The 55077-nt window shown below is 66.2% G+C and carries 59 protein-coding genes (2 of these 59 cut by a window edge); 35 read left to right on the top strand and 24 right to left on the bottom strand.

The window, feature by feature from the left end; all coding sequences use genetic code 11:
• Both JI664_RS07515 and JI664_RS07510 read left to right on the top strand, forming a co-directional pair.
• Positions 1-1105: the end of a 2Fe-2S iron-sulfur cluster-binding protein gene (locus JI664_RS07515; protein ID WP_207013107.1), read on the top strand. 1691 nt of this gene lie to the left of the window's left edge; the window shows 1105 of its 2796 coding nt (coding positions 1692-2796); the start codon falls outside the window, past its left edge; it ends in the stop codon at positions 1103-1105.
• Positions 1098-1604, top strand: coding sequence for a hypothetical protein (locus JI664_RS07510; RefSeq protein WP_207013106.1), 507 nt, complete (start codon positions 1098-1100; stop codon positions 1602-1604). Before JI664_RS07515 ends, JI664_RS07510 begins: the two co-directional genes overlap by 8 nt.
• Here the strand turns inward: JI664_RS07510 and JI664_RS07505 are convergent.
• From JI664_RS07505 to dctP, 4 genes are all read right to left on the bottom strand, one after another.
• Positions 1601-2326, bottom strand: a complete 726-nt coding sequence (locus JI664_RS07505) for a TetR/AcrR family transcriptional regulator (RefSeq protein WP_207013105.1) — start codon at positions 2324-2326, stop codon at positions 1601-1603. The two genes, JI664_RS07510 and JI664_RS07505, sit on opposite strands and share 4 nt — an antisense overlap.
• A 71-nt stretch (positions 2327-2397) precedes the next feature.
• Positions 2398-3678: a TRAP transporter large permease gene (locus JI664_RS07500; RefSeq protein WP_207013104.1), complete on the bottom strand. Its 1281-nt coding sequence runs from the start codon at positions 3676-3678 to the stop codon at positions 2398-2400.
• Entirely contained in the window at positions 3675-4154 is a 480-nt protein-coding gene (locus JI664_RS07495; protein WP_207013103.1) for a TRAP transporter small permease, read from the bottom strand. The genes JI664_RS07500 and JI664_RS07495 overlap by 4 nt, the downstream gene beginning before the upstream one ends.
• A 4-nt stretch (positions 4155-4158) precedes the next feature.
• Positions 4159-5160 carry a TRAP transporter substrate-binding protein DctP gene (gene dctP, locus JI664_RS07490; RefSeq protein ID WP_207013102.1) on the bottom strand — a complete coding sequence of 334 codons (1002 nt, stop codon included), beginning with the start codon at positions 5158-5160 and terminating at the stop codon, positions 4159-4161.
• A 270-nt stretch (positions 5161-5430) separates the two neighbouring features.
• On the opposite strand from dctP, the gene JI664_RS07485 reads away from it, so the two are divergent.
• Positions 5431-6981 carry a trimethylamine methyltransferase family protein gene (locus JI664_RS07485; protein ID WP_207013101.1) on the top strand — a complete coding sequence of 517 codons (1551 nt, stop codon included), beginning with the start codon at positions 5431-5433 and terminating at the stop codon, positions 6979-6981.
• Positions 6982-7140: 159 nt separating this feature from the next.
• Here JI664_RS07485 and JI664_RS07480 read toward each other — a convergent pair whose 3' ends face one another.
• Together JI664_RS07480 and JI664_RS07475 are read right to left on the bottom strand one after the other, a co-directional pair.
• Positions 7141-8046 (bottom strand): LysR substrate-binding domain-containing protein, encoded by a 906-nt coding sequence (locus tag JI664_RS07480; RefSeq protein ID WP_207013100.1) that lies wholly within the window; start codon positions 8044-8046, stop codon positions 7141-7143.
• A gap of 134 nt (positions 8047-8180) precedes the next feature.
• Entirely contained in the window at positions 8181-8519 is a 339-nt protein-coding gene (locus JI664_RS07475; RefSeq protein ID WP_207013099.1) for a darcynin family protein, read from the bottom strand.
• A 90-nt stretch (positions 8520-8609) separates the two neighbouring features.
• Here JI664_RS07475 and JI664_RS07470 point away from each other — a divergent pair, with 90 nt between their 5' ends.
• Positions 8610-9209, top strand: a complete 600-nt coding sequence (locus JI664_RS07470) for a TetR/AcrR family transcriptional regulator (protein WP_207013098.1) — start codon at positions 8610-8612, stop codon at positions 9207-9209.
• 15 nt (positions 9210-9224) lie between these two features.
• Here JI664_RS07470 and JI664_RS07465 read toward each other — a convergent pair whose 3' ends face one another.
• Genes JI664_RS07465 through JI664_RS07455 form a run of 3 tightly spaced genes read right to left on the bottom strand, consistent with a single transcriptional unit; the run spans position 9225 to position 12707 of the window.
• Complete coding sequence (locus tag JI664_RS07465) at positions 9225-11252, bottom strand: TRAP transporter permease (protein ID WP_286173929.1); 2028 nt, start codon at positions 11250-11252, stop codon at positions 9225-9227.
• A complete protein-coding gene (locus JI664_RS07460; RefSeq protein WP_349768695.1) occupies positions 11252-11731 on the bottom strand; it encodes a DUF1850 domain-containing protein in 480 nt (159 codons plus the stop codon). The genes JI664_RS07465 and JI664_RS07460 overlap by 1 nt, the downstream gene beginning before the upstream one ends.
• Positions 11732-11741: 10 nt before the next feature.
• Entirely contained in the window at positions 11742-12707 is a 966-nt protein-coding gene (locus JI664_RS07455; protein WP_207013097.1) for a TAXI family TRAP transporter solute-binding subunit, read from the bottom strand.
• A gap of 193 nt (positions 12708-12900) precedes the next feature.
• Here JI664_RS07455 and JI664_RS07450 point away from each other — a divergent pair, with 193 nt between their 5' ends.
• From JI664_RS07450 to JI664_RS07410, 9 genes are all read left to right on the top strand, one after another.
• Complete coding sequence (locus tag JI664_RS07450) at positions 12901-14157, top strand: glycerate kinase type-2 family protein (RefSeq protein WP_207013096.1); 1257 nt, start codon at positions 12901-12903, stop codon at positions 14155-14157.
• Between the two features lie 116 nt (positions 14158-14273).
• Entirely contained in the window at positions 14274-14918 is a 645-nt protein-coding gene (locus JI664_RS07445) for a FecR family protein (protein ID WP_207013095.1), read from the top strand.
• Between the two features lie 74 nt (positions 14919-14992).
• Positions 14993-15682 (top strand): Crp/Fnr family transcriptional regulator, encoded by a 690-nt coding sequence (locus tag JI664_RS07440; protein ID WP_207013094.1) that lies wholly within the window; start codon positions 14993-14995, stop codon positions 15680-15682.
• A 1-nt stretch (position 15683) separates the two neighbouring features.
• The gene (locus JI664_RS07435; RefSeq protein ID WP_207013093.1) at positions 15684-17498 is read left to right on the top strand and encodes an adenylate/guanylate cyclase domain-containing protein; all 1815 of its coding nucleotides are present in this window, start codon (positions 15684-15686) and stop codon (positions 17496-17498) included.
• Positions 17499-17599: 101 nt separating this feature from the next.
• Positions 17600-17911, top strand: coding sequence for an SH3 domain-containing protein (locus JI664_RS07430; protein ID WP_207013092.1), 312 nt, complete (start codon positions 17600-17602; stop codon positions 17909-17911).
• A gap of 136 nt (positions 17912-18047) precedes the next feature.
• Positions 18048-18332: a hypothetical protein gene (locus JI664_RS07425; RefSeq protein ID WP_207013091.1), complete on the top strand. Its 285-nt coding sequence runs from the start codon at positions 18048-18050 to the stop codon at positions 18330-18332.
• A gap of 176 nt (positions 18333-18508) precedes the next feature.
• Positions 18509-18769, top strand: a complete 261-nt coding sequence (locus tag JI664_RS07420) for a hypothetical protein (RefSeq protein ID WP_207013090.1) — start codon at positions 18509-18511, stop codon at positions 18767-18769.
• 30 nt (positions 18770-18799) lie between these two features.
• Positions 18800-19156, top strand: coding sequence for a hypothetical protein (locus tag JI664_RS07415; protein WP_207013089.1), 357 nt, complete (start codon positions 18800-18802; stop codon positions 19154-19156).
• An 88-nt stretch (positions 19157-19244) separates the two neighbouring features.
• Complete coding sequence (locus tag JI664_RS07410; protein WP_207013088.1) at positions 19245-19517, top strand: hypothetical protein; 273 nt, start codon at positions 19245-19247, stop codon at positions 19515-19517.
• A 51-nt stretch (positions 19518-19568) separates the two neighbouring features.
• Here the strand turns inward: JI664_RS07410 and JI664_RS07405 are convergent, their stop codons facing one another.
• From JI664_RS07405 to JI664_RS07390, 4 genes are read right to left on the bottom strand one after another with little or no spacing between them, the layout of a single operon-like run.
• The gene (locus JI664_RS07405) at positions 19569-21071 is read right to left on the bottom strand and encodes a tripartite tricarboxylate transporter permease (RefSeq protein ID WP_207013087.1); all 1503 of its coding nucleotides are present in this window, start codon (positions 21069-21071) and stop codon (positions 19569-19571) included.
• Positions 21071-21565 carry a tripartite tricarboxylate transporter TctB family protein gene (locus tag JI664_RS07400; RefSeq protein WP_207013086.1) on the bottom strand — a complete coding sequence of 165 codons (495 nt, stop codon included), beginning with the start codon at positions 21563-21565 and terminating at the stop codon, positions 21071-21073. Before JI664_RS07400 ends, JI664_RS07405 begins: the two co-directional genes overlap by 1 nt.
• On the bottom strand, positions 21555-22298 hold the full coding sequence (locus JI664_RS07395; RefSeq protein ID WP_207013085.1) for an enoyl-CoA hydratase/isomerase family protein: 744 nt from the start codon (positions 22296-22298) through the stop codon (positions 21555-21557). Before JI664_RS07395 ends, JI664_RS07400 begins: the two co-directional genes overlap by 11 nt.
• A gap of 53 nt (positions 22299-22351) precedes the next feature.
• Positions 22352-23302 (bottom strand): Bug family tripartite tricarboxylate transporter substrate binding protein, encoded by a 951-nt coding sequence (locus tag JI664_RS07390; RefSeq protein WP_207013084.1) that lies wholly within the window; start codon positions 23300-23302, stop codon positions 22352-22354.
• Positions 23303-23485: 183 nt separating this feature from the next.
• Between JI664_RS07390 and JI664_RS07385 the strand changes: the two genes are divergently transcribed.
• Complete coding sequence (locus tag JI664_RS07385; protein WP_207013083.1) at positions 23486-24166, top strand: IclR family transcriptional regulator; 681 nt, start codon at positions 23486-23488, stop codon at positions 24164-24166.
• Positions 24163-24972, top strand: coding sequence for an IclR family transcriptional regulator (locus tag JI664_RS07380; protein ID WP_207013082.1), 810 nt, complete (start codon positions 24163-24165; stop codon positions 24970-24972). The genes JI664_RS07385 and JI664_RS07380 overlap by 4 nt, the downstream gene beginning before the upstream one ends.
• Here the strand turns inward: JI664_RS07380 and JI664_RS07375 are convergent.
• Positions 24939-27038 carry an acetate--CoA ligase family protein gene (locus JI664_RS07375; protein ID WP_207013081.1) on the bottom strand — a complete coding sequence of 700 codons (2100 nt, stop codon included), beginning with the start codon at positions 27036-27038 and terminating at the stop codon, positions 24939-24941. The two genes, JI664_RS07380 and JI664_RS07375, sit on opposite strands and share 34 nt — an antisense overlap.
• Positions 27039-27334: 296 nt before the next feature.
• Here JI664_RS07375 and JI664_RS07370 point away from each other — a divergent pair, with 296 nt between their 5' ends.
• Both JI664_RS07370 and JI664_RS07365 read left to right on the top strand, forming a co-directional pair.
• Positions 27335-27796 carry an RrF2 family transcriptional regulator gene (locus tag JI664_RS07370; RefSeq protein ID WP_207013080.1) on the top strand — a complete coding sequence of 154 codons (462 nt, stop codon included), beginning with the start codon at positions 27335-27337 and terminating at the stop codon, positions 27794-27796.
• Positions 27797-27949: 153 nt separating this feature from the next.
• Positions 27950-29482, top strand: a complete 1533-nt coding sequence (locus JI664_RS07365; protein WP_207013079.1) for a DHA2 family efflux MFS transporter permease subunit — start codon at positions 27950-27952, stop codon at positions 29480-29482.
• Here JI664_RS07365 and JI664_RS07360 read toward each other — a convergent pair whose 3' ends face one another.
• Positions 29483-29932, bottom strand: a complete 450-nt coding sequence (locus tag JI664_RS07360) for an SAM-dependent methyltransferase (RefSeq protein ID WP_207013078.1) — start codon at positions 29930-29932, stop codon at positions 29483-29485.
• Positions 29929-30807 (bottom strand): HAD-IIA family hydrolase, encoded by an 879-nt coding sequence (locus JI664_RS07355; protein WP_207013077.1) that lies wholly within the window; start codon positions 30805-30807, stop codon positions 29929-29931. Before JI664_RS07355 ends, JI664_RS07360 begins: the two co-directional genes overlap by 4 nt.
• 290 nt (positions 30808-31097) lie before the next feature.
• Here JI664_RS07355 and JI664_RS07350 point away from each other — a divergent pair, with 290 nt between their 5' ends.
• The 7 genes from JI664_RS07350 to JI664_RS07320 all read left to right on the top strand — a co-directional run bounded on the left by JI664_RS07350 (position 31098) and on the right by JI664_RS07320 (position 36016).
• Positions 31098-31886, top strand: a complete 789-nt coding sequence (locus tag JI664_RS07350; protein ID WP_207013076.1) for an urease accessory protein UreD — start codon at positions 31098-31100, stop codon at positions 31884-31886.
• A 26-nt stretch (positions 31887-31912) separates the two neighbouring features.
• Positions 31913-32215: an urease subunit gamma gene (locus tag JI664_RS07345; RefSeq protein ID WP_207013075.1), complete on the top strand. Its 303-nt coding sequence runs from the start codon at positions 31913-31915 to the stop codon at positions 32213-32215.
• A 20-nt stretch (positions 32216-32235) separates the two neighbouring features.
• Positions 32236-32811 carry a HupE/UreJ family protein gene (locus JI664_RS07340; RefSeq protein ID WP_207013074.1) on the top strand — a complete coding sequence of 192 codons (576 nt, stop codon included), beginning with the start codon at positions 32236-32238 and terminating at the stop codon, positions 32809-32811.
• A gap of 10 nt (positions 32812-32821) precedes the next feature.
• Positions 32822-33130, top strand: a complete 309-nt coding sequence (locus tag JI664_RS07335; protein ID WP_207013073.1) for an urease subunit beta — start codon at positions 32822-32824, stop codon at positions 33128-33130.
• Between the two features lie 97 nt (positions 33131-33227).
• Positions 33228-33728: a GFA family protein gene (locus JI664_RS07330; RefSeq protein WP_207013072.1), complete on the top strand. Its 501-nt coding sequence runs from the start codon at positions 33228-33230 to the stop codon at positions 33726-33728.
• A gap of 34 nt (positions 33729-33762) precedes the next feature.
• Positions 33763-35472 carry an urease subunit alpha gene (ureC, locus tag JI664_RS07325; protein ID WP_207013071.1) on the top strand — a complete coding sequence of 570 codons (1710 nt, stop codon included), beginning with the start codon at positions 33763-33765 and terminating at the stop codon, positions 35470-35472.
• A gap of 322 nt (positions 35473-35794) precedes the next feature.
• Complete coding sequence (locus JI664_RS07320) at positions 35795-36016, top strand: hypothetical protein (RefSeq protein ID WP_207013070.1); 222 nt, start codon at positions 35795-35797, stop codon at positions 36014-36016.
• Positions 36017-36393: 377 nt separating this feature from the next.
• Here the strand turns inward: JI664_RS07320 and JI664_RS07315 are convergent, their stop codons facing one another.
• Positions 36394-36792: a hypothetical protein gene (locus JI664_RS07315; protein ID WP_207013069.1), complete on the bottom strand. Its 399-nt coding sequence runs from the start codon at positions 36790-36792 to the stop codon at positions 36394-36396.
• Between the two features lie 71 nt (positions 36793-36863).
• On the opposite strand from JI664_RS07315, the gene JI664_RS07310 reads away from it, so the two are divergent.
• The 4 genes from JI664_RS07310 to ureG are packed head-to-tail and all read left to right on the top strand — an operon-like array spanning position 36864 to position 39439.
• Entirely contained in the window at positions 36864-37484 is a 621-nt protein-coding gene (locus JI664_RS07310) for an urease accessory protein UreE (protein WP_207013068.1), read from the top strand.
• Complete coding sequence (locus JI664_RS07305) at positions 37481-37762, top strand: YrhK family protein (RefSeq protein WP_207013067.1); 282 nt, start codon at positions 37481-37483, stop codon at positions 37760-37762. The genes JI664_RS07310 and JI664_RS07305 overlap by 4 nt, the downstream gene beginning before the upstream one ends.
• On the top strand, positions 37755-38825 hold the full coding sequence (locus tag JI664_RS24225) for an urease accessory protein UreF (RefSeq protein ID WP_207013066.1): 1071 nt from the start codon (positions 37755-37757) through the stop codon (positions 38823-38825). The genes JI664_RS07305 and JI664_RS24225 overlap by 8 nt, the downstream gene beginning before the upstream one ends.
• Positions 38822-39439 (top strand): urease accessory protein UreG, encoded by a 618-nt coding sequence (gene ureG / locus JI664_RS07295; protein WP_207013065.1) that lies wholly within the window; start codon positions 38822-38824, stop codon positions 39437-39439. The genes JI664_RS24225 and ureG overlap by 4 nt, the downstream gene beginning before the upstream one ends.
• Before the next feature lie 3 nt (positions 39440-39442).
• On the opposite strand, the gene JI664_RS07290 is transcribed toward ureG, so the two are convergent.
• A complete protein-coding gene (locus tag JI664_RS07290; protein ID WP_207013064.1) occupies positions 39443-41167 on the bottom strand; it encodes an EamA family transporter in 1725 nt (574 codons plus the stop codon).
• Between the two features lie 136 nt (positions 41168-41303).
• Positions 41304-42524, bottom strand: coding sequence for an FAD-dependent oxidoreductase (locus JI664_RS07285; RefSeq protein WP_286173928.1), 1221 nt, complete (start codon positions 42522-42524; stop codon positions 41304-41306).
• A 103-nt stretch (positions 42525-42627) separates the two neighbouring features.
• Between JI664_RS07285 and JI664_RS07280 the strand changes: the two genes are divergently transcribed.
• Positions 42628-43323, top strand: a complete 696-nt coding sequence (locus JI664_RS07280; protein ID WP_207013062.1) for a nitroreductase family protein — start codon at positions 42628-42630, stop codon at positions 43321-43323.
• A gap of 248 nt (positions 43324-43571) precedes the next feature.
• Here JI664_RS07280 and JI664_RS07275 read toward each other — a convergent pair whose 3' ends face one another.
• From JI664_RS07275 to JI664_RS07260, 4 genes are all read right to left on the bottom strand, one after another.
• Positions 43572-44486 carry an isopenicillin N synthase family dioxygenase gene (locus tag JI664_RS07275; RefSeq protein ID WP_207013061.1) on the bottom strand — a complete coding sequence of 305 codons (915 nt, stop codon included), beginning with the start codon at positions 44484-44486 and terminating at the stop codon, positions 43572-43574.
• Positions 44479-45393 (bottom strand): serine hydrolase domain-containing protein, encoded by a 915-nt coding sequence (locus JI664_RS07270; RefSeq protein ID WP_207013060.1) that lies wholly within the window; start codon positions 45391-45393, stop codon positions 44479-44481. The genes JI664_RS07275 and JI664_RS07270 overlap by 8 nt, the downstream gene beginning before the upstream one ends.
• Before the next feature lie 240 nt (positions 45394-45633).
• Positions 45634-46977, bottom strand: a complete 1344-nt coding sequence (proS, locus tag JI664_RS07265; protein ID WP_207013138.1) for a proline--tRNA ligase — start codon at positions 46975-46977, stop codon at positions 45634-45636.
• A 216-nt stretch (positions 46978-47193) separates the two neighbouring features.
• A complete protein-coding gene (locus JI664_RS07260) occupies positions 47194-48954 on the bottom strand; it encodes an SLC13 family permease (RefSeq protein ID WP_207013059.1) in 1761 nt (586 codons plus the stop codon).
• Between the two features lie 243 nt (positions 48955-49197).
• Between JI664_RS07260 and JI664_RS07255 the strand changes: the two genes are divergently transcribed.
• Both JI664_RS07255 and JI664_RS07250 read left to right on the top strand, forming a co-directional pair.
• Complete coding sequence (locus tag JI664_RS07255; RefSeq protein ID WP_349768694.1) at positions 49198-51003, top strand: ABC transporter ATP-binding protein; 1806 nt, start codon at positions 49198-49200, stop codon at positions 51001-51003.
• 165 nt (positions 51004-51168) lie between these two features.
• Positions 51169-51795 (top strand): 50S ribosomal protein L25/general stress protein Ctc, encoded by a 627-nt coding sequence (locus tag JI664_RS07250; RefSeq protein WP_207013058.1) that lies wholly within the window; start codon positions 51169-51171, stop codon positions 51793-51795.
• 81 nt (positions 51796-51876) lie between these two features.
• Here the strand turns inward: JI664_RS07250 and JI664_RS07245 are convergent, their stop codons facing one another.
• The gene (locus JI664_RS07245; protein ID WP_207013057.1) at positions 51877-52131 is read right to left on the bottom strand and encodes a DUF7218 family protein; all 255 of its coding nucleotides are present in this window, start codon (positions 52129-52131) and stop codon (positions 51877-51879) included.
• A 148-nt stretch (positions 52132-52279) separates the two neighbouring features.
• Here JI664_RS07245 and pth point away from each other — a divergent pair, with 148 nt between their 5' ends.
• The 4 genes in view from pth to JI664_RS07225 are tightly spaced (at most 51 nt apart) and all read left to right on the top strand, a layout consistent with a single transcriptional unit that may run on beyond the window.
• Entirely contained in the window at positions 52280-52990 is a 711-nt protein-coding gene (gene pth, locus JI664_RS07240; RefSeq protein WP_207013056.1) for an aminoacyl-tRNA hydrolase, read from the top strand.
• Positions 52987-54015: a DUF2332 domain-containing protein gene (locus tag JI664_RS07235; protein WP_207013055.1), complete on the top strand. Its 1029-nt coding sequence runs from the start codon at positions 52987-52989 to the stop codon at positions 54013-54015. Before pth ends, JI664_RS07235 begins: the two co-directional genes overlap by 4 nt.
• A 51-nt stretch (positions 54016-54066) precedes the next feature.
• Positions 54067-54948 (top strand): oxygen-dependent coproporphyrinogen oxidase, encoded by an 882-nt coding sequence (gene hemF / locus JI664_RS07230; protein WP_207013054.1) that lies wholly within the window; start codon positions 54067-54069, stop codon positions 54946-54948.
• Positions 54949-54992: 44 nt separating this feature from the next.
• A protein-coding gene (locus JI664_RS07225; RefSeq protein WP_349768693.1) for an NADPH:quinone reductase crosses the window boundary here: on the top strand, positions 54993-55077 show its 5' end (the start). Its footprint extends 914 nt past the window's final position; 85 of the gene's 999 nt are visible here — the first part of the coding sequence; its start codon is at positions 54993-54995; its stop codon lies beyond the right edge, outside the window.

The raw sequence follows: 55077 nt of genomic DNA, 5'->3' as shown, positions 1-55077 counted from the left end.
GGGGGCCACGCTGGGCGAATACGGCGGCTGGCTGAGGCCCGTGCATTACGGCGCCGATGACAGCGCGATCCAGAGCGAGGCAAAACGCGCCCGCCAGACGGTGGGGGTCTATGATGCCTCGCCGCTGGGCAAGATTGAGGTGATGGGACGCGACGCGGCCGAGTTCGTCGATTTCGTCTATTACAACACGATGTCCACGCTCAAACCCGGCCGCTGCCGCTATGGCTTCATGCTGTCCGAGGGCGGGATCGTGCATGACGACGGGGTGCTGGTGCGGCTGGACGGGGGGCGGTTCATCGTCTCGTGTTCCTCGTCGCATGTGGCGTCGGTTCACGCGATGCTCGAGGAATGGCGGCAGGACCGTTATCCCGACCGGCAAATCTGGATCCATGACGCCACCGCCGAGACGGCGACGGTCACGGTGAGCGGACCGAAGGCGCTGGCGGTCCTGAAGGGTGCGGGGATCGAGGCGGGCGATCTTGCGCATATGGCGACCGGCTGGACGGCTATCGACGGGCACGAACTGCGCGTGACCCGCGTCAGCTTCACCGGCGACCGGTCCTACGAGCTGTCGATCCGGCAGGATCTGGCGCCGATCCTGTGGGACCGGGTAATCGCGGCGGCCAAGGACGAAGGCGGCGGCGCCATGGGGATCGAGGCGCTGATGATCCTGCGGGCCGAAAAGGGCTTCATCGTTATCGGCAAGGATACGGACGGCATGACCCGTCCGATGGATCTGGGCTCGGACGCGCCGCTCAGACGCAAGAAGGCCGATTTCCTCGGTCGCCGCTCTCTGACCCTGCCCGAAGCGCAGCGCGACGATCGCAACCAGCTGGTCGGGTTGATACCTGCCGATGGTCAGGGCCTGCTGCCGGTCGGCGCGCATGGGATCGAGACCCGGGCGGGCGTGAAACACTCGATCGGTTACGTCACCTCCAGCTATCCCGGCGCGGGCGTCGATCAGCCTGTCGCACTGGGGCTGATCGAACGCGGCGCGCAGCGTCATGGTGAGGAAATCACGCTTCACCATCTCGGCGAGACGCGGCGCGCGCGGCTGGTCTCCCCCTGCTTCCTCGATCCGAACGGAGAACGCCTTGATGCTTGATCGCGCCCAATTCTGGCCCGTCCAACCCCGGCAGCTGACCGGCGACGGGATCACGGTCACGCTGCTGGACCCGGTGCCGCAACTGATGGTCAGCGGCGACCTGGACGCGGCCTGCGCCGCCCTCGATCTGCCCGCGCCGGTCGGACTGATGGGACAGGCGCAGGATCCGCGCGCGGCGATCCGGCTGGCCCGGCATCGGATGCTCGCAGTGGGCGTCACCCTGCCACATGCCGAAGCCAACCCGCAGGAGAGCTATGCGCTCACGCCCGCCACCGGCAGTCTGGCGGTCCTGCAGATCGGCGGTCCGCGCACCGATGAGCTGCTGGTGCGCGGCACGGCCGTGGATCTGAACCGGAACAGTCCCAGCGCCTCGCTGCTTTTCGCGGGGATCAACGCGGTCCTCTACCGTCACGGCGCCGACGTCCGGCTGCATCTGGACCGCGGACTTCTGGACTATGCCCTTGACTGGGTGCAGGCGAGCGGAGCGCTGGGGGCCTAGCCCTCGCGCTTTTTGCGCCCCCGCCCGGGTTTCGAGGCCGCCAATGTCTTCAGCGCCTGCTCCATAAACGGGGCGCAGGCGGCTTGTTCAGGCTCGACCCCCGAGAAGATCTTCAGATAGCTCGGGGCATGCGACACGCGGGTTTCCGGGCTTTCGGTATCGTCCAGCGTGAAATGCCCGATCTGGGTGAAATAGAGCACACGCGCGCGGATCAGCGCCTCTTCGGGCTCATTGCCGTAGCGCTGGAACATCTCGGCCAGCGCTTTCACCCGGGTCAGATCCGCCTGCAGCACGACCTGCCGCACCTTGGCATCGCGCCGCGCCCAGAGGCGCACGGCGATATCCAGTTCCGGGTCGAACAGGCGCTGATCGACCCAGCATTCAAAGACATTCATCACCGCCGCGTTCACATCCGGCGCCGGACGCATCGCGCGCTCTAAAATGGGGCCGGTATTCTTGGTCAGCCATTCATCCAGCATCGCCGAATGCAGATCCTCGCGCCCGCCGAAATGCCAGTAGAAGCTGGAGCGCGCGACATCGAGCTTGCGCGCCATGATCTGGATCTTCACCCGGTCGATGCCGTCCTTGACCAGCGTCTTCAGCGCCAGCGCCAGCCAGTCCTCTCGGGTCAGGGTCGGGTCGCGCGGCTCAGGGTGCTGGGTCGGGTCGGAACTCGGGCCAGCGTTCGGGCCAGAGCTCGGGGTGGCGTCATCAGGGGTCACTGAGCTGGCTCTCCGGGCTTTGTCACGCTCTTTGTGGGGTGGCTGCGCCCGCAAGTAAAGGGCGCTGCCGCTTACAGCATACCCATCAGGCGCGGCAAGGCGAGCGAGAGATCGGACCAGAAACTGGTGACCAGCATCACCGGCAGCGCGACAAAGGCGAGGATCATCAGCGCCGGGCGCACCGCTGCCAGAACCGACGCGTCGCAGACCCGGCAGGCCATGAACAGGATCGGCGCCATCGGCGGTGAATTGGCCCCCAGCACGACCGAGGTGGCCACGATCGCCCCGTATTGCACGGGCGAGATCCCCACGGCCTCCATCAGCGGCAGGAACAGCGGCGCGACCACGACCGTGACGGACACGTCGTCCATCAGCGCCCCCGCCGCGATCAGGATCGCGTTGACCATCAGGATCGCCATCAGGGGTGAGCCGGCAAATCCTTGCAGCGCCTCGCCCAGTTCCTGCGGGATGCGCTCGGCCGAGAGGATGCGCGAGATCAGGAACGAGAACATCAGGATCAGGATGATCGTCCCGGTCATTTCGGCGGTGCGCAGCAACGCATCACCCAACCCCCGGGGCGTCAGTTCCCGGTAGACAAAGGCCCCGATAAGCCCGGCCGCGACGGCGGCAACGGCGGCGGCCTCGGTGGGCGTGAAGATGCCACCATAGATACCGCCAAGAATGATCACAGGCAGGCTCAAGGCCGGCAGAGCGACCAGAACCCGGCGGCCGGTCTCGCCTTCGGGTTTGGGGGGCGGCGTGATCTCAGGATGCGCCCGGACATAGAACGCGTTGAACACCATCAGGCCCCCGATCAGCAGCAGCGCCGGACCGATGGTCGCGGCAAAGAGCGTGGCCACCGATTGACGGGTGACGACCGCGAACAGGATCATGGTGATGGACGGCGGGATCAGGATCCCCAGAAGCGACGACACGCCGAGCAGCGCCGCGACATAGCCCTTGGGATAGCCGCGTTCGGCCATCGGACCCGCCATAATCGTCCCCATCGAGGCGACGGCGGCGCTGGCCGTGCCGGCAATCGCACCGAACAGCGCCGAAGACAGGATGATCGCATGCCCCATCCCCGCGCGTCCCCGCGCCACGAGGCCGGTGAAATCGACGATCCGCCGGGCGATGCCCCCCTTCTCCATCAGATATCCGGTCAGGATGAACAAGGGCAGCGCCAGCAGGATCACCGAGTTCAGCGACCGGAAACCCTGCAACATCAGCGTGTTCAGCCCGACATCGTAGATCCAGACAAGGAAGGCGGTGACCGCGGCGAAGGACCAGGCGACAGGAACGCCGATGGCCATCAACACCACCAGCAGGGGAATGGCGAACAAGCCAGTCATACGGTGCCTTTCAGGGCGTTGATCGTGTCGCGCAGTGCGCAAAGGAAGCACCCGACCGAGCCGATCAGGAACGCGGCCTGCGGCACCCAGAGAGGGATGCCATAGGCGGGCGTGTGCTGCGGGCGCACAAGGCCCCACGCGAACATGCGGTAGGTCCAGTAGACGAAGAAGGCCGTGGTAATCAGGCTGACCACGGCGATGGCCAGCCGCTGGACCCGGCGGGCGCCGGGGCTGGTCAGGCGGGAATCCAGCCAGTCGACCCGCAGATGCGAGCCATTGCGCGAGGCCATCACCGCGCCCAGCATGTACATCAGCACCGCTGCCAGCAGGATGATCTCGTAGATGCCGACCACGGCGATCTCGGTGAAGCGGGCGACGACAATGAAAAAGGTCAGCGCCGCCACCGCCAGCGTGGCGAGGATGGCGAGCGCATCAAGCGCGCTCGCCAGGATCTTGCCGACAGAGTTTCGGCGCATCGGCTCAGAACTCGGTCGCGTTGGCGCGGATCACGTCCATGATCTCGGTGCCGACCTGTTCCTCCAGCATCGGCCAGACGGTCTCGCGGACGGCGGTCGCAATCGGGGCCAGTTGTTCGGGCGTCGGGTCGATGTATTCCATTCCCGCCTCGATCGCTTGCTGCACATAGCCTTCGTCAAGACCTTGCGCGTTGGCGAAGCCCTCTTCCATCACCGTGACAGCCGCGTCGCGAATGACGGTCTGCTGCGCCTCGTCCAGCCCTTCCCAAGCTTCGAGGTTCATCGACAGGATGCCGGTCAGGAATTGCTGGCGGGTGCGGTTGTAATAGTCCAGCGTGTCGCGGAAATATTCGTAATCCCAGTAGATGACATTGGCCCCGTCGCCATCGACCACGCCGGTCTGGATCGCGGTAAAGACCTCGCCCCAGTCAATTGTCGCCGTCTGATAGCCCATGGCCTGAATGGTTTCCGCCATCGGGAAGACCGGCGGTACACGAATGCGCAGAGACGAGGCATCCTCGACCGTCAGAGCATAGCTGCCACGGGTGGCGATGCCGTTGAAACCCTCGGGCCATGCACCAAAGAATTCGAGGCCGATATCATTGTAGATATCGCCGAGCATGCCGTTCACCCAGCCGCCCGGGCGGTAGGCTTCCATCGCCTCGTCCCAGCTCGCCACCATGTAGGGCGTGTAGAGAACCGCGATCCGCGGGTCGTAGCTGGTCATCGGCCAGTTCAGCATCAGCTGCACTTCATTCGCGACAAACAGGTCGAAAACCTCTTGCTGGCCGCCCAGTTCGTTCTGGAAGAAGACGTCGACCTCGATATCCCCGTCCGAGTTTTCCTCGATCAGCGATGCCCAGCGTTCGATGGCATCGCCAGCCGCCGACCCTCGTGCGCCCGAGTCCGTGGCCAGTCGCAATGTCACCGATTGCGCCTGCGCAAAGCCCGGTGCCATCGCAAGCCCGACCGCGACGGCCGCGGAAAAGACGGTTTGATATTTCATGGTCGACTCCCTGATGTCACATTCTCGCAATATCGAGACATATGTGTACCTATCTGTCAACGGCATCTTTCATTCTGGGCGCGTCCCGAACAGGCAGCGAAGCTAAGGTTCGCGTCGCCAAAGCCCCCATTTGCCAGAACCGCCGCGCCCCAAGACATTCCCTGAGGGAATGCCAATTCGGAAATTTAGTAGCCTTGTCGCAAGTGACAGGGCTTGCGACCCTAGGCGGGTCTCTCACCGGGACAGGCGCAGCAGCAGGAGCTTCCCGTCATGACAATCGCCCCCCTCCGTCCCGACGAAAGCAAGACCCGCCGCAGACGCCGCAACCGTGAGGCCACCCGCACAGCCGAGCGAACGCCGAACTACCGCCAGCTATGCCACCCCTTCCCCGCACAAGAGATGTTCTCGGCTGATGAAATCAGCGCCATGCACGACACCGCCCTGAGGGTGCTCGAAGAGCTGGGCATGAAGGTCCTGCTGCCCGAGGCGCGCGCCCTCTATGCCTCTGCCGGGGCCAAGGTGGTTGATGATATGGTCCTGATTGGTCGTGAGATCGTCGAGGCCGCCATTGCCTCGGCCCCCAAAAGCTGGACGCTCAGGGCGCCAAACCCGCGTCGCGATCAGCGCTACGAGCAGGGCGCGATGATCTTCATGGCCGGGGCGGGTTGTCCCAATGCCTCGGACCTGGAGCGCGGAAGGCGGCCCGGCTCGATGGCGGATTTCGTCGAGACGCTGAAGCTGTGTCAGGCCTTCGACGTGATCCACATGCTGGGCCCGACGGTCGAGCCGCAGGACATCCCCGTCGCGCTGCGCCACTACGCCACCGTCGAGGCGCAGCTCACCCATTCCGACAAGCCGATGTTCCTGTATTCCCGCGGCCCCGGACAGGTGGCCGAGGGGTTCGAGATGATCCAGACCGCGCTTAACCTGACCGATGACGACTTCGCCCGCGACGTCTGGGTCAGTACGGTCATCAATACCAACTCGCCGCGCCTGCTGGACAACCCGATGGCCAAGGGGCTGATCGACTTCGCCCGCGCGGGCCAGATGTGCATCGTCACGCCGTTCTGCCTTGCCGGGGCCATGGCCCCGATTACCCCCGCCGGCGCCCTTACCCTGCAACATGCCGAGGCCTTGGCCGCGATCACCCTGACCCAGTTGGCCAAGGCAGGCAGCCCGGTCAGCTATGGCGGCTTTTCGTCCAATGTCTACATGAAGAGCGGTGCGCCCGCCTATGGCACGCCCGAACATCTGAAGATGCAGATCGGTGGCGGGCAGCTGGCCCGTCATATCGGCCTGCCATGGCGCACGGCCTCGGGGGCTGCATCGAATGCGCCGGACATGCAGGCTGCGCAGGAAACGACGATGGGGCTCTGGGGTGCCTCGCTCGCGCATGGCACGCTGATCGTCCATTCCGCCGGCTGGCAAGAGGGCGGGCTGACCTTCGGCTACGAGAAATTCATCAACGATATCGAAGTGCTGCAAAGCATGGCCGAGCTGACGCAGCGCCCCTCGGGCTCGGCGGCCGAGATCGGCTTCGACGCCATTGCCGAGGTGCCGCCGGGCGGGCATTTCTTTGCCACGCAGCACACGATGGACCGCTATCAGAGCGCTTTCTACGATCCTCTGGTCGCGGATCTGAACAATTTCGGCAGCTGGACCGAGAGCGGCGCCCAGAATTCGGCCGAACGGGCCACCGGGCTGTGGCAGCAGGTCGTGCGCGACGCGCAGCAGCCGGACGGCGCCGGGGAACGCGTCGCCCGCCTGCAACCGCTGATCGAGGCCGGTCGCGCCCGGGGCGGCGCGCCGATTATGGATTGATGTCCGATCACGCGTGCCGCCTGTTCCGTTAAACCTGCCTGTCCGTGGCCCAGGTTTCGCAGCCTTGTTGCGCCGACGGCAGCGGGCAGATCCTAAAGGAAAGCTCGTCGGCGCCCCGCCCCTCAGCGTCCGTGCCGTCCCGCCGGACCGCTTGCCGCCTTATCCAAGCGGCTGTCCGGTCTCTCTGGCCAGCCCCTGAATCCAGTCCCGCACTTCGGCAGTGCCAGGCTGATGGCCCGCCTGCCGAAGATAGAACGCCCCCGGCGCCTGCAGGATCGGCCCCGGCAAGGCAACCAGCGCCCCCTCGGCGATCAGAGGCCGGTCGCCACTGCACCACGCCAGCAGGGTTCCCTGCCCGCCTAGCGCGGCGGCGAGTGCATCCTCGTATCGGTTGACCGACAGCGACGGGCGCAGATCGACCGCCGACAGGCCCGCCGCCCGCGCCCAGTCGCGCCATGTCAGCCAGCTCTGATCCGGGGCATCATACTGGATCAGGGGCGCGCGCAAGACATCCCCCGCCGTCTGCATCGGGTGCCGCGCCACGAAACCCGAGGTCGCCATGGCGCGGATCTCGGCGGGGAAAAGCGGGCTCCAGTCAGGTCCGAGTTCGGCCGTCGGCCCCTTGAAAATCACGGTGAAATCCGCGCCGGTGACGGTTTCAGGGCTGTCTTGCGCAATGACGCGGATCGCAATGTCCGGATGACTGGCGGCAAAATCCTGCAGACGAGGCATCAGCCACAGCTGCGACAGCCGCACCGACAGCGCGACGGTGATCGGCGCGAAGGGCCGTTGCTGCGCCTCACGCATCGCGCGCGCAATCGATCCCAGCGCCATCGCGGTGGTGTCGAACAACTCACGCCCGGCCTCGGTCAGTTCGACATTGCGGGGGCGACGGTGGAACAGCAGCTGCCCCAATCGCGCCTCCCGCGCACCGATCTGCTTGCTGACCGCCGCCTGCGTGACGCCGAGCTCCTGCGCGGCGCGGGTAAAACTGCCCAGCCGCCCCGCAGCTTCCAGCGCGAAGAGCGGCGCAAGCTGTCCAATCTCGGAGCGCAGCGAACCCATGAAAAGGCGTTACCCGAGGGGTTTTCCCAGCTCAAGCCTTTTCAAGGTGCCGTGCTTCGAAGCCAGTTGCTGCGCGCCCGGTTGCTGAGAAACGCGCAGGAAACCGTTTCGCAGGCCCGGCGCGTTGTGGGCCATCATCCCGCCAGATCCGCCTCATAGCGTTGCCAGCCGTCCTCGATGGCGGGCAGGATTGCCACCAGATCGAAATACGGCGCGGTGAACAAGGGCGTGTCGCGCAGCCGTTCGATGACCCGGTTCAGCGCGCCGGGCGACGGGACGTCCAGCATCCACAGATCCGAGCACATGGCCGAAAAGGCCTCGCAATCGAAGGCGCGAAAGCCGATCCCCGGCTCGACCGGCGCGGCCTCTTGCCCGATACGCCGGCGTTCGGGGCGGCTGAGCGCCAGCCATGCTGGCAAGGCCCGGACGAGGATGAAAACACTCAGCGCGTTATCGGTTGGTTGCAAGGTCATGGGCGGGCCTTTCTTCTTGTCGTTCCCGGTCCCTCAAGATATCCGAGCAATTACTCGACTTTCCTACTCGTATCCCTGCCCCGTCTCGCCATGCCCCAGACGCCTTCTCAAACCCCTGTCGAACCTCGCAAAATCCCGCGTCAGTCCCGTGCGATCGCGACCTGCGCGGCAATCGTCGAAGGCGCGGCTCGCATTCTGGAAGCCTCGGGGCCCGAGGCGCTGAACACCAACGCCATCGCCGAGGTTGCGGGTGTCAGCATTGGCACGCTGTATCAGTACTATCCCGACAAGCAGGCGGTGCTGGTGGCGCTGATCCGGCGCGAGCGGGCGCTGTTACTGGACGAATTGCACGCGATCCCCCACGGCGCTGCACAGGCGCTGGAGGCGATGGTCGCGGCCTCGATCCGCCACCAATTCGCCCGCCCCCGCCTTGCTGCGGTGCTGGAGATCCTTGAGAAATCGCTCAGCCTCGATGCCGAGGCCGCGCGCATGGCCGAAGACATCGCCCGGTTATCGGCCGATCTGCTGGCCACGCGGTTCGGACCGCTTGCGCCCGATGACCGCCTGACCGCCGTGTTGATCGCCCGCGCCATCGTCAATACCGCGGGCGACGGATTGTTACCGCAAGAGCATCTGGCCGAGCGCGTGATCGCGGCGATCAGCGGCTACCTCGACAATGTCAGACGTTAATCCAACCCACTGACATCACGCCAATTCTGCCTGTTTCGCGCTTTGGCGGTTCATGCCCAGAAGCACGACAATCAGCGCCGCGCCCGCCGCTTCGGCCCAGAAAGCGGGCCAGAAGATGCCGATCACGCCGGGGATCAGCGCCAGCCGCATCCAGACCGGCATCGGCCCCCACAGGAAGCCTTCGAGCACGGCGGCAAAGGCCACCAGCGCGATGATCACGATCAGCCCGTTCCACAGCACCAGCGGGATCGGCCCGCCGGTGATGATCGGCTCGTTGAACACCATGAAGAGCGGGATCAGATAAAGGCCCTTGGCGAATTTCCACGCCTGAACGCTGGTCTCCATCGGCTTCGCCCCGGCGATTGCCGCGCCTGCGAAACCGGCCAAAGCCACCGGGGGGGTGACGTTGGAATCCTGTGAATACCAGAAGACCAGCAGGTGGGCGATCAGGATCGGCACGCCGAATTCGTTGCTCAACGCCGGGCCCACGAGGATGATCAGCACGATATAGGCCGCCGTCACCGGCAGGCCGAGGCCGAGGATCAGGCTGGCGATCACCACGAGGAACAGCGCGATCAGCAGATTGCCCTGGCTCAGCGCCAGCATCATGGCCGAGAATTTCAGGCCCAGCCCGGTCAGCCCGACGATGCCGACGATGATCCCGGCCACCGCGCAGGCCACCGACACGGCCACCGCGTTGCGCGCGCCGAGTTCCAGCGCTTTCAGGGTGTTGGCCAGCCCCACCCGGCACATTGCCACGAAATGCGCCCCCGATGCGCCCGAAGCCCCCCAGTTCCACAAGGCCCGGGCCGATGCGGCGGCGACAATCGACAGGACGGCATAGAAGCCCACCCGCATGGGCGAATATCCGACGATCAGCAGCGCCACCAAGGCGGCAAGCGGCAACAGGAAATGCCAGCCCTCGGCCAGCACCTTGCGTGTCAGCGGCAGCTCGGCTGCCGTCATGCCCTTCATCCCCTGTTTCACGGCGGCGATATGCACCAGCAGGTAGATCACGCCGAAATACAAAACCGCCGGAAAGATCGAGATCAGCACGATCTCGATATAGGGGACCTGGGTGAATTCGCTCATCAGGAAGGCGCCCGCACCCATGAGCGGCGGCATGATCTGCCCCCCGGTCGAGGCCGCGGCTTCGATCCCCCCGGCCTGAGCGGGCCGGTACCCCAGCCGTTTCATCAAAGGAATCGTGAACGCCCCGGTTGTCACCACATTGGCGATTGCCGAGCCCGAGATCGAGCCCATCCCTGCCGAGGCAAGCACCGCCGCCTTGGCCGGGCCGCCGCGCTGACGACCGGTCGTGGCATAGGCCAGATCAATGAAGAACTTGCCCGCCCCGGTCACTTCCAGCACCGCGCCGAACAGCACGAAGACGAAGATGAAGGTCGCGGCGACGCCCAGCGGCACGCCAAAGATCCCCTCGGCCCCCAGCGTCATCTGGCTTGCGACGCGCTCGAACGTGTAGCCGCGATGGTTCAGGATGCCGGGCATCCAGTCCGACAGCCATGGCAGCTCGCCCCGATTGCCCGCGAACGCATAGAGCAGGAACACCGCAGCAATGAGCGTCATGGCCAGACCGACCGCCCGCCGCGCCGCCTCGAGCACCAGAACAACGGTGATCCAGCTGACGATCACGTCCATCTCGCGCGGGAAGATCGCGTTGGCGATGGCGTCGATATTGGCGGGCACCCAATAGCCCACCAGCACCCCGCCCGCGATCAGCGGCCCGTCGATCAGCCATCCCAGAATGCCGCGTTTGCGATCCGGCCCCCAGACCGGGTAGATCAGGAAACACAGAACCAGAATGAAGCCCAGATGGATCGGCCGCAGGAAGAAAAGCCCGGTGCGAAACAGCTCGAAGGGCAGGAAATCCGAGGTCTGGAACCCGCCTGCGACGCCCATCTGATAGATCGACAGCACCACGCCGACGATGGCGATCAGCTTGAGCACGAAAGCGGGCTGCGCGGCCTTGGGGGCTGCGGGATCGGGCATGGTCTCGTCGTCGCGGGATGCGGGCTGATCCATCACTCTGTCTCCGGTAAAAGCGCGATCAAAACGCGGGCATGTTCGGCCAGCGTGCTGAGGGGTATCTCGCCGCTGGCGGCGCGCAGTCGGTGGTTCACGGGCCCGGCGCCGGGGCGCAGGACATAGGCGTTACCGGGCACCGGCTCGTCGATATCCTCGATCCAATAGCCGCCCTGCCCATCGGAAACCTGCCGCCCGCGACCGGGAATATGTCCCAGCCCGGCGCCAAAATCGGGCAGGTGCGAGCGGACGAGGACCATCGCCCCGTCACGATTTTCATAAATGTCTTCAACTTCGTAGCCGTCGACCGAATGGTTCCAGACGACACTCCAGCGCGCGCCGTTCTCGATTGTCAGACAACCGAGCCGCGCCTGATCTTCAAGCCGCGTGGCACACAGGCTTTCGCCCTGCGCCACGCTCGCCAATGTCAAAAGAGCGGCGCCAGCAAGGCCAGCGCCGCCAATGCGTGAAACGATCACGACAGACGGCTCACGGACGCATACGGTCCGGAACCTCGGCGCCCGTTTCCTCGTAATAGCGGATCGCACCCGGATGCAGCGGAACCGGTGTGGCGTCGAGCGTGAACTCGATCGTGGTCTGGTTCGCTGCCGGGTGAACGGCCTGCAGATCGGCGATGTTCTCGAACATGGCCTTGGTGATCTCATAGGCCAGATCCTCGTCCATCGCGGACGAGACGGTCAGCACATTGGGCACGCCCACGACCGCCACGTCGCCATCGACGCCCGAATAGGTGCCGCCCGCCAGCGTCGTGCGCGCGAAGATCGGGTTGGCTTCGATCGCCGCGTCCATTTCCTCGGGCGACAATTCGATCACATGGATCGACTGAGTGGTCGCAAGGTTCAGGATCGACGAGGTGGGTGCGCCCACCGACCAGAAGCCCGCATCGATATCGCCATTGGCCAGCGCATCGGCGGTTTCGTTGAAGTTCAGGCGCTGTTCCTCGATATCGTCATAGGTGATGCCGTTGGCTTCGAGGATCTGCAGCGCGTTGACCTCGGTGCCCGAACCCGGCGCGCCGACCGACACGCGATGCCCGGCCAGATCGGCCAGCGACTCGATGCCCGAACCTTCCAGCGTCACGATCTGCACCATATTCGCATAGAGCGAGGCGAGCCCGCGCACCATTTCCAGCTGCTGACCTTCGAACCGCCCGGTTCCGGTCTGCGCCTGCGCGACCGTATCGGCCAGCGCGATAGCCAGATCGGCATCGCCGGTGGCGATCAGGCCCATATTCTCGACCGAGGCGCCGGTCACTTCGGCGGTCGCCGAATAGCCGTCGATATGGGTGTTGATGATCTCGGCCAGACCGCCGCCCATCGGGTAATAGACCCCGCCGGTACCGCCGGTTGCGATCGAAAGCTGCATCTGCGCGGCGGCCGGAGCAGCAGCGGCGATGGCAAGTGCGGCGACGCCGAAGTGAAGAGTATGCTTCATTGGTTTTTACCTCCCTTTTATGTGCCCCATAGAAAGAGCCAAGGGGCGATATGACAAGCCGTTCATTGCGAAACGCGACAGAAAAATTCCGCCACGCGAATTGTCTGACTTTCAGGCAACGGGTTTTGCGGCCTTTCACAGCCCGCCCCGACGCGCCATGATGCGCCCGACTGACCGGCCACAAGGACTTGCCATGATCGACCAGCCCGAAACGCTTCTGCGCCGCCTCTTCGACCGCGCGGTCGAGGTCGCCGACCCGATGCGCACGCTGGCCGAGGCCCTGCCGCCCAAGCCTGAGGGCCGCATCGTCGTGGTCGGCGCCGGCAAGGCCAGCGCCCGCATGGCCGAAGCGGTCGAGGCCGCATGGGGCCCTTGCGAGGGGTTGGTCATCACCCGCTACGGCTATGCAAGGCCCTGTCAGGGCATCGAAATTGTCGAAGCGGCGCATCCCGTTCCCGATCAGGCTGGTGCCGACGCCACCGCCCGGATGCTCACCCTGCTCGACGGGCTGAGTGAGGACGATTTCGTTCTCGCGCTCATTTCCGGCGGCGCCTCGGCGCTGCTGATTTCCCCCTGTGACGGGATCAGCCTTGAGGACAAGAAGGCCGTGAACAGTGCGCTCCTCGCCTCGGGGGCGCCAATCGGCAAGATGAATATCGTGCGCAAACATCTGAGCCGGGTGAAGGGCGGACAGCTTGCCGCCGCCGCCTATCCCGCGCGGATGCTGGCGCTGATGATCTCGGACGTGCCGGGCGACGATCCGGCTTTTATCGGCTCAGGGCCCACCGTGGGCGATCCGTCGACCGTCGCGGATGTCCGCGCGGTGATCGAGCGTTGGCAGATAGACCTGCCCGCCCCGGTCCGGGCCGCGCTTGAACGTCCGACCGGCGTCATTCCCCCCGGGGACCCCCGGCTGTCGCGAGTCGAGAACGTGATCTACGCGGCCCCCGCGCAATCCCTCGCCGCCGCTGCCGAGCTGGCGCGGGCCGACGGGATCGCGACCGAAATCCTTGGCGACGCGCTCGAAGGCGAAGCGCGCGACGTCGCCGTGGAGATGGCGCATCAGGCGCTCGAGATGCAGAAGACGCTCGCCCCCGGTGACGCGCCGCGCCTGCTGCTGTCGGGGGGCGAGCTGACCGTGACCCGGCGCGGTGACGGTTCGGGCGGGCCCAATGCGGAATTCTGCCTTGCCTTGGCGCTCGCGCTCGACGGCGCGCCGGGCATCCACGCCATTGCCTGCGATACGGACGGCGTCGACGGCGCTGCGGAAGTGGCGGGCGCGCTGATCGGTCCCGATACGCTGGACGGCCACCGCGAGGAGGCCGAGCAGGCCCTCGCCACCAATGACGCGCACGGCTTCTTCGGGAGGATCGGCGCGCAGGTCGTGACGGGTCCGACCCTGACGAATGTCAATGATTTCCGGGCGATATTGATCGAACCTAAGGCTTGATGAGGCCCCGCGCGCGGGCCTTCGCGCAGGCTCAGTGATAGTTGATGCGCCGCCTGTGAGGGCCATGTTACCCTTCGGGCCTTCATCCAGCCCTTTGATCAAACCGGATAGCCTTCATGCCGCTTATCACCCGTCGACACGTCCTCGCCGCCGCCGCGACCCTGCCGCTCGTCCGGATGGCCCATGCCTCGACCGGGTCCGAACTGGGCGAAGTCCTCGCGGTCTCGGGCGACGGGATGCTGCAACGCGGGGCCGAAGAGATGGCGCTCGAAACTGGTGCCGCGCTGATGAACGGCGATACCGCGCGCACCGGCGAGGACGGGCTTGCGCTCCTCTATCTCAACCGTGACACGCGCATCAATCTAGGGGTTAACAGCCAGATTGAACTGGCAAATTTTCTGTCCGAGGTCGGCGGCGTCATTCAGGTCGGCGGCGCGATGGTCTTCGACCGGCCCGACGACATGCCGCCGCTCGATCTGCGCGTTGTGACGGCGTTCGGCGAGATCGGCGTGCGCGGCACGCGGTTCTTCGTCGGTCCCTCGTCGGGCGATTACGCCGTCTTCGTCCAGCGCGGTACTGTGACGGTCAGCAATGCCGACACCACCCGCACGCTCAACGCGGGCGATGGCTGCGTACTCGCGGAAGGAGCCGAGCCGGGCGTGGTGACGCAATGGTCCTCGCCACGCATCGACGCGGCCTTTGCCAGCCTTGGCGTCACCCCCACCGGCGAGCCGCTCGAAGACACCCCCGACAGCGAATGAAACCTGCGCCCTGTCAGGGCTTTACGGCTTCCTCTTGATCCTGCACCATCACGGCGCGGCAAAGGGGAATCGTCATGCGCAACCGGGGCTTCTGGAAATCCTTCGAGATGTTCGAAAGCCTGCCCGGCGAGGCGCTCGATGCCGTGGCCGACGCCGCACGTGCGCGGTCATGGGCCCCCGGCGAAGTTCTGTTCCAACGTGGCGATCCGGGCGACTGGCTGGTCGCGATCGAAGACGGCCGCATCCGCGTTTCGCTGGTCACGCAAGCCGGCAAAGAGCTTGTGCTGCGTCACGCGGAAGCGGGGGAAATGCTTGGAGAGATTGCGCTTTTCGACCGTCAGCCCCGCTCTGCCGATGCCACCGCCGTCGGTCACGTCAGCGGCTTTGTCCTGTCGCGGCGCGATTTCGACCGGCTGGCCGCGCGCGACACGGCGTTCTACGAGGCCGCGCTGACCCGCGTTTCGACCATGCTGCGCGCGACCACGCTGCAGCTTGAATCTATCGCCCTTTACCAACTTCGCGCGCGTGTTGCGCGGTTCCTGCTGATCACCCTCGAGCAACTTCACGGCGCCGACATTCCCGAGGGCGCAGGCCTGTCGCTGGGCCTGTCGCAAGGCGAACTTGCCGCCGTTCTGGGCGCAACACGGCCCAAGGTGAACAAGGTTCTGCAGGATTTCCGCGACGAGGGCCTGCTTGCCGAAGAGGCGGGCGCATGGCGCTGCGATATCAGCGGCTTAAGGCTTGAAGCGGGGGGCGAAGGCTGACATGCCACGCCACCCACTCGCCGCCATCGTCGTGCTGGCGCTATGCCTGATCGCGGCGGCGCTGCTCTGGTGGCGGCCCCCGGCCATCGCCGGCTGGCAAGATCGCGCGCTCGACATGCTGGTCAGGCTGGATGCGCCACCCGAAAACCAAGCCGTGAGCGTCATCGACATTCCCCGCACCGACGATACCGGCGTGGCATGGTCGCGCGCGGCGTCGGCCAGGCTGGCCGCAAGGCTTGCCGAAAGCCAGCCGCAAGTGATCGGCTGGGACGTGGTTTTCGCAGGAAATTGCGAGGCTTCTGCCGAGAACTTCGCCCTCGCCGCCAGCTTTTCGCGCGCACCCAATGTGCTGGGCGTCCTGCTCTCGGTCAGCGGCACCAGCCTGCCGGGCGCGCCGGCGGCGATGGGGATGACGCAGGACGCAGCCACGCATCTGTGGGCGGCACCGGGGGCCGAGTCCCCGTGCGCGGGGTTCCTGTCCGATAGTGTGACGCTTACCAGCCTGTCGCTGCCCGGCGACGCCGAGGCGCGCGTGCGTCTCGGGCCGGTGGCGGTGCGGATCGGCGACAGCGCCGTGCCGTCGCTGCCACTGGAGCTCGCCCGCCGTGCGCTCGGCGTCTCGGCCCCGGTGATCGCCCGGACCGAGGACGGGCTGCGGCTGATGATGGGCGCGCTTTCTGTCCCGCTCGACGATCTGGCAAGCCTGCGGCTGCGCCCCCGGGACGCCGCCGAGCGCGCGGCACGCACGCTGGATGCCGCAGCGATCTTGTCCGGCGAAGCCATTGTTGCCGAAGGTCAAATCCTGATCGTCGGCTCGTCCGTTCCGCAGCGGGGCGGGTTGCGACCGACCTCGGCCGGGCCGCTTTACCCATCGGTCCAGATCGCCGCCGATCTGACCACCGATCTTCTGGCCGACGCCGTGCCGTGGCGGCCCGGCAACGCGGCCGTGATCGAAGCTGGCGCGCTGACGCTGGCGGGTGGGATTCTGGCGCTGGCGCTGCCCGGCCTCGCGCCGCTTTGGGGGGCCGCGCTGACGCTTGGCCTTGGCGCGGTGCTGTCGGGCGGCGCTGTTGCGGCGTATTTGCTGGACGGACGGCTCTATGATCCGATGCTGCCCGCGTTGGCGGTGGTGGCCGCCGCGACGGTGGCGCTGATCGCGCAGGCCGCGCTGACCGCCCGTGCCGAGCGCGCGCTGCGCCAGCGCATGGGACAGATCTTGCCGCCGGTGGTCGTGTCGCGGTTGGCCGAGCGTCCCAACCTTCTCAGGCTTAGCGGAGAACGCCGTGAAATCACCGCGTTTTTCACCGATCTAGAAGGCTTCACCGCTGCCACGCGCAGCCGTGACCCCGAAGAGCTGATCGCCGCGCTCGACCGTTACTTCGATACCGTTTGCGCGGTGATCCTGCGGCATGGGGGAATGGTCGACAAGATCGTCGGCGACGCTGTCCACGCGCTGTTCAACGCACCGCTGGATCAGCCCGGCCATGTCGATCACGCGCTTGAGGCCGCGCAGGAAATCATAAGGGAAACCGATAGCCTGCGCGAGGTTCTTCAGTTCGGGCGCACGCGGATCGGGATCGAGAGCGGCGAGGCGGTGCTGGGCGATGTCGGGACGGCGTCGCGCATCGATTACACCGCGCATGGTGCCTGCGTGAACCTTGCCGCACGGTTGGAACAGGCTGGCAAAACGCTGGGCCCGGCGGTGGTTATCGGTCCGGGTGCGGCGGCACTGTCCCGTGCCTCCCTGCGCCCGCTCGGTCGGCACGAAATGCGCGGCTTCGGGCCGCTCGACCTCTTCACCTTGGGGGACGGTTGATCCTGTTCCCTGCGGAACCGCGCGGATCGGACCGGGTCCTTATGACGGTATTCCCGGTCCAAGTGCCGGGTACCGTAACTCTTTGCAAAGGACTGACACCTATGATCCGCAATACTCTTATCGCCGCAACCCTGGCCCTGCTGCCCGTCGCCGCTTCGGCGACCGAGGGCTGGACGACCGCCGGCGTCAATTTCCGGGAAGGGCCCTCGACCCAATACACGGTCATCACCGCCCTGCCGCGCTGTGCGGTGATCGAAACCTATGAATGGCAGAACGGCTGGGTCCGCGCCGCGTGGCAGGGCCATAATGGCTGGCTGTCGGGCCGCTACGTCGCGGACAACAATGCGCATTGTGGCTCTGGTTACCACGCGGCGCCGAGCGGCGGTCATTCGGGCGGGCAAAGCGGGTATTGATCCGACCCTGACACGGCATGAACGGGCCCCCTTTGCGGGGCCCGTTTCGCATTTGCCCTGTTCCCTGCGGAACCGCATGCCCTCTGCCGATGCGCCATAACGGGGTCATCGCAACGCACACCCACAGGAGACGACCATGTTCCGCACCACCCTCATCGCCCTCGCCGCCACCGCCACGCTGGCCCCTGTCGCCGCAAGCGCCACGGATTACAGCTATCAGAACCGCTACAATCCCGGCGCGACGGTGCCGCAGCACCAGACCTACGGCGAGCGCTATGACGCCGCGCCCGAAGGCGAGATCGGCACGGCGGTCAGCACCCGCTGCCGGATCGTGCGTGGGCGCTGGGGGTGGCGCGAGGTCTGCCACATTGTCGAAACGCCGGGCGGCCACGGCATCATCTGGCGCAACAGTCGCCGCTGAGCGCGCCCCGATCCCGGACACGACCGAAACGGACCCGCGAGGGTCCGTTTTTTTGTGCGTTTTCGTCAGAGCCGCGCGCCCCTGTTCCCCCGGGAACCGCGCATGGCGGGGAATCGCGGCAGAGTGAAGACATCGAGACACACAGCAACCCGCGAAAACCCGAAAGGACCGACCCGATGATCCGCAACGCCATCTTCACCGTCACCGCCGCCGCTACCCTGATCAACGCCCTGCCCGTTCATGCCAGCGATTACGGCACCCCGGTCGAGCCCTGGCCGACCCACAGCCAGCCGGGTGTCTATTCCTATCCGGTCGACCGCCCGGTCCAGCCGCAGCATCCGCAGCGCCCGCGCCACAACACCCAGACCAATGCCGAGATCGCTGTGGGCGCCGCCGTCGTGGGCCTTGCCATCGGCCTGCTGCTGTCGCGCCGCTGATCTTTCCAAGCCCATCGAAAGGACCCCGTCATGTTCCGCAAGATCCTGCTCGCCGCCCCTATCGCCCTCGCTGCTTCGGCTGCCCTTGCCGATAGTGCGCTCGTCACCTCAACCAGCCCGCTCTTTGCCCGCCCCAATCCCAACAGCGCTATGACCGGCGCGGTGCGCGCCTGCGGACAAGTCGAGGTTCTGCGCATCCGCCGCGGGTATGCGCTGGTCGAATACGAAACGGTGCGCGGATGGTATCCGGTCGACCGCCTGCGCCCGGTGCGGGCAGGCTGCCACAGCAATCTGCGCTACCGACCGCAGCGGGACGACAATACCCGCGAGGTCATCGGCGCGCTGGCGCTGGGGGCGATCGCGCTGGGGGTTCTGTCGAACTTCTGATCCGCCAAAGCCACAGACACAGGCCCGCCAATCGGGCACAATCCCTGCACTCATGCCAAGTTTTTCACAGCCTTCATGGAGATTTCCGATGTTCAAGACCGCCCTTGCCGCCGCAACCCTCGCCCTTCTCGCCCCCGCTGCCGCGTCTGCCGTGACGTTTTACGTGGTCACCCCCGGCATCGCGCAGGCGCAGCCCACCGTGAACAGCGAACAGCTTTATCGCTTCAACGCCTGCATGCAGATCGAAGCCTATCAGATGGTGGATGGCTGGCTGCTGGTCGAGCTTGAAGGCGGCAATGCGTGGTATCCCGGCATCTGGGTCTCGACCGAGACCAATCATTGCCCGAACGGCACCCACTGACCCCGGCACGACAAGAAAAGGCCCGGCATCTCTGCCGGGCCTTTCGTCGTGTTACGCGCCCGCCTCGGCCCGGGCCTGCCATCGGCGCCACAGTGGCAGGACCAACTGAGCGCCGATGATCGCCAGCGTCGCCAGCAGCAACACCAGAGAGATCGGGCGTTCCAGAAAAGTCATGTAATCCCCGCGCGACAGCATCAGCGAGCGACGGAAATTCTCTTCGATCATCGGTCCCAGCACGATCCCCAGAACCAGCGGCGCGGTCGGAAAGGCGAGGATCCTGAGCAGCCATCCCAGCACCCCGAAAGCCAGCAGCTGATAGACATCGAAAACCGACAGGTTGACCGAATAGGTGCCGATCACGATCAGCACGACGATGGCGGGGTAAAGCCAGCGATAGGGAATGCGCAGCAGGCTGACCCACAACCCGATCAGGGGGATGTTGAAGATCACGAGGATCAGGTTGCCGATCCAGAAGCTGGCGATCAGGCCCCAGAAGACCTCGGGCGTGTCGTTCAGCATCGCCGCACCCGGCTGGACCCCGTGCACGATCATCGCGCCCAGCATCAGCGCCATCACCGCGTCGCCCGGCACGCCCAGCGTCAGGGTCGGGATGAAGGCGGTCTGCGCGGCTGAGTTGTTGGCGGCCTCGGGGCCCGCGACCCCTTCGACGGCGCCCTGCCCCATGGTCTTGGCATTGCGCGCGACCTTGCGCTCGACGGCATAGGAAAAGAAGGACGCAATCGTCGATCCGGTCCCCGGCAGCGCGCCAAAGAACGAGCCGATTGCCGAGCCACGCCAGATCGCGGGCCAGCAATCGCGCAGTTCTTGTCGGGTCGGGATCATCGAGCGCATCGTGACCTTCTGCGTGCTCACGCCGCGCTCGCCCTTGCCGATATTCACGAGGATCTCGCTCAGCCCGAACAGCCCCATGGCCGAGGCGACCAGCGAAATCCCGTCGACAAGCTGCATCTCGCCATAGGTGAAGCGCATCGTGCCCGAGATCGTATCGAGCCCGACGATACCCAGCACCAGCCCGAAGATCACCATCGCCAGCCCCTTGACCGCCGATCCCTCGGACAGGGTCGAGGCAGCGACAAGGCCGAGGGCCATCAGCATGAAGTATTCCTGACTGCCGAAGCGCAGCGCGAATTCCGCCAGCGCGGGCGCGAAGGCTGCCATCAGGATGATGCCGATCGAACCGCCCACGAAGGACGCCACCGCCGACAGGAACAACGCCGCCCCCGCACGGCCCTTGCGCGTCATCTCGTAGCCGTCGAGACAGACCACTGCGCTGGACGCCGTCCCCGGCAGCCTGAGCAGGATCGACGCGACCGAGCCACCATATTGCGCGCCGTAATAGATGCCCGCGAGCATCACCAGCGCGTTGGTGGGCGTGGTGTAATAGGTCAGCGGCAGCAGCATCGAGATCGCCGCCAGCGGCCCCACGCCGGGCAGCACGCCGATGAACATGCCGATGGACACGCCGAGGAAGCAGTAAAGCAGCGTCGAGGCCGAAAACGCGACCTCGAACCCCAGCATCAGGTTCTCGATCATCACACGTCTCCCGGATACATCGGCAATTGCAGGTTCAACCCGATGCGGAACACGAGCCACACAAGCGCCACCAGCACCACCGACAGGATCAGCAATTCAAGCGGCCTGCGCCCGCTTTCGGCCAGGGCCGCGATCACCACCAGAATGATGATCGCTCCGCCGGCCCCCAGAAACGGGAATGTCAGGCAAAAGGCCGCGATGGCCGCGATCATCATCGCCGCCGGTCTGAGCGGGCCGAAAGCCACCGTGACGCGGCCCGGCGCGATGGCCTGCACCAGCAGGATCACCGCGAACAGCACGAAAAGCGCACACAGGATCGCCGGGAAATAGCCCGGCCCGACCATACGCCCGCGCCCCATCGACAGGCCCGAAGCCTCGATCCCCACGATCAGCGCGCAGATCAGCAGGAACACCGCCCCCAGACCTTCGCGCGCGGTCAGGATGCGCCACAGCCCGCGCGGCTGCGGCCTGCCGGTCCGGGGTTCAGCGGCCATGGAACACCGGCTTCCGCTTGGCCTTGAAGGCTTCGAGCGCGTTGACGGCGTCTTCCGAGGTCATCACCCGCTCGACCCGCGCGGCAAGGTCGATCTGCGTCTGCATCGGCGCATCGCCCAGCGTGTCCAGCGACAGGCGCTTGAGCATCTCGACCACCAAAGGCGCATTGGCGGCGATCTTCTGCGCCATCTCGCGGGCATGGGTCACATGCTGGCCCGGCGCCACGAGCGCATTTGCCACGCCCACCTGATAGGCACGCTCGCCGCTCAGAGGTTCGCCCGTGAACATCATTTCCAGCGCAACGCGCAGCGGCATCCGCTTGGTCAGGATCGACACGCCACCCTTGGCGACGCCGACCTTGGCTTCGGGGTAGATCAGCGCGGAATCCTCGGTCATCACGACGAGGTCGCACATCTGCGTCAGCACCACCGCCGCGCCGATCACCTTGCCGCTGATCGCGGCAATGATCGGTTTGTCGCAACGAAAGCCCAGCTCGGGCACGCCTTCCCAGAAGCGCTCGGGCGGATCGGTCAGATCGGCCCCCGCGCTGAACACGTCGTCGCTGACCGATTTCAGGATCGCCACCCGCGCGTCACCCGCTGCGAACGCGTCGAAACACGCGCGCAGATCGGTGAACATCTGCGCGGTCAGCGCGTTCTTCTTCTCGGGGCGCCGGATCGTGATCTCGGCAATGCCGCCCTGTTCGAGATAGTCGATATTGTCAAAAGTCATGGGCCCAACCCGGTGCGGCGAACCCCGCCCCGGGGCGGGGTCGCACGGTGTCCTTACTCGATGGAAATGCCGGCCGCGTCGCGGATCTCGGCAAAGTCGACCATCATCGCATCGACCGCCGCATCGGTGGCCGCCGGATCGCGATAGATCGGCAGGATTCCCATCCGCAGCACCTGCTCGCGGTAGCTGTCGCTGGCGACCAGATCGGCCAGCGGCGCGGACATCGCCTGCAAATAGGCGGGATCGGTGCCATCGGGCGCCCAGAGACCGAACCAGCCTTCGATCGCCATATCGACGCCCTGCTCACGCGCGGTGGGCATGTCGGGCAGGTTCGGGTGACGGTCGGCGGTCAGCGCGGCGATGATGCGAAGATGGCTGTCGCCCGCCTGCGTCGCCGCGACCGGGTCGGCCATGAAGTCGATCTCGCCCGACATCACCGCCGCCATCGCGTTGTTCGATCCCTGATAGGGGATATGCGTGGCGTCGGTATCGGTGGCGAGCAGGAACATCTCGGCGGTGAACTGCCCCATCGAGCCCACGCCCGCGGTGCCGTATGTCGCGTCGTTCTCACCCAGCCAGGTGACGAATTCCTCGACATTGGTCACCGGAAGATCGCCGTTGACGGCGAGAAAGCTTGCCGCATCGGCGACGGTGGCGATGCCCACGAAATCCGCCTGCGGGTCATAGCTGACAGCAGGGTTGATGAGCGGCTGAACGACCTGCGTGGCGTTGTTGCCGAAGAAAATCGTGTAGCCGTCGCCATCGGCCTGAGCGGCCTGCGTGGCACCGACGACACCGCCCGCGCCGGGACGGTTTTCCACCACCACGGGCTGCCCCACGGCGGCCGAGATCGCATCGGCGGCGCGGCGCGCCAGAATGTCGGTCGTCCCGCCCGGATTATAGGGCACGATCATCGTGATCGGACGCTCGGGCCATTCGGCCAGCGCCTGCGTTGCACCAATGCCGACGATCAGCGCCAGCGACGAAGCCAAAGTCTTCCGCATGAAATCCTCCCATGTCGGCGCCCTGCACGGGCGCTGTCCTCCCAGACGACTCGGAGGCTAGCACGCGTCCATTTGTCTCGCAATACTGTATTGCGTTCTATATGTTGGAACACTTGGTGATGGTACGCCGCATTGACCTCCTCCGGTTTCCGCCCGTATCCTGACCCAAAGGGGAGCGCGACGTTGGATCGTACATTATTGAAAGGTCTCGATATCTTTGAACGCGTTATCGGCGCGGACGGCCCCGTCCAGATCGCCGACCTCGCCCGTGAGACCGGGCTGCCCAAGTCCAATATCCACCGCACCCTGTCGACACTTGTCGCTGCGGGCTACGTGCTGCACGACCCGGTCGAGCGCCGATACAGCGCGTCGCTGAAGGTCGCGCTGCTGGGTCAGAGCGTTACCACCCGCACGCGCTACCGCGAAGCGTTGGTGCCGCATCTGGAAGACCTCGCGCGCCGGACCGATGAAACCGCCTCGTTCGCGCTGCCCTCGGGCGCGGGGATCGTGGTGATCGCCAATGCCCTGCCTGTCCGCTCGCTGGCCGCGATCCTGCCCGAGAACCAGACCTTCGCCCCGCAGGACACGGCCTTTGGCTGCGCGCTGGCGGCAGAGGCGCCGAGCCATCCCGCGCATGGCGCCTACGGGTTGATCACCGACCACCCCCAGCGCCACACATTCGAGATCGCCCTGCCCCTGTCACTTGATGCGAACCCGGCGCTTGGGGCGATCGGCCTTGTCGGCCCCGCCAGCCGCTATACCGACGACCGCCTTGCGCCGCTGCTCGACGCGCTGGCGCAACTGCGCGCGCGGGCTTTTTCCGGCGACACGCCGGGCGCAGGCAAACCGGAGCACGCCGCATGATCAAATCCGTGGAAAAAGCCTTTCGCGTGCTCGAAGGGCTCAGCCGGGCCGACGGCCCGATGCGGCTGAGCGACATTGCCCGTGCCAATGGCATCACGCGTTCGAACGCGTTCCATCTGCTGCAGACGCTGCAGGAACTCGATTACGTCCGGCAGGCCGAGGACAGCACGCTTTACGAGGCCACGTTTCGCAGCTTCGAGATGGGCGCGCGGCTGTTGGCGCGCAACACGCTGGTGGCGGTGGCGCATCCGTTCCTTTTGCGGCTGTCCGAGCAGGTGCCTGAGAATGTCATGCTCAACGTGCGCGACGGGCTGTGGAACGTGGTGGCCGACAGGATCGAAAGCCGCTCGGTCGTGCGCACGCTCGCCTATCTGGGCGCCCGCGCGCCGCTGCAATCGGTGTCCAGCGGCAAGGTTCTGCTGGCCCATGCCCCGGCTTCGGTCATCGACGAGGTGGCGCGTTCGCTCGTGGCCTATACCATGCGCTCGATCACCGATCCCGACGCGCTGCGCGCCCAGCTCGCCCAGATCCGCGAACAGGGTTACGCGGTCGCCATCGGCGAGGTGAACGAAGACGCCAAGGGCGTCGCCAGCCCGGTGCGCGACCGCCACGGCGACGTCGTGGCCGCGCTCAGCATCGCCGGGCCGATGAACCGGCTGGGCGAGGATACGATCGCCCGCTACGTGGCCCTGCAACACGACACGATCCGCCAGATCGAGGCCGCCTGGGCCAATGGCTGGCGGGGCGGCGTCGCCCCGCCGCAGTTTCCCGGTCAGGCGAGCGTCGCGCGTCCGTCCAGCGCATAGGCGCCGTCAGCCGTTGCGCGCAGCGGATTGACCTCCATATCCACAAGGCTGTCGCCCAGATCCGCCGCCACCTGCGAAATCCGCGCGATGGCGTCGCAGAGCGCGGGCATGTCGACGGGATCCTGCCCGCGCGCGCCCGTCAACAGCGGCCAGAGCTTGAGCCGCCGCAACAGCGCCTCGGCCTCGGCCGGGCTGACCGGCGCGCTGGCCTGAGCCACGTCTTTCAGAAGCTCGACATAGACGCCGCCCGCGCCAACGACGATCTGCGGCCCGAAGCCCGGCTCGTTCGTGGCGCCGACCAGAAGCTCGACACCCGCGCCGATCATCTGCTGCACATCCACCCGCACCGGCTGCCCCGGCGCGTGTTCGGCAAAGGCCGCGGCGATCTGGGCATAGGCGTCGCGCAGCGCCGCCTCGTCTTCGATGCCGACCTTGACCAGCCCCGCATCCGATTTGTGCACGACATCCGCCGCGACGCCCTTCATCACCAGCGGGAAACCGATCCGCGCGGCGATGGCGAGCGCTTCGTCCAGCGTGCCGCAGCCTTCGGCGCCCGGCACGCGAACGCCAGCGGCGGCCAGCATCGCCTTGACCTCGGGCTCGGTCAGGAAGCCCGCGCGCGGCGCCACGGCCACGGCCTGCCCGGCGATCCGCGCAGGCACCCCGTCGCGCACCAGCGCATCGCGCCGCGCCACCATCGCCTCCATCACCCTGAGCGCATCGTCGACGCGGGTGACATGCGGCACGCCCGCCTCCAGCAGCATCTCACGCAGATCGCCCGCAAAGCGCGAGGTGGTCTGTACGATCAGAACCGGCTTCGTCTGCCGTTTGAACGTGTCGATGAGACAGCGCATCGTCTCGGGCATCAGCGGCTGGGGCGTCAGAACATAGGTCAGCAGCCCGACATTCGGATCCTCATGCACCGCGTGGATCGCGCGTTCGAAGATCCCGAAATCCAGCGCCCCCTTATGCGCGCCCAGATCCAGCGGGTTGTTCTGATGCGCGCGCTGGAAATCACCGTCCATGCGGGTGCGCGTGACGTCGTCATAGGACGCGACCGGCAATCCGGCCAGATCCATCCGGTCCGCCAGCACCGCACCGCCTCCGCCCGACGAACATACGACACCGATGCCGCCCGTCGCCATCGGCGGGTTGGCATCCATCAGCCCGGCCACAAGGATCATGCTGTCGGGATCGTCCATCACGACGATGCCGGTCTCGTGGCACAGGGTTTCGAAAGCCGAGAACGACCCGGCCAGCGACGAAGTATGCGAGCGTGCCATGACGCTGCCCGCCTCGGTCCGCCCGGCCTTGACCGCCAGAATGGTCTTGCCCGCCGCGCGCGCCTTCAGCGCCAGATCGCGCAGCCGGGCGGGCGATTTCAGACCCTCGACATAGAGGCAGATCACCCGCGTCGCCGGATCCGCGATAAAACCGTCCAGAAAATCGCACAGTTCCAGATCGGCCTGATTGCCGATGCTGACCATGCCCGACAAGCCCACGCCGTGATCGTGCGAGGCGACGTAAAGCGCCCCCATCAGCGCGCCCGACTGGCTGACCAGCGCCACCCCGCCCTTGCGGAACGGGCCGGTATAGCGAAGCGTGGGCGTCGAGGACAGAGCCATATCGGCGGCGGGCACGATGAAGCCCATGCAATTGGGCCCGACGATCCGCATTCCGTAGCCGCGCGCGATCTCGGTGATGCGGGCTTCCAGCGCCGCGCCCTCGGCACCGAATTCGGCCATCTGCGCGGTGACGACGACACAGGCCCCCACGCCCGCCTCGCCGCAATCGGTGATCATCTCTTCCAGCTTCGAGGCCGGCACCGCGACCAACGCGATATCGGGCGCGGCGGGAAGGTCGCGCACGCTGGGATAGGCCTTGATGCCCAAGACCGTCTCACGGCGCGGATTGATCGGATAGATCGTGCCCGCGTAGCCGTGCTCGACAAGGTGATGAAAGATACGCCCCCCGAATTTCGCGTAATCCTCGGTCGCGCCGATCAGCGCGATGGAATGCGGCGCGATGATGCGCGCGATTCCGATACGGTCGCCCATATCTGTCATCTTTCCTCCCGATGTTCCATATAATGGAACTATGTTTCCCTATTTGGCAGATTGCGGAGGAAGCCCGGCAAAGTCAAGCGCGTGCTCGGGTTGCCTGCATGCGGCTTGGCCGCATCAATCCGGCGCTTGGCTTTGCGGTTTCTGATCTGGATCAAGGCCGCCGGGGTTCAGCCTGCCTAGGAAATACGCGCGAAAGACGCGGATTATCCGCGCAGCCCGGCCCCGCCCCGCTTCCAGATTGCCCCGCTTCCCTATTGCCCGCCTCCGACCGGCCCGCTCTTCACGATGGACCCTTCATGCGACTGACTTTGAGAACGAACCTTGCCATGCGCACGCTCATGCATTGCGCGGTGACCTATCCCGACAGCCTGCGCACCGCCGATGTGGCGCGCGCCTACAACGCCTCGTTCCACCATGTCGCGCAGGTGGTGAACCAGCTTGAAAGCGTGGGCTATCTGATCACCTCGCGCGGGCGCGGCGGCGGGATCGTGCTGGCGCGCGAGGCCGACGAGATCTCCATCGGCACGGTTTTTCGGCTGTTCGAGGCCGACCTGCCCTTCGCCGAATGCATGGATGCCGAGCGAAATACCTGCCCGCTCTGCTCGGCCTGTCGGCTCAAGGGCATTCTGTGTGACGCGCTGACGGCGTTTTACGCCACGCTCGACAAGTACACGGTGCAGGATCTCATCACCGGCAACACGGCGCTGGAAGGGATTTTCCAGAGCGGGACCGGCCAGCCGTCGAACCAACTCGCCTGACCCGAACGGCGCGGCGGCGGTCGGCTTGGTCCGCGTTGCGCAACAGAAATTTCACAAATTAAATACAGGCGGCACCTTGCCTCGTATGCCCGGAAGCGCCACATTAGCGCCCGACGCGCTTTCGTTACGCGCCTGTCCAATTCGAGATCCCGCATGTCATTTTCAGAATCCTCAGCCGGTTCCGCCGGCCCCGGGCACGACGCGCCCGAACAATCCGCCCCCGTCAATATCCGCCTCGTGATCGGCTCGGTCGCCACGCTTCTGCTGCTGGCGGCGCTCGATCAGACCATCGTATCGACCGCCCTGCCGACCATCGTTGCCGATCTGGGCGGGCTTGAACACCTGTCATGGGTGGTCACCGCCTATATCCTCGCCTCGACCGTCGCGGCGCCGCTCTATGGCAAGCTCGGCGATCTTTACGGCCGCCGGGTCATGGTCTTTGTTTCGGTCGCGCTTTTCCTGCTGGGCTCGCTGCTTTGCGGCCTGTCGGGCAGCATGACCTTCCTGATCCTTGCCCGCGCGGTGCAGGGCCTGGGCGGCGGCGGGCTGTTCGTGCTGGCGCTGTCGGTCGTGGGCGACGTGTTGTCGGCCAAAGAGCGCGGCAAGGTGCAGGGCATGTTCGCTGCCGTCTTCTCGGTCTCGTCGATGGTCGGGCCACTCATTGGCGGCTATTTCGTCGAAAATCTCAGCTGGCACTGGATCTTCCTCATCAACGTGCCGCTCGGTGTTCTGGCCGTGGTGGGCTTTGCCGTCAGCTTCCCCGCGCATGTCGCGACGCACAAGCACCGCATCGACTGGGCGGGTGCGGCGACGCTGTCGATCACGCTGGCTTCGCTGACTCTGGTCACCGCGCTGGGCGGCACCACCTTCGCGTGGCTTTCGGTGCAAAGCGCGGCGCTTGCGGCTGTCGTGCTGATCGCCGGTGCGAGCTTCATCGCCATCGAGCGCCGTGCGCCCGAGCCGATCCTGCCGCTCGAGCTGTTTCGCGGCAACGTGTTCCGCAACACGTCGCTTCTGAGCTTTCTCACCGGCGCGATGATGTTCGGCGCGGTCACCTTCCTGCCGATTTATCTGCAGGTTTCGCGCGGCGTCTCGCCGATGATCTCGGGCCTGCTGATGGCGCCGATGACGCTGGGTATCATCGCCGCGACCACCGTTGCGGGGCGCTACATGCGCAATACCGGGCGCTACCGGCTGCTTGCCGTGGTGGGTATGGGCCTGCTGATCGTCGCAGGCGGGCTGCTGGCGCAGATCGCTGTCGATACCTCGGTGTGGATGTTCTCGGGCATGTTGTTGCTCTTCGGTTTCTCGCTGGGTCTCAGCTTCCCGGTGCTGACCACCGCGGTGCAGAACGCCGTGCCGCGCGCGGTTCTGGGCACTGCCACCGCGTCGAGCGTGATGTTCCGTCAGATCGGCGCCTCGATCTCGGTGGCGCTGTTCGGCGCACTGATGGCGTCGCGGCTTGCGCAAAGCTTCGACGGCCTCGCCATCAACCCCGAGGTCGGACCCGCGCAGCTGGCGCAGATGCCGCCCGAGATGCGCGCAACCATCGCCGTGCATGTGGTCGATGCGATCTCGCCCATCTACTGGATCGTCGCGGGGCTTGCGATTCTGGGCTTCGTGACCGCGATCTTCCTGCGGGAGATCCCGCTCAGTGCGCAGCCCAGCGTGGCGCGCGCCGAGTGATTACGCGAAGGGACACCGCCCGGGCTTGATGTCCAAAAGCGGTGTCCCGTTCAGCGCTTCGAGCCCGGCCACACGCAGCCGGTTCCCCTCGATGCCGAGCAGCCGCACATTCGTCACGGCAATCGGGTTCGGACGCACCGGCGAGCGGAGCGAGAACACGCCGCGCAAGCCCTCGGCATGGCCCGGCCTGATCACCAGAAGATCGCGCCTTGCCTTGTGAAACCACAGATACAGCTCAATCCACTCGAACCCTTCGACGCCGATCAGCGCCCGGTCCCATGGCGCATTGACCACCGCGGTCGAGACCGGCCCATCTGGATCGGCGCGTTTGGGGCAATCCGCCAGCGTCTTCCACGGGGTTTCGACATGACCGATGAAGCCCAGCGAGGCATCGGCGGGCAGCACGGCCTGCGTCGCCTCTTCCCCGGGTTTCAACGGCTTGTCGCTCATGTCTCGTCCGCGATGAAGGTGGGCACGATGCCTGTGGCCTCGATAAAGCCGTCGGGATCGACGCCCTTGAAGAACCCGTGCCCTTTGATCAGCACGGTTGCACATCCGGCCGCGTGACCGCCGAGGATATCGGTGTGCAGCGTGTCGCCCACCATCGCCACGCGCTCGGCGGGCAACCCCATCGCCGCGAGCGCCGCATCGAAGGCACCGGCAAAGGGCTTGCCATGGTATTCGACCGGGACCGGCAATTGATGCGCCCAGTGGCCCGGCTCCCATGTGAAGCCGTCTTCGCGCGGGGCGACGATGTCGGGATTGGCGCAGATTACCGGACGCGGGCGGGCTTTCAGCGCGGCGATCAGCGCCGCCTGTTTCGCGTCGGTCCAGTCCTGCGAGCCAAGGAACAAAAACCCGTCCGCGCGGTCCAGCAGAGCGTCGTCCAGCGCCCGCACATCCCCCGGCAGATCGCCGAATCCCGCGCCGTCAGGCGCGATCCCGGCCCATACGCCACCGCGCCCGGCCAGCGCCGCGCCGGCCAGATCCCGGCTGGCGATCACCTCGGCGTCGGAAAAGTCGAAGCCCCAGCCATGATACTTGGCCAAAGCCGCCGCGCGCGGGGCCGAGGCGCCGTTGGTCAGCACCATGACCTTCTTGCCCAGAGCGCGCATTTTCGCCACCCGCACGAGCGCCTGCTCCAGCACGCCCTCGCCGATATTCAGCACGCCGAACGCGTCCAGAATGAAACCATCATAGCGCTTCAGGACGTAATCGAGATCCAGAATCCGGTAGCTGTGTCTGGGCCAGAGCCGCGTGGTGGGCGGCAGGCGGTGTGCAATCGCGCGGTAGCGGGCGAAGGCCCATCGTGCATCGGGTCTCATGGCTCTCACGCTTGTCCGGTGGGATCATCCCGGGACCATGCTGGCAAAGTTCGGGCGCGAGCGAAAGCGGCAAAACGCCCATGGGCGCGGCAAGCTTTGGACGATCCGGCAGCGCCAGCGGACCGGCAAGCGCCTGAGTCGGGGCGATTTCTCTTGCCGTGCTTAAATTTAGAGCACAACGCACAAGACACGGGCAATCCTTCCCTTGACGGGTCACTCAACCCGCCATTGCCCGTCGCCCGCCGCGCCCCCTCTTTTCGCCCGCCCGCCGGTCACGGTATCCCCAAGCCATGCACGCCCAACCCCAGATCCTGCATCAGCGCACCCGAGGCACCGCCGATGTCGCCTTGCAGGGCGGGCGGATCCGGCGGCTGTTCACGCAAGGCTCGGCCAAGGCGATCACCCTGCCCGATCCCAAGCGCCCCGAAATCGTGTTCCTGAACACCTCTGGCGGGCTGACCGGCGGCGACCGGCTGGGCTATGCGCTGCATTGCGACAGCGACACCACCGCCACCACACAGACCGCCGAGCGCGCCTATCGGGCGGGCGACGGCATCGCGCGGATGGATGTGGCGCTCGATATCACGCATGGTCGGCTGGACTGGCTGCCGCAGGAAACCATCCTGTTCGACCGCTCGGCTCTGCGCCGCCGCACCCGCATCGCGCTGGGGCCGCAGGCGGAATGCCTGACGCTGGAAGCCATCGTTCTGGGCCGCGCGGCGATGGGCGAGACGGTGCAGGATCTTCTGCTGCACGACACGCGCGAGATTTCGCGCGCGGGCCGCCCGCTTCTGGTCGAGCCGCTCAAGCTGACCGCAAGCGCGCTGCACGGCACCGCGACGCTGAACGGCGCGCGCGCATTTGCCTCGATGGCGCTGATCGCGCAGGGGGCCGAGGATGCGCTGGGTCCGGTCCGTGCCGCGCTGAATGAAGCGGGCGTGCGGGGCGCGGCCTCTGGCTTCGATGGAAAACTGACGATACGTTTGATGGCGGCGGATGGCTGGCCGCTCAGGCGCCAGATCGCCCGCCTCGTGCAGGTCCTGCGCCCGGGCCCCTTGCCCCGCGTCTGGCAGATCTAGGAGACCCGAATGTCCCGGAGAACGGCATGAACCTTACCCCCCGCGAAAAGGACAAGCTTCTGGTCAGCCTCGCCGCGATGGTCGCGCGCGGGCGGCTTGAACGCGGCGTGAAGCTGAACCATCCCGAAGCGGTCGCGCTGATCACCGATTTCGTCGTCGAAGGCGCCCGCGATGGCCGCCCGGTGTCGGAGCTGATGGAAGCCGGCGCCCATGTCATCACCGCCGCGCAATGCATGGAGGGCATCCCCGAGATGATCCACTCCGTGCAGGTCGAGGCCACCTTTCCCGACGGCACCAAGCTCGTCACCGTCCATCATCCGATCCGTTGACCTATCCCAAGGAAATCCCCATGCGCGCATTCGCCCTCGCCCTCGCCCTGCCCGTCGCCCTGCCTCTCGCCGCCCTGCCCACGCTCGCGCTGGCGCATAGCGGCGCGCATTCCGGCCTGTCTTTCATGAGCGGCCTGTCGCATCCGTTGGGCGGTCTGGACCACGTTCTGGCGATGCTGGCGGTCGGGCTGATCGCGGCGCAGCGCGGTGGCGCCTCGGTGCTGGCCACGCCCGCCACCTTCGTGGGCGCGATGCTGGCCGGCGGTGCGTTGGGCGCGGCGGGCCTGACCTTCCCGGCGATGGAGCCGATGATCCTCGCCTCGATCATCGTGCTGGGCGCGCTGATCGCCATGGCCGTCCGTGTGCCCACTGCGCTGCTGCTGCCGGTGGTCGCGGCCTTTGGCCTTGCCCATGGCTGGGCGCATGGCGCGGAAGGCCCGGCCACAGGGCTGGCCGCCTATGCGCTGGGCTTCGCGCTGGCCACCGCCGCGCTGCACGGCGCGGGTCTCGGCATGGGTCGCGCGGTCAACACGCTGTCGATGCGGGGCCTCGGCGCCCTGACCGCCGGTGCGGGCCTTGTCCTGGCTCTGGCATAAGGAGCGTATCATGATCCCCGGAGAGCTGTTTCCTGCCGAGGGCGACATCACCCTCAATGCCGATGCGCCGGTCACGACGCTGGAAGTCGCCAATACCGGCGACCGGCCGGTGCAGGTGGGGTCGCATTACCATTTCGCCGAAACCAATCCGGGGCTTCGCTTCGACCGCGAGGCGGCGCTGGGCCAGCGGCTCGACATTCCCGCCGGCACCGCCGTGCGCTTCGAGCCGGGCCAGACGCGTGAGGTGCGCCTGATCCCCTTCGAGGGCGCGCGCACGGTCTACGGCTTCAATGCCCGCGTGATGGGAAAGCTGTCGTGATGGCCCGCCTCGCGCCTTCGCCGTTGCCGCCATTGCCGATGCCCGCCTCGCCTCCTGCGCCGGTCATGACCCGGCCTCAAAACGGACGGATCACAGAATGAGCGGCGGGCGCGTGCTTCAGGGCAGCTGCCATTGCGGCGCGGTACGGTTCGGCGTGAACAGCCATACGCCCGTGCCCTACCAGCTTTGCTATTGCTCGATCTGTCGCAAGACCTCGGGCGGGGGCGGCTACGCGATCAATCTGGGCGCCCGCGCCGACACCCTGACCATCGAGGGGGCCGAAAATCTCGGCGTATTCCGCGCCGAGATCCATGACGAGGACGGCGCCTGCCGTCTGTCGACCGCCGAGCGCAATTTCTGCACACGTTGCGGCTGCCATCTGTGGCTTTTCGATCCGACTTGGCCCGCTCTGGTCCATCCGCTGGCCGCCATCATCGACACGCCACTGCCAGAAGCGCCCGAGCGCACGCATATGATGCTCGATTTCAAGCCCGACTGGGTTCCCGTGCTGGCCGGACCGCAGGACCGCAGCTTCGCCCGCTACCCCGATGCCTCGCTTGAGGATTGGCACAAGGCTCACGGCCTCTGGGTCGACTGACCGCGCCATCCCGCCCGCAAGAAAGGACACCCCCATGCCCTATCAGATCCCCCGCGCCCAATATGCCGACATGTTCGGCCCGACCACAGGCGACCGGCTGCGGCTGGGCGATACCGAGATCATCATTGAGGTCGAACGCGACCTGACGATCTACGGCTCCGAGGTGAAGTTCGGCGGCGGCAAGGTGATCCGCGACGGCATGGGCCAGAGTCAGATCACCCGCGCCGGGGGCGCGATGGACACCGTGATCACCAACGCGCTGATCCTTGACCATACCGGTATCTACAAGGCCGATGTGGGCCTGCGTGACGGTCGGATCGCGGTGATCGGCAAGGCGGGCAACCCCGATACCCAGCCGGGCGTCGACGTGATCATCGGCCCGGGGACCGAGATTATCGCAGGCGAAGGCCGGATCCTGACGGCGGGCGGGTTCGACGCGCATATCCACTTCATCTGCCCCCAGCAGATCGAGGACGCGCTGCATTCGGGCCTCACGACGATGCTGGGCGGCGGCACCGGCCCTGCGCATGGCACGCTCGCCACCACCTGCACGCCGGGGCCGTGGCATATCGGCCGGATGCTGCAGGCGGTGGACGCGGTGCCAATGAATATCGGGCTTGCGGGCAAGGGCAACGCTTCGCAGCCCGAGGCGCTGGTGGAAATGGTCAAGGCCGGCGCCTGCGCGCTGAAACTGCACGAGGATTGGGGCACCACCCCCGCCGCCATCGATTGCTGCCTGAGCGTGGCCGAAGAGATGGACGTGCAGGTGATGATCCATACCGACACGCTCAATGAATCGGGCTTCGTCGAGAACACGCTGGCGGCCATCGGCGGGCGCACCATCCACGCCTTCCATACCGAGGGTGCGGGCGGCGGACACGCGCCCGACATCATCAAGGTCGTGGGATCGCAGAACGTGATCCCGTCATCGACCAACCCGACCATGCCCTATACCGTCAACACAATCGAGGAACATCTCGACATGCTGATGGTCTGCCACCACCTCTCGCGCAAGGTGCCCGAGGACGTCGCCTTCGCCGAAAGCCGGATCCGCCGCGAAACCATCGCCGCCGAGGATATCCTGCACGATATGGGCGCTTTCTCGATCATCTCGTCCGACAGTCAGGCCATGGGCCGCGTGGGCGAGGTCATCACCCGCACCTGGCAGACCGCGTCGAAGATGAAGCAACAGCGCGGCCGCCTGCCCGAGGAAACGGGCGAGAACGACAATCTCCGCGCCCGCCGCTATGTCGCGAAATACACGATCAATCCGGCCATCGTGCATGGCATGGCCGACGAGATCGGCTCGATCGAAATCGGAAAACGTGCCGATCTGGTGCTCTGGTCGCCCGTCTTCTTCGGCGCCAAGCCCGAAATGGTGCTGATCGGCGGCACCATCGCCATGGCACAGATGGGCGATCCCAACGCCTCGATCCCAACGCCCCAGCCGGTCTATTCCCGCCCGATGTTCGGCGCGATGGGCCGCTCGGTCGAACGTTCGGCCGTCACCTTCGTGTCGCAGGCCGCCTTTGACGCCGACATCGCCCGGACGCTGGGACTGGCCAAAAGCGTGGTCCCTGTCAAAGGCTGCCGAGGCGTGAGCAAAGCCGACATGAAACACAATGACGCCACGCCGCAGATCGAGGTCGACCCCGAGACCTACGAAGTCCGCGCCGACGGCGTTCTTCTGACCTGCGAACCGGCCAGCGAATTGCCGCTCGCGCAACGATACTTCCTGTTCTGAACACATTGCACCCGGTGCTCGCGGCTGCTTCGGGGGGCCAGCCCCCCCGGCCCCCCCGGGATATTTGAAGAACAAAGATGGTTAAGTTGCCGTTAACCATCATCTTTGATCCGGAAGTATCCTCGGGGGTGAATTGGCCGGAGGCCAAGAGGGGGCAGACAGCCCCCTTTCCCATCCCGTCCACCGCAAACTGGTTTGCCGCTTCCGACGCGCCATGCTGCAAGTGCAAAGCGCCCATGCCGAATGGTCAATGGTTATGTCAGCACTCTTGTCCTATCTTGATATCAGGGAGGAAACCCGCCAGCCAAACGAGGTTTCCACAATGGCCTTCACCAGCACTTCCGATTTTTCGCCGCGCCTGCGCGCGCAGATCGACGCGTTCTTCGTAGCGCTCGGCCAAGGGGTCAATGCCTTCGTCGAAGCCCGGTCGCGTCGTGACGAGATCGAACGCCTGCAACTGATGTCGGACGCGCAGCTCGAGCGTATGGGCATCACCCGCGACGGTATCGTCCAACACGTCTTCCGCGACCGTCTGTGTCTGTAAGCATCAACGGCAGGGCGGCGCTCGGGTTTCTGACCGGGTGAACGCCGCCGCGGGGCTTGTGTTGTCATGGGGTTTTAGCATCGCGTGACCCGGCCATGACGGATTTGCTTGCCAAACCCTCGCCGCAGGAGGGTTTCAACAGATACGCCTGAGCAAGACGCCGTCTCACATGTCGCGCCGGCAGCAACTTCGCGTAGCCGGAAACGACGTCAGCGCGGGGGGTGTCTTGGCTCTCGAGCGAAAGGCTCTGAAGCCGAAACTTTCGCCGAAGGCGCGCTGCACTTGGCGGGGTTTCGGCGGCACCAAGACCCCGCGCTGACACCTCCTGCCAAGAGACACTTTTTCCGTCCCAGCTGACGCGACGCGCCCTTTTCTCGTCAGGTCCAGGCGGCGTCGACCTCTTGCGACATGGCGATCAGTGCCGCGTCGGCCAGGTCGGGTATGGCGGGCACCAAGGCATTCTGCGATGCCAGTTGCCGGTCATCCGCGCGCATATCCGTCGCACCCGGCGCCAGACCGTCGCGTAGGCTCACATCCACAACGATTTTCGTCTGCTCTTGCCAGAACGTTCCATCCGCCTGCAGGTCGAGCGGCAAAAGCCGGTGATCAAACACGCGCACCCGGATTTCGCGCAGATGGGCGATTGTCCAGCGCCCGCGCCGCGCCGCAGCATCGCCCGCGATCAGCGTGGCGCATAACTCTGCTTCGCGCGCTCTGAGCCGGGCGATACGGCTGCGCACCATCGCCAGTTCATCGACTTCTGCCGATATCCTCATCGTTTCCTCCATCGCTTGCGTCCGCGATGGTGCGATGCGAGGGTAAACACCACGTTTACGAGGATACCGGGATGCACGATCTGCCCAATTCCGACCTTCCGCCGGTCGCCCGCCTGCTGCACGACGCCGTGCCCGAAAGTTATGACAGCGTCGTTTTGGATTATGACGCACGGATGCTGCGACGCAAAAGGCTGCAAACGCAGCACGGTCAGGGCTTCATGGTCGACCTGCCCGCCGTCACCAATCTTGACGAGTATTGGGGCTTCGAGCTTGAAGACGGCCGGGTGATCCGCATCGTCGCTGCCGGTGAGGCCGTGCTGCGCGTCACGGGCGATCTGGCGCGACTGGCCTGGCATATCGGCAACCGCCACACGCCCTGCGAAATCCATGAAGACCATTTGCTGATCCGCGAAGACCATGTGCTCGAGCGGATGCTTGAAGGGCTGGGCGCGACGATCACCCGCGTGACGCAACCCTTCGCGCCGGAATCGGGCGCCTACGGGACCGGCCGGACCATGGGGCATGATCATGGCCACTCGCATGCCGGACATGGTCATCACCATGGCGACAGTGAGCATGGCGATCATACGCATGGCGATAATAAACATGGACATCATCACGCCCATGATCGCGTATCAGACGTTGTTCACCACCATGGCGTGCATTCCACTCTGGACGGGGACGATCAATGAAGCTGTTTGCCCCCGGAAACCGTCATGCCTCGGCCGATCACGCGCGTATCTGGGCGACCTATGAGATCGCCTATACGATGGTCGATTTCAGCGCCGCCGGGCTGTTCATCGTGGGCTCGGTGCTGTTCTTGTGGGAAAGCACTGTGACCATCGGCACCTGGATGTTCATCGTGGGCTCGATCTGCTTCGGGCTGAAACCGACGATCCGGCTTGCACGCGAGATCAGGATGGTGACACTCGGCGATGTCGAAGACGTCGCCAAGAGGCTCAATGACTGACACGCCCAACGCAGCCGATCTGCTTTGCTTGACGCAATGGCTTTCGCCGGCCTTTCCGACCGGTGCCTTTGCCTATTCGCACGGGCTCGAACGGGTGGTAGCGACCGGCACCATCCATGACGCCGCGACGCTCGAAGACTGGCTGACCGGCATCTTGTTGCACGGGGCAGGATGGCAGGATGCGGTGCTGTTGGCGCAGGGGCTGCGGAAGGAAAACGATCTCGACGCGCTCGATGCGCTGGCACGCGCGCTGGCCCCTTCGGCCGAGCGACTGAAAGAGACGCTCGATCAGGGCGCCGCGCTGGCGCGGACGATCGCCGGAATGGGCGGGGCTGATGTGCCGGGCGCGAATGCGGCTGCTCAAGTGAGCGCGGCCCCGGCAGCAACGATGCCAACGGATCCGGCCGCGCAACCCGGCGAAGGTCTGACCTCGGCTAAGAGAGAGAGCGTTGCGTCGGTCTCGCAGGAGACTGGTGACGGTGGTGCAGCCGCGCCGTCTTCCGCTCTTACGCCCGAAGCAGAGCCGACAGAGGCCCACCAAGGCTGGAAACAACCGCAACAGACAACCGCGAATGCCAGCGCTCAGACAGGGCCAGCACGCACAGACGAGGTCACTCCTCGGGCGATGCCAGAGACCACTGGCACTAATGCGACAGACATGGAAAGCCCCCGGTCCGCACCGATCTCGACGGTTGCCGGGGCCGATCCGTCCACCGCGTCGCATCAAAGCAACATCACAGACATGCCCCCCAGATCCCATGGCCCGCGCACCCTGCCCGTCGCGCTTGCCGAGGCCGCGCGGCGGACGGCATTGCCGTCCTCGACCGTGATTGCGCTTTACCTTCAGGGCTTTGCCGGGAACCTCGTCACCATCGCCGTGCGCCATGTTCCGCTGGGCCAGACCGAGGGTCAGACGGTCCTTGCCCGTCTTGCACCGGTCATCCTTGCGCTGGCGAGCCAGGCGGCCGAGGCCACGCTCGACGATCTCGGCGGCTCTGCGCTGGCCGGGGATCTGGCCGCTTTCGAACACGAAACCCAAGACGTCAGGATCTTTCGCACATGAGTAAACATGGCCCCCTTCGGGTCGGGATCGGCGGCCCGGTGGGCTGCGGCAAGACCTCGCTGACCGAGCAACTTGCGCGGGCGCTGGCCGGGCGCTGCTCGATGGCGGTGATCACCAATGACATCTACACGCGCGAGGATGCCGATTACCTGCTGCGCGCGCAGGTTCTGCCCGAGGCGCGCATCAAGGGCGTCGAAACAGGCGGTTGTCCGCATACCGCGATCCGCGAGGATGCGTCGATTAACCTTGCCGCCGTGGATGAATTGACGACCGACATTCCGGGGCTCGACCTGATTTTGATCGAGTCGGGCGGTGACAACCTTGCCGCGACCTTCTCGCCCGAGCTGGCGGATCTGACGATCTATGTGATAGACACCGCCGCCGGGCAGGACATTCCGCGCAAGCGCGGGCCGGGGCTGACGAAATCGGACCTTCTGGTGGTCAACAAGACCGATCTGGCGCCGTATGTCGGGGTCGACCTGACGCTTCTGGAAGCGGACACGCAAAAGGCGCGTGGTACGAAACCCTATGTGCTGGCCCAGGTTCGCAACACGGTGGGGATCGACGCGGTCGTGGCGTTTCTGGAACGCGAAGGCGGGCTGGCGCTGAGCTGAACCTCAGGCGTCTTCGGTCGGACGCGGGCCGCGTGGCGGTTGGCGCGGCGTGTCGGGGTTTGAACCAGAGCCGTCCGGTGCTGTTGCGCCACCGGCTTTCGCTCCCGGTTTCGCGGCAGGTTGACCGGGCTCTTGAGCGGCGGCTTTGTTGGCGCTTTGGTTCCGGCCTTGCGACGCAGCGGCCTTCTTGCCGTTCCCGGCCCATCCTGTACCGCCTGCTTGTCCGCCCGCCGGTGCCTTCGCGGGGGCTTTGGGGGGCTGTTGTGCCTCGCCCTTAGCCGAAGCAGCCACCGGCGCTGTCGCCGGTGCTTGCGGACCATTTGCCTTGACGCCCTGTCGGACCTGCCCTCCGCCGGCCTTCGCGCCTTGCGGCTTGGGCCATTGACCGGCCGCAGCCGGGCGATTGCCAGCCTGAGCGGGCTTCGTCTGCGCATTGGGGCCCCGTGCCGTCGCGGCCTGAGCGCCCGGACCCTGTGCATTGGGTCCCGCGGCTTTCCCCGCTTGGTTGTTACCGGCCTGCCCCTTCCAAGCCTGTCCCTTCAAGGCCTGCGCGTTCTGACCTTGCGGGTTCGCGGCTTTGGGCTGTTGCCCTTGCCACTTCTGGCCCTGCCATTTTTGCCCTTGCGGCTTCTGGCCTTGCTGGTTGGGGCCTTGCCCGCCGGCACCCTGCCCTGTCCGGCCTTCAGCATTCCGTCCCTGAGCGTTCAGACCCGCAGCTTTCGGGCCCTGATCGATCGCCGCCGTCGGTGGCGTCGGGGTCGCGCTGGCCTCGGCGGCGGCTTCCGCACGGGCGCGCGCTGCCGGTCCCATCTGACGAACCACGCGATGTCCCTGCGCCTCGGCCGCGAGGGCCGATTTCGCGCGCCGCCATTTCGGCAGTTTCACCGTCGAGGCAGCGATCACCAGCGCCAGCCCGCCGAATGCCAGAAGCGGCAGCCGCTCGTCACGGAAGATCATGCCGAATACCACACTGAAGGCGGGCATGAGGAACATCGCCAGCGCCGCGCGGTTCGCGCCCGCCTGCTGGACCAGTGCATAATTCAGAAGGTTGGGCGCGACCGTGGCCAGAACGACCAGCGCCACGAGGGTGCCGATCACCGCGAAGGACGGATCGGCCACGACAGGGCCGTCAATCAACAAGGCCAGAGGCCAGATCGCCACGGTGCCGACCGCGAACATCGCCGCCGACAACATCAGCGGCGCGACCCGGCGGCGGCGGCGGAACCAGACATTCCCGGCAGCATAGCTCAGGGGAGAGATCAGCGTCAGCAGCGTGCCGAACCCTGCCTGACCGAAACCGCCCGCGATGATCGCCGGAACCGAGATCAGCAGAACGCCCAGAATGCCCACACCGATGCGCATCCCCTGTTCCAGCGTGGCGGGCTCATCGGGCAGGAACATCGCCGCCATCGCCAGCGTGAAAAGCGGCATCGTGGCATAGAGCATCCCGCCCATGCCCGACGGGATATACTGCATCCCCGCCGCCATGCTGACGAAGGGGATCGCCACGACGAGCGTCCCGCCGACCAGAGCGGTCAGCAGGTCGTAGCGGCTCAAACGCTTCTGCGGGCCAAGCGCCCCGGCAGCGAGGATCAGCAGCGGCAACCCCAGCGCCGAGCGCAGGGCGGCCAATGTCCAGGGCGGGAAATAGGCTACGGCCTCGGCAATCAGCAGCGGCGACGCACCGAAGCCTGCGGCGGTGAGGATCAGAAGCAAAGAGGTGGGCATGGTCAGGGTCCCGTCCACGAGGTGGGATCAGGCGAGGGATCAGGCAAGTGGCCTCCCGTAACGAACGCGGCCCGCGCCGTCAATCGCCGCTCCCGTAGGATGGGAGTGCCGGGCAAAGGCGCGCTCAGGGTGGCGGCTAACACGCGTCGCCCGGTGCAACCTCACCCGCGCGGGGAAGTTCGGGCCGCAGACCCAGTCCGATGAACCGCGCCGGGAAGCGCCGCAGATACGGCACCCTCGCCAGAATCCGCAGCGGCAGCGGCGGCGGCGCATCGGGTTTGTCCAGCGCCGGGCGGATCACCCGGTCCTGCAAGAAGACCTGAAACCGCTGCGTCACCCGTGCGGGCCACAGGCGCCGCTTCTGGACCTGCTGCAGATGATCGACACTCAGCGTTCCGTTGCGCAGTGGCGCGGCAAGGATATTCGCCGCCGCCACCGCGTCCTGCACCGCAAGGTTGATGCCCACGCCGCCCACTGGCGACATCGCATGCGCCGCGTCGCCGATGCACAACAGCCCGTCGCGCCACCAGCGCTGAAGCCGGTTGACCTGCACGCTGAGCAGTTTCACCTTGTCCCAGTCGTCGATTTCCTCAAGCCGCGCGGCCTCGATCCCCGTCGCGGCACCGACGCGACGGCGGAACGCCGCAAGCCCCTCGGCCCGCACCCGCTCTGCCCCGTTCTTGGGTACGATGAAGGCCATCTGCCAGTAATTGCCGCGATTGAGCTGAATGACGATGCTGCCATCCTTCAACCGGCCCAGTGATTCCGGGTTCTCGCCCGAAGTGCGGCTGACCCGGAACCATAACACGTCGATCGGCGCACCAAGGTCCTGCACATCCAGCCCGGCCGTATCGCGCAGCGCCGAATCCCGACCATCCGCGACCAGCACCAGATCCGCGCGGATCTCGACCGGCCCTGCAGGCCCCTTGGCCCGCAGCCCGGTGACGCGCCCGTTTTCTTCGATCAGCGCCTCGCTTTCGGTGCGCATCAATAGCGTGAAACCCGGATAGTCCGCCGCTTTCTGTGCGACGAAATCCAGAAAATCCCATTGAGGCATCATCGCCACGAAGCCGGTCCGCTCGCCCAGCGGGGTGAAATCCACGACCGGAACCGCCCTGTCGCCGAAGCTGAATTCCATATGCCGGAACGGGTAATGCGGCAGCGCCAGCAGCTCGTCGAGCAGCCCCAGCGCCTCCATGATCCGCAGCGTCGATGGGTGGATGGTATCGCCCCGGAAATCGCGCAGGAAATCGCGGTGTTTCTCAAGCACGACCACCTCGACACCGGCGCGCGCCAGCAGGAATCCGGCCATCAGCCCCGCCGGGCCGCCGCCCGAGATCACACAGCGTGTCGTCATCTGTTCCATGCCGACCACCATGCGCCCGCGATGCCGCCCGCGCAAGGACGCTGGACCCGGGCTGCGCGGCTTGCTACGCCTTTGCAAAATCGGGAGGTTAGCCATGTATTCCAAAGGTCAGGTTCAGTATCAGCCCATCCCCCTGCCCGACCGGGTGCAACGGCCCGAGGCCGAAACGCTCGCACAGGCCGAAGCCTTCCTCGCCTACATGAAAAAACGCCATTCGGTGCGCGACTACGATACCCGCCCGGTCCCTGAAGCGGTGATCGCCGCCTGCATCGCCGCCGCGGGCACCGCGCCGTCGGGCGCCAATCATCAGCCTTGGCATTTCGTGGCGATTTCGGACCCGGCGATGAAACAACAGATCCGCGACGCCGCCGAAGAGGAAGAGCGTGCCTTCTACCAAGGCGGCGCCAGCGACGAATGGCTGGCCGCGCTTGAACCCATCGGCACGGGCGCGTCGAAGCCCCATCTCACCGATGCGCCATGGCTCATCGTCGTCTTCGCGCAGCGCTGGGGCGTCACGCAGGACGGCGAGCGCTACAAGAATTACTACGTCCCCGAAAGCGTCGGCATCGCCACCGGGATGTTGATCGCCGCCTTGCACCATGCCGGGCTGGTCTGTCTGGAACACACGCCCAACCCGATGAAATTCCTAAACGCCTTGTGCAACCGGCCCGAGTCGGAAAAGGCGGTCATGATCCTGCCCGTGGGCTTCCCCGCGCCCGAAGCAACGGTGCCGCAGGTCGCCAAGATCAAGAAGCCTCTCGACGAGATTATGAGCGTGTTTCGCGGCTAAAGCCCCGTTCCGGCGGAATCAGCCCACGATTGGCGAGCACAATCCCTGATGCCTTGGGGCGGGACGCATTGCCATTAGATGACGAGTGCCGCGAGCGATGGCTATAGGTAAGATCGAGTCATGACCGTAGTCGTTCACCCGTCGCGATCGTCATTGCCATCCTCTGTCGCGCCTATGAGCAAGCCTATCCGGCAGAGCCCGGGGGGCCTGACGCGCCTTTGGTCGACGACGTGCCTGCCTGAAGGATGTCAGGCCTTCTGCAGGTGCAGATAGGTCTCGTTGAAACGTTTCTGCAGGTGGTCCTCGGCGCGGATCACTTGCCCCGATCCCGGCGGCGCCACGTTTACATCGGGCGACGGGTTGAAAAAGAGCGGCACCGAGATGCGCTCAGAGGCCGAGCCTACCACACGGTGCAGCGTCGCGCGGATACGCCCGCCTGACCAGCTTTCCAGCATTTCGCCGAAATTCACCACGAAGCCGCCAGGCTCGGCCGCGACCGCTTGCCACTCGCCGTTGCGCATCTTCACCTCGAGCCCCGGAACGCCGTCATTGGCCAGCAAAGTCAGACATCCGTAATCGGTATGCGCGCCGATGCCGAAATCGCGGTCTCCGGCCCAGTCGGGCCGCTCGGGATAGAAATTACCGCGCAACAGCGCCATCGGATGCTCGAACTTGTCGTCGAACCAGTCTTCCTTGGCGCCGATCGCCCCGGCAATCGCCGACAGAAGCCGCAGCGACAGCGCCTGTGCCTCGGCATAATAGGCCTCCAGCGTCTCGCGGAACCCTTCGGGCCGGGCAGGCCACAGATTGGGCGCATGGACCGGCCGGGTCGAGCCGGGCACCGCGAAGCCCATGTCGAAGACTTCCTTGTAATCGGGGTTGGCGCCCGGATCGACCTGTTCGGACAAGGGCGCGCCCCAGCCCCGGTTCGATCCGGTCCGCGCCATGTCGACCGCGCCCTTCTCGGCCAGAGGCAAGGCGAAGAACGCCCGATAGGCAGCGATCACGTCGCGCACCCGTGCGGCCGGTATCGGGGTATTCACCAGCGTCAGGAAGCCGACTTCTTCGGCCCCGCGCCGCAGCTCGGCCCGGGCCTGCGCATCGCCCGCAAACAGCGCTGCGACATCGATCCGCGGGATCGCCCGGCTCAAGGACTCATTCATCGGGCAAGGCCTCTACCAGCATGCGGTCCAGCGATTCCAGCCCCTCCCAGCCGGGGCAGCTGTCGAGTGCGACGCTCACGCCCCAGCCGCCGCGCCAGAGCACCGAATAGGCCGCCGCCTGCACGTCTTCCATGCACAACATCCCGCTATGCCACCATGCCCAGCCTTCGCCCAGCGGACGCCCGACCATGCCCAGCCCGTAAACAACCGGCCCGTCGATCACCGTGACAGGACCCGAGGCCGGGCGGTCGCCATAGAGCATGGCGTGGAACTGTGCGTAATCGGCCAGCGGCGCGCGCCATCCCCCCATCGGCCCGAAGGCGCCCGTGGTTTCGGACAGCGCCGCCGCGGGCAACACCCCGTCGCAGGCCGTCTCATAGGGCTGGCCCGTCACCGCCTCGATAACACTGCCAAGGATCGCGTAATTCTCATTGCTGTAACGGTAGGCCGGCGGCGTGTCGGGCGCGTGGACCGGCGCCATCGGCCAGCCCGCCACATCGCGCCAGTCGCCTTCGGTCAGCCAGCCCGCCATCGCCTCCTGCGTACGGTCCGGCCCCAGACCGGCGCTGTGGGTGACAAGCTGCGCAACCGTGATTGCGCCCGCATCGCCGTCCCAGCCCAGCCGGGCGGCCGTCGTGTCGCTCCAGCGCAGCCGCCCCTCTTCGACCAGCCCCGCAAGGCATTGCGCAGTGATCGCCTTCGACATCGAGGCCAGCTCGCGCGGCGCGCCCGGCTCGACACCTTCGGCCTGCGTCAACACCACCGCGCCGCGATAGGTCACGGCGATCTCGGGCGCGGCGGCGCCCACCTCATGCGCCCAGTCGAAAAACGCTCCCGCCAGCGCCTCGGCCCGGGTTTCGACCGACGCCTCCTGGGCCCGCGCGCCCGTGGCCAGCGATGCAATCATTAACGTAAACAGGGTCCAGGACCGGATCGACACAATGAACTCCCCAAAGCGGTAATGAGCGCAAGATACCCACGCCGCATCGCAGCGCAACTCCTGACTGTGTGATCGGCAGGCCGCGCCCCCCGGATAAGCAAAAAGGCGCAGCCCCCGCCGCGCCCGCGCTCTTTGTTTCGAAAATACCCTCAGGGGGAACGGGCCGCGCGGCCAAGAGGGGGCAGACAGCCCCCTCGCCCCGCCTGCTCACAAATGCGGCGCGTAGATCTGCGCGAGGCGGTCGATCGCGGCCTCGGCGGTCAGCTCTTCGCTCTCGCCCGTCCGGCGCGAGGTCAGCTCGACCACCCCGTTCTTCAGCCCACGCGGCCCGACGGTGATCCGCCACGGCAGACCGATCAGGTCCATCGTCGCGAATTTTGCCCCCGCCCGTTCTTCGCGGTCGTCATAGAGCGGATCAAGGCCTTTCGCCTTGAGCGCTGCATAGAGCGACTCGCAGGCCGCATCCGCCGCCGCGTCGCCCTGCTTCAGATTGACGATCCCGGCATGGAACGGCGTCACGCCTTCGGGCCAGATGATCCCGTTCTCGTCGTGGCTGGCCTCGATGATCGCGCCCAGAAGACGCGACACGCCGATCCCGTGGCTGCCCATATGCACCGGCACCCGCTCGCCCTTGTCGTTGACGACGGTGGCGCCCATAGGCTCGGAATACTTTGTGCCGAAATAGAAGATCTGTCCGACCTCGATCCCGCGTGCCGAGCGGCGGCGTTCCTCGGGCACCTGCGCCTCGAACGCGGCGGCGTCATGCGTATCGTCGGTGCGCGCATAGCGCGAGGTGAATTCCTCCAGCACGGCGCGGCACTGATCAACATTGTCGTAATCGATCTCGCGCTCGCCAAAGCGCAGATCGGTGATCTCGCTGTCGTAGAACACCTCGGATTCGCCCGTCTCGGCGAGAACCAGGAATTCATGCGTGTCGTCACCACCAATGGGCCCCGACTCGGCGCGCATCGGAATGGCTTGCAGGCCCATCCGCTCGTAGCTGCGCAGATAGCTCACCAGATGGCGGTTATAGGCATGCATCGCGTCCTCATAAGTGAGGTCGAAATTATACCCGTCCTTCATCAGGAATTCGCGCCCGCGCATCACGCCGAAACGCGGCCGGATCTCGTCGCGGAATTTCCACTGGATGTGGTACAGCGTCAGCGGCAGATCCTTGTAGCTCGACACATGGCTGCGGAAGATGTCGGTGATCATCTCTTCGTTCGTGGGCCCGTACAGCAGGTCGCGCTTGTGCCGATCCTTGATGCGCAGCATCTCCTCGCCATAGGCCTCGTAGCGGCCGCTCTCGCGCCACAGATCAGCGGGCTGCAGCGTGGGCATCAAAAGCGGGATATGGCCCGCGCGCTGCTGTTCTTCATGCACGATCTGCTCGATGCGCCGCAGCACCTTGAAGCCCAGCGGCAACCAGGAATAGATCCCCGCTGCCTGCTGGCGGATCATGCCGGCACGCAGCATCAGCCGGTGGCTGACGATCTGCGCCTCGGACGGCGTCTCCTTGAGGACGGGCAGGAAATAGCGGCTCAGGCGCATGCGGACCTCGGTTTTGTCGGGCACAAGATTTCCGCCTGTGTCTAGGCGATTGCCGCGCGCCCTACAAGAAGCGTGGTATCGCTCGCGCCCGATGAGCCGCGCTCCAATGGACGCCCTTAGCCCGCGCCCTTTCACTTTGCCTCAAATACTCAAAACCCGCCGCCCTTCACAAGCGCGCGAGCGGTCGTGAGCGCGCGGATGCTCCCAAGCGACGCCTCACACCCCCCAGATCAACACGATCAGCGGGACCGAGACGGTGACGATCACCACTTCCAGCGCCAGACCCAGCTTCCAGTAATCGCCGAACCGGAACCCGCCCGGCCCGAGGATCAGCGTATTGTTCTGATGCCCGATGGGCGTCAGGAAGGCGCAGGAGGCGCCGATGGCCACGGCCATCAGAAAGCCCTCGGCCCCGGCGCCGAGCTGGGCTGCGATTCCCAGTGCGATCGGGGCCATCACCGCCGCCGTCGCCGCGTTGTTCATCACGTCCGACAGGACCATCGTCACCACCAGCACGACCACCAGCGCGGCCAGCGTGTTGCCCTGCGCCAGCCAGTCCACCATGCCCCGTGCCAGCAGGTCCGCCGTCCCCGTCTCCTGCATCGCCGCCGCGACCGGGATCAGCGCGGCCAGCAGTACGATGACCGGCCCGTCGAGCGCGCGGTAGAGTTCGCGCAGCGGCAGCGTGCCGGTTAGCATCGTCGCCAGCACGCCGCCCGCAAAGGCCACCGCCGAGGGCAGGATGCCGAACGCCGCGACCAGCACCGCCGCCGCCATGATCGCCGTCGCAAGCCACGCCTTGCGCTTGTCGGGCACCCAGAGCGGCGCGGTGTCGAGCGGCACGCAGCTATGGTCGCGGGCGAAATCAGACAGGACCTCGGCCTTGCCGCGCAACAGCAGCAGATCGCCCGATTTCAGCGTCAGCGTCCCCAGCCGCCCGCGCGGCCGCGCCCCTTCGCGCGCCACCGCCAGCAACGACACGCCCCAGCGAAAGCGCATTCTCAGCTGGCGCGCCGAGCGCCCGATCAGGGACGAGCCGGGCAAAAGCGCGAATTCGCGCAGCACGAATTCGTCGTCGTTTTCGTCCTCGTCGCGCGACCCCAGTCCTTCGAGCGCGATCTCGTGGCGTGCCGCGCTTTCAGTCAGCGCCTTGGCCTCGGCCTCGACGATCAGCACGTCGCCTTGTTCGATCTTGCGCGAGCCATGCGGGTTGTTCTGCCGCTGCGTGCCCCGGATGAGGGCGAGGATCACCAGATCGACGCCTTCGAGCTCGTCTTCGAACTTGCGCAGCGTCAGGCCGATGGCCTTGCTGTCCTCGGGCACGCGCAGTTCGGTCAGATAGGTGCCGGTCTCGAAGGGCATATCCCCAGCCGGACGCCGCACCGGCACCAGTCGCCAGCCGATCAGCGCGACGAAGGCGATCCCGGCCAGCGCCACGGGCAGACCCACCCATGTATAATCGAACATCCGGAAAGCGCCGTCGGGGCGGAACGTCGCGACGATCAGGTTGGGGGGCGTCCCCACCAACGTGACCATGCCGCCCATGATCGTGCCGAAGGCGAGCGGCATCAGCACCTGTCCGGGCGGCAGCTTCAACCGGCCCGCCAGCTGGATCGCCAGCGGCATCAGCAGCGCCATTGCGCCCACATTGTTCATGAAGGCCGACAAAGCCGCGCCCAGCCCCATCAACGCGGCCACGGCGCTCAGGCGCCCGGCTTCGGCGGGCAGCACCCGGCGGGCGAGCACATCGACGGCGCCGGTATGCTGCAATGCGCGGCTGAGGATCAGCACGCAGGCCACGGTCACAACCGCCGGATGGCCGAAGCCGGTAAACGCGCGCTCCGGATCGATTAGGCCGGTCACGACGCAGGCGATGAGGCCGAAAAGAGCCACGGCATCGTGGCGGAAGCGTCCCCACAGGAACCCCGCGACGACAAGGATAAGAATCGCAAGGATGGTCAGTTGCGGGGTGGACATGGCCTCTCCTGAGCCGCCTGGGGTCTTGGGTGCGAGACTCGCATCATCTGTGCCTCGCATCGCCGCCAAGGTGGCCTGTCTTGCGCGCGGAATCAAACGCCTAGGCGCCGGGGCGGGTTCCCGGCACTGTTTCGCGCCCGCTTTGCAAAGCCCGGCCCGAAGGAAACCGCCTGCCGCGAAGGCCCCGGTTTCCCTGCGCGGCGATCCCATGTATAGAGCCGCGATCAATCTGGGCATTCCCGCGTGAGCCAAGTGTCGACCCCGAAAAAGAAATCCAAGTCGGAACCGCTGCCGCGCCGCGCGGACCCGGCGCAGGACCGCGCACTGGCGCGCTGGTTCTGGCGCACCCATGTCCGCCGCTGGCTGCCCTATATCATCGTCGGTATCATCCTGATGGCGATGGATGGCGCCATGGCGGGCGTGCTCAGCGCGATGCTGAAGCCCATGTTCGACGATGTTCTGGTGGCGGGCCAAGAGGACATGGTGTTCTGGGTCGCAATCGGGATCTCGGCCACGTTCGTGGTGCGCGCGGTGTCGTCGCTGACCTACCGCACGCTCATGGCCTATGTTTCCGAAAAAGTCGTGACGCGGCTGCAACTCGACATGACGCAGCACCTGATCGGGCTGGACCAATCGTTCCATCATCGTCACCCGCCCGGGCATCTGATCGACCGGGTGCGGGGCGATACGCTGGAACTGAACGCGGTCTTTGAAAAGATCATCCCCAATGTCGGGCGTGACATGGTGTCGATCGTGGTGCTTCTGGGCGTCGCGATGTGGACTGACTGGCTGTGGACGGTGATCGCGCTGGTGGGCGTGCCGCTTCTGGTCCTGCCGGCGGCCTTCCTGCAGCGGCTGGTGCGGGCGATGGGCGTGCGGGCGCGCGAGAGTTCCGCTGCGGCCTCGACCCGGCTCGATGAGATTTTCCACGGCGTGCAGACCATCCAGCGCACCGGCACCGAAGAGAACGAGACCGCGCGCCTGAGCCGTGTCTTCACCCGCTTCGTCAAGGCGCGCGTGCGCGTGACGGGCGGTCAGGCGGCGATGGGGTCGATGTCGGATCTGGTTGCCGCGATGGGCTTCGCGCTGGTGATGATCTTCGCGGGCAGCCAGATCGCCGCCGGAGACCGCACGGTCGGCGATTTCATGACCTTCTTCGCCGCGATCGCCTTCCTGTTCGAACCGCTGCGCCGTCTGGGCAACCTTGCCGGTGCATGGCAGAACGTCCTCGCCTCGCTCGAACGGATCCACCGCCTGCTGTCGGAAAAGCCGCGCATCACCCAGCCCGAGGGCGACCTGGCCCCACTGCCTGAGCACGGCAAGGAAGACGTGGTCTTCGACGACGTCACCTTCGCCTACGAATCCGAGCCGGTGCTGCGCGGTCTCAGCTTTACCGCGAAGGCCGGGCAGACCACGGCGCTGGTCGGGCCGTCGGGCGCGGGGAAATCCACCGTCTTCATGCTGCTGACGCGTCTGGTCGATGCGCAAGCCGGGAAGGTCCTGCTGGGTGGCGAGGATATCACGCGCATGGATCTGCGCGGGCTTCGCAGCCAGTTCAGCGTCGTCGCGCAAGACAGTGCGCTGTTCGACGAAACGCTGCGCGACAATGTGCTCATGGGCAAGACCGACGTCCCCGAAGAGCAGTTGCAGCGCGCGATCAAGGCCGCGCATGTCGACGAATTCGTGCCCGGACTTCCGCTGGGGCTTGAGACACGGGTCGGACCGCGCGGATCGGCTCTGTCGGGCGGTCAGCGGCAGCGCGTGGCGATCGCCCGCGCGCTGGTGCGCGAAGCGCCGGTTCTGCTGCTGGACGAGGCGACCTCGGCGCTCGATGCGCAATCCGAAGCGCTGGTGCAGGAAGCGCTCGACGAGCTCAGTTCGCAGCGCACGACGCTGGTGATCGCGCACCGCCTGTCGACCGTGCGCCATGCCGACAAGATCGTCGTGATGGAAGCCGGCCGGGTGGTCGAAGAAGGCGATCACGAGACCTTGCTGGCGCTTGAGGGGGTCTATGCCCGCCTGCACGCGCTGCAATTCAACGACGGCTGAGCGACCGTGCAGCGCGCAGCGTGCTTTGGCCCCGGCCCATGCGCAACGCCTGTGAAGATGCACTTTCCCCTTTCCTTCGTGCCCGGCCTGCGCTATGGGCAGCCCGGCTGCGCATCCACCCTTGGAGGGGCGTGGCTTATGCAACCTAATTCATGGAGAACCGATATGGCTGGTGAGATCCAGGATCTGATCGCCGAGGTCCGGACGGGGTCGGGCAAGGGGGCCGCTCGTCAAGCTCGTCGCGACGGCAAAGTGCCCGGCGTCCTCTACGGGGGCGGTGCGGACCCGCTGAACGTCAACTTCGACTTCAACTACCTGCTGAAACTGCTGAAGCAAGGCCGCTTCAAGTCGCAGCTTTGGAACCTGAAAGTCGACGGTCAGGAAGACGTGCGCGTGATCTGCCGCGATGTGCAGCGCGACGTTGTCAAAGACCTGCCGACGCATGTCGACCTGATGCGCCTGCGCCGCACCTCGCGCATCAACCTGTACGTCCACGTGGAATTCGTGAACCACGACGCGGCACCGGGTCTGAAGCGCGGCGGCACGCTGGTCGTGGTGCGCTCGGATGTCGAACTGAACGTTCTGGCGGGCGAGATCCCCGAAAAGCTGGTGGTCGATCTGACCGGCAAGCAAATCGGTGACACCGTCCACATCAACGACATCGAACTGCCGAACGGCGTGAAGCCGGTCATCAACCGGAACTTCGTCATCGCCAACATCGCCGCCCCGTCGGGTCTGCGTTCGGCCGATGCCGAGGACGACGGTGCCGAAGAAGAAGCCGCCGAGGAGTAATCCTCAGGCTTTCGCTTCAGGCGAAGCTATCCGAAACCCCGCCCCTTCCGGGCGGGGTTTTTCGTTGCGCAGGTGGCACCTTCAGTGGTTGCGCAGCGCCTCGATCAGCTCGTCCTTGCTCATCGCCGAGCGTCCGTCGATGCCGATCTCCTGCGCCCGGGCATAGAGATCGTCGCGCGTCCATTCCTCGTAAGGCGGCGCCTTGCCGCCCTTCCGGGACGGATGCATGTCGGGATTGGCCTTCGCATTCGAAATGCGGGCTGCCTTTTCCTTCGACATTCCCTCGTCGCGCAGGGTCTCGTACAGGTCTTCGTCCTTCAGACTGGGATTGGCCATGGCATTCTCCTTTCGCAGACCAACCCCGGCAGCGCGCGCCCGGTTCCCCGCCCCACGCCCGAACTGTCCGTTTCCGCAGCAGTCATGACCTTGCCCGACCGCCCGCCGCCAATGGACACCCCCCGGGGCGCGCGCTAGAACAAGCGCCATGAAACTCATTGTCGGCCTTGGAAATCCCGGCGCGAAATACGCGCAGAACCGTCACAATATCGGCTTCATGGCCGTGGACCGGATCGCCTCGGACCACGGGTTCAGCCCATGGAAAACCCGCTTTCAGGCGCAGGTTTCCGAGGGCCGTCTCGGCGGCGACAAGGCCATGCTTCTCAAGCCTCAGACCTTCATGAACCTCTCGGGTCAGGCGGTGGGCGAAGCGATGCGTTATCTCAAGCTCGACCCCGCCGACGTGATCGTCCTGCATGACGAACTCGACCTAGCCCCGGGCAAGTTGCGGCTGAAACAGGGCGGCGGCCATGCGGGCCATAACGGGCTGCGCTCGATCCACCAGCATATCGGCGAGGCCTATGGCCGCGTGCGGCTGGGCATCGGCCATCCCGGCCACAAGGATCGCGTTGCGGCCTATGTGCTGCACGATTTCGCCAAGGCCGACGACGACTGGCTCGACGACCTGATGCGCGGCATCTCGGACGGCGCCGATCACCTCGCCGCCGGGGATGGTGCGAAGTTCCAGAACGCCGTCGCGGCCCGCACGGCGCCTGCCCGAAATCAGGGGCAAAATCAGGGCCGCAATCAGGGGCGCGAGACGCCAGCAACCGAGCCCAAGACCGCTGCCCCGCAGCCCATCTCTGCGCCGGAAGATACCCGCTCGGCCCTGCAGAAACTCGCCGACAGGTTCCGATGACCCATCCCCTTCGCCAAGCGTTTCGCGCTCAGGGCGCAAGCTGTGCCGCCCTTGGCTCTCCCTTCATGGAGCGGCTCTGCACCCTTCTGGCCGACCGCCTCGAACCCGACCGGCCTCTTACGAAGCGCCTGTTCGACTGGCCCGGCGACATGACCGCTTCGGGCGACGCGGTGCCGCTGCGCCTTGCCGGGGCGCTGCACGCGCTCGTCCTGCGCGGGAACACGGCGCTGGAAGCGGTCTATCCGCAACACAACGTCCCTGACGAGGCGCTCTGGCAGGCCATCGACACCGCGCTGGATGCCGCGGTCGATTTCATCGCCCCGTTCATCGAGCGTGCACCGCAAACCAACGAGGTCCGCCGCGCCGCCGTGCTGATCGCCACCGGCCATTGGCTGGCCGAGCGTTTCACCCTGCCCTTCGTCTTCTCTGAACTCGGCGCCAGTGCCGGGCTGAACCTGAACTGGGACCGGTTCGCGCTGCAAGCGGGCGGCACGCGGCTGGGCAGCCCCTCGACTGGCGTAGTCCTCAGCCCCGAATGGACGGGCGCCCTGCCCTTTGCTGCCGATATCACCGTGGCTAATCGCGCGGGCGTCGATCTCAATCCGATCGACCTGAACGATGCCGACGAGCGGCTGCGCCTTCTTGCCTATCTCTGGCCCGATCAGCCGCATCGCCGCGCGCTGACCGAAGCGGCCATCGCCACCAATCCGCCCAGGCCTGACCGTGCCGACGCCGTCGACTGGCTCGAAATCCGCCTCGCGCCGAAGCCCGGCCACCTGCATCTGGTCTGGTCCACCGTCGCGTGGCAGTATTTCCCCGACGCCGCGAAGCAGCGTGGCACCCGGCTGATGGAAGCGGCGGGCGCCCGCGCCACCCCCGACGCCCCGCTCGCCTGGCTTGCCTATGAACATGACGGCGCCAGTCCGGGCGCGGGCCTGACCCTGCGGCTCTGGCCCGGCGACCGGACAATCGATCTCGGCCGTGCGGATTTCCATGGCCGCTGGGTCGAATGGCGCGCGCGCTGATCCCCTCACCTTGTTGACAATACTCAAAAGTCGCTGCCACCGAGAGGCTCCATGACCGATTTCGAAACCCGCAAGACCGAAGCCGCCGATTGGTTCCGCAGCCTGCGCGACACCATCACGCAGGCCTTCGAGGCGCTCGAGGACACGACCGACAGCGACCTGCCCGCCGGGCGGTTCGAAGTCACGCCCACTCAGCGCGACGGCGGCGCGGGCGGCGGCGGGATCATGTCGGTGATGCGCGGCGGACGGCTGTTCGAAAAGGTCGGCGTCAACTGGTCGGCGGTGCATGGCACGCTGGGCGAGCGCGCGCAAAAAGCGATGGCCGCGCGCGGCGTGCCAGGCATGGCCGACGACCCGCGCTTCTGGGCCTCCGGCATCAGCCTTGTCGCGCATATGCGCAACCCGCATTGCCCGGCCGTGCACATGAATACCCGCATGTTCTGGACGCCCGGCGCGTGGTGGTTCGGCGGCGGCGCGGATCTCAATCCCTGTCTCGAATACCCCGAGGACACGGCGCATTTCCATGCCGAGCTGCAGCGCGCCTGCGACGCGCATGACGCGGGCTACTACGACCGGTTCAAGGCCTGGGCGGACGAGTACTTCTTCATTCCCCATCGCGGTCGCGCGCGCGGCGTCGGCGGGATCTTCTATGACGACCTCAATTCGGGCGGACAGGACGCCGATAGCTGGGACGCCGATTTCGCCTTCACCCGCGCGGTGGGCGAGGCCTTCTTGCCCGCCTTCGCGCCGCTATGCGAAAAGCGCCGGGTGCAGGACTGGACCGAGGCCGATCGCGACGCACAGCTCATCCATCGCGGGCTCTATGCTGAATACAACCTTGTCTATGACCGCGGCACCAAGTTCGGTCTGGAAACCGGGCACGACGCCAATGCGGTCCTGATGAGCCTGCCGCCGCTGGCGAAATGGGTCTGACCCGCGATCCGGCCCCCAACCCCTTGCCCAAGGACGAGACAGAGATGACCGCTATGCAGGCCCTTTGCTACGACCGCACCGGCCCCGCGCGCGAGGTCCTCACGCTGCGCAAGGTCGAGCGCCCGAAGC

The sequence above is a fragment of the Rhodobacter sp. NTK016B genome, assembly GCF_017303295.1.
Lineage (GTDB): Bacteria > Pseudomonadota > Alphaproteobacteria > Rhodobacterales > Rhodobacteraceae > Pararhodobacter.
Note: the sequence above shows the minus strand (reverse complement) of the source record. Positions and strands in the feature narration are given on the sequence as shown.

Bases quoted from the DNA above. Each gene is read 5' to 3' on its own strand.
- JI664_RS07345 (WP_207013075.1), top strand. From the start codon at position 31,913: ATGAACCTTACCCCCCGCGAAAAGGACAAGCTTCTGGTCAGCCTCGCC.
- JI664_RS07410 (WP_207013088.1), top strand. From the start codon at position 19,245: ATGTTCAAGACCGCCCTTGCCGCCGCAACCCTCGCCCTTCTCGCCCCC.
- JI664_RS07320 (WP_207013070.1), top strand. From the start codon at position 35,795: ATGGCCTTCACCAGCACTTCCGATTTTTCGCCGCGCCTGCGCGCGCAG.
- JI664_RS07290 (WP_207013064.1), bottom strand. From the start codon at position 41,167: ATGCCCACCTCTTTGCTTCTGATCCTCACCGCCGCAGGCTTCGGTGCG.
- JI664_RS07350 (WP_207013076.1), top strand. From the start codon at position 31,098: ATGCACGCCCAACCCCAGATCCTGCATCAGCGCACCCGAGGCACCGCC.
- JI664_RS07380 (WP_207013082.1), top strand. From the start codon at position 24,163: ATGATCAAATCCGTGGAAAAAGCCTTTCGCGTGCTCGAAGGGCTCAGC.
- JI664_RS07330 (WP_207013072.1), top strand. From the start codon at position 33,228: ATGAGCGGCGGGCGCGTGCTTCAGGGCAGCTGCCATTGCGGCGCGGTA.
- JI664_RS07390 (WP_207013084.1), bottom strand. From the start codon at position 23,302: ATGCGGAAGACTTTGGCTTCGTCGCTGGCGCTGATCGTCGGCATTGGT.
- JI664_RS07285 (WP_286173928.1), bottom strand. From the start codon at position 42,524: ATGACGACACGCTGTGTGATCTCGGGCGGCGGCCCGGCGGGGCTGATG.
- JI664_RS07420 (WP_207013090.1), top strand. From the start codon at position 18,509: ATGATCCGCAACGCCATCTTCACCGTCACCGCCGCCGCTACCCTGATC.
- JI664_RS07370 (WP_207013080.1), top strand. From the start codon at position 27,335: ATGCGACTGACTTTGAGAACGAACCTTGCCATGCGCACGCTCATGCAT.
- JI664_RS07335 (WP_207013073.1), top strand. From the start codon at position 32,822: ATGATCCCCGGAGAGCTGTTTCCTGCCGAGGGCGACATCACCCTCAAT.
- ureG (WP_207013065.1), top strand. From the start codon at position 38,822: ATGAGTAAACATGGCCCCCTTCGGGTCGGGATCGGCGGCCCGGTGGGC.
- hemF (WP_207013054.1), top strand. From the start codon at position 54,067: ATGACCGATTTCGAAACCCGCAAGACCGAAGCCGCCGATTGGTTCCGC.
- JI664_RS07480 (WP_207013100.1), bottom strand. From the start codon at position 8,046: ATGGGTTCGCTGCGCTCCGAGATTGGACAGCTTGCGCCGCTCTTCGCG.
- JI664_RS07360 (WP_207013078.1), bottom strand. From the start codon at position 29,932: ATGAGCGACAAGCCGTTGAAACCCGGGGAAGAGGCGACGCAGGCCGTG.
- JI664_RS07260 (WP_207013059.1), bottom strand. From the start codon at position 48,954: ATGTCCACCCCGCAACTGACCATCCTTGCGATTCTTATCCTTGTCGTC.
- JI664_RS07375 (WP_207013081.1), bottom strand. From the start codon at position 27,038: ATGACAGATATGGGCGACCGTATCGGAATCGCGCGCATCATCGCGCCG.
- JI664_RS07365 (WP_207013079.1), top strand. From the start codon at position 27,950: ATGTCATTTTCAGAATCCTCAGCCGGTTCCGCCGGCCCCGGGCACGAC.
- JI664_RS07425 (WP_207013091.1), top strand. From the start codon at position 18,048: ATGTTCCGCACCACCCTCATCGCCCTCGCCGCCACCGCCACGCTGGCC.
- JI664_RS07250 (WP_207013058.1), top strand. From the start codon at position 51,169: ATGGCTGGTGAGATCCAGGATCTGATCGCCGAGGTCCGGACGGGGTCG.
- JI664_RS07500 (WP_207013104.1), bottom strand. From the start codon at position 3,678: ATGACTGGCTTGTTCGCCATTCCCCTGCTGGTGGTGTTGATGGCCATC.
- pth (WP_207013056.1), top strand. From the start codon at position 52,280: ATGAAACTCATTGTCGGCCTTGGAAATCCCGGCGCGAAATACGCGCAG.
- JI664_RS07340 (WP_207013074.1), top strand. From the start codon at position 32,236: ATGCGCGCATTCGCCCTCGCCCTCGCCCTGCCCGTCGCCCTGCCTCTC.
- JI664_RS07445 (WP_207013095.1), top strand. From the start codon at position 14,274: ATGCCGCTTATCACCCGTCGACACGTCCTCGCCGCCGCCGCGACCCTG.
- JI664_RS07310 (WP_207013068.1), top strand. From the start codon at position 36,864: ATGCACGATCTGCCCAATTCCGACCTTCCGCCGGTCGCCCGCCTGCTG.
- JI664_RS07485 (WP_207013101.1), top strand. From the start codon at position 5,431: ATGACAATCGCCCCCCTCCGTCCCGACGAAAGCAAGACCCGCCGCAGA.
- JI664_RS07465 (WP_286173929.1), bottom strand. From the start codon at position 11,252: ATGGATCAGCCCGCATCCCGCGACGACGAGACCATGCCCGATCCCGCA.
- JI664_RS07435 (WP_207013093.1), top strand. From the start codon at position 15,684: ATGCCACGCCACCCACTCGCCGCCATCGTCGTGCTGGCGCTATGCCTG.
- JI664_RS24225 (WP_207013066.1), top strand. From the start codon at position 37,755: ATGACTGACACGCCCAACGCAGCCGATCTGCTTTGCTTGACGCAATGG.
- JI664_RS07475 (WP_207013099.1), bottom strand. From the start codon at position 8,519: ATGACCTTGCAACCAACCGATAACGCGCTGAGTGTTTTCATCCTCGTC.
- JI664_RS07430 (WP_207013092.1), top strand. From the start codon at position 17,600: ATGATCCGCAATACTCTTATCGCCGCAACCCTGGCCCTGCTGCCCGTC.
- JI664_RS07495 (WP_207013103.1), bottom strand. From the start codon at position 4,154: ATGCGCCGAAACTCTGTCGGCAAGATCCTGGCGAGCGCGCTTGATGCG.
- JI664_RS07510 (WP_207013106.1), top strand. From the start codon at position 1,098: ATGCTTGATCGCGCCCAATTCTGGCCCGTCCAACCCCGGCAGCTGACC.
- JI664_RS07355 (WP_207013077.1), bottom strand. From the start codon at position 30,807: ATGAGACCCGATGCACGATGGGCCTTCGCCCGCTACCGCGCGATTGCA.
- proS (WP_207013138.1), bottom strand. From the start codon at position 46,977: ATGCGCCTGAGCCGCTATTTCCTGCCCGTCCTCAAGGAGACGCCGTCC.
- JI664_RS07305 (WP_207013067.1), top strand. From the start codon at position 37,481: ATGAAGCTGTTTGCCCCCGGAAACCGTCATGCCTCGGCCGATCACGCG.
- JI664_RS07235 (WP_207013055.1), top strand. From the start codon at position 52,987: ATGACCCATCCCCTTCGCCAAGCGTTTCGCGCTCAGGGCGCAAGCTGT.
- JI664_RS07270 (WP_207013060.1), bottom strand. From the start codon at position 45,393: ATGATTGCATCGCTGGCCACGGGCGCGCGGGCCCAGGAGGCGTCGGTC.
- JI664_RS07455 (WP_207013097.1), bottom strand. From the start codon at position 12,707: ATGAAGCATACTCTTCACTTCGGCGTCGCCGCACTTGCCATCGCCGCT.
- JI664_RS07400 (WP_207013086.1), bottom strand. From the start codon at position 21,565: ATGGCCGCTGAACCCCGGACCGGCAGGCCGCAGCCGCGCGGGCTGTGG.
- JI664_RS07470 (WP_207013098.1), top strand. From the start codon at position 8,610: ATGCCCCAGACGCCTTCTCAAACCCCTGTCGAACCTCGCAAAATCCCG.
- JI664_RS07415 (WP_207013089.1), top strand. From the start codon at position 18,800: ATGTTCCGCAAGATCCTGCTCGCCGCCCCTATCGCCCTCGCTGCTTCG.
- JI664_RS07315 (WP_207013069.1), bottom strand. From the start codon at position 36,792: ATGAGGATATCGGCAGAAGTCGATGAACTGGCGATGGTGCGCAGCCGT.
- ureC (WP_207013071.1), top strand. From the start codon at position 33,763: ATGCCCTATCAGATCCCCCGCGCCCAATATGCCGACATGTTCGGCCCG.
- JI664_RS07440 (WP_207013094.1), top strand. From the start codon at position 14,993: ATGCGCAACCGGGGCTTCTGGAAATCCTTCGAGATGTTCGAAAGCCTG.
- JI664_RS07245 (WP_207013057.1), bottom strand. From the start codon at position 52,131: ATGGCCAATCCCAGTCTGAAGGACGAAGACCTGTACGAGACCCTGCGC.
- JI664_RS07405 (WP_207013087.1), bottom strand. From the start codon at position 21,071: ATGATCGAGAACCTGATGCTGGGGTTCGAGGTCGCGTTTTCGGCCTCG.
- JI664_RS07280 (WP_207013062.1), top strand. From the start codon at position 42,628: ATGTATTCCAAAGGTCAGGTTCAGTATCAGCCCATCCCCCTGCCCGAC.
- JI664_RS07450 (WP_207013096.1), top strand. From the start codon at position 12,901: ATGATCGACCAGCCCGAAACGCTTCTGCGCCGCCTCTTCGACCGCGCG.
- dctP (WP_207013102.1), bottom strand. From the start codon at position 5,160: ATGAAATATCAAACCGTCTTTTCCGCGGCCGTCGCGGTCGGGCTTGCG.
- JI664_RS07395 (WP_207013085.1), bottom strand. From the start codon at position 22,298: ATGACTTTTGACAATATCGACTATCTCGAACAGGGCGGCATTGCCGAG.
- JI664_RS07275 (WP_207013061.1), bottom strand. From the start codon at position 44,486: ATGAATGAGTCCTTGAGCCGGGCGATCCCGCGGATCGATGTCGCAGCG.